This is a genomic window from Dehalogenimonas formicexedens, assembly GCF_001953175.1.
Taxonomy (GTDB): Bacteria; Chloroflexota; Dehalococcoidia; order Dehalococcoidales; family Dehalococcoidaceae; genus Dehalogenimonas; species Dehalogenimonas formicexedens.
This window is the reverse complement of sequence record NZ_CP018258.1, coordinates 1,821,454-1,877,150: the sequence shown is the minus strand read 5'-3', so window position 1 is coordinate 1,877,150 and position 55,697 is coordinate 1,821,454. Positions and strand designations below refer to the sequence as shown.

The 55,697-nt window shown below is 55.7% G+C and carries 61 protein-coding genes, 1 tRNA gene and 2 pseudogenes (2 of these 64 only partly in view); 20 read left to right on the top strand and 44 right to left on the bottom strand.

The features are described from left to right. The 7 genes from Dform_RS09825 to Dform_RS11860 all read left to right on the top strand — a co-directional run. Positions 1-1,000, top strand: partial view of a cysteine desulfurase family protein gene (locus Dform_RS09825; protein WP_225973684.1) — the 3' portion only. The gene continues 158 nt to the left of window position 1, outside the view; the window shows 1,000 of its 1,158 coding nt (coding positions 159-1,158); the start codon falls outside the window, past its left edge; its stop codon occupies positions 998-1,000. Next, positions 994-1,809, top strand: coding sequence for an adenosylcobinamide amidohydrolase (locus tag Dform_RS09820; RefSeq protein WP_225973683.1), 816 nt, complete (start codon positions 994-996; stop codon positions 1,807-1,809). Before Dform_RS09825 ends, Dform_RS09820 begins: the two co-directional genes overlap by 7 nt. After that, the gene (locus tag Dform_RS11660) at positions 1,809-2,696 is read left to right on the top strand and encodes an ABC transporter substrate-binding protein (protein ID WP_225973682.1); all 888 of its coding nucleotides are present in this window, start codon (positions 1,809-1,811) and stop codon (positions 2,694-2,696) included. The genes Dform_RS09820 and Dform_RS11660 overlap by 1 nt, the downstream gene beginning before the upstream one ends. Next, complete coding sequence (cbiE, locus tag Dform_RS11655) at positions 2,689-3,384, top strand: precorrin-6y C5,15-methyltransferase (decarboxylating) subunit CbiE (protein WP_225973681.1); 696 nt, start codon at positions 2,689-2,691, stop codon at positions 3,382-3,384. Before Dform_RS11660 ends, cbiE begins: the two co-directional genes overlap by 8 nt. Before the next feature lie 22 nt (positions 3,385-3,406). Next, positions 3,407-3,856 carry a cob(I)yrinic acid a,c-diamide adenosyltransferase gene (locus Dform_RS09810; RefSeq protein ID WP_076004829.1) on the top strand — a complete coding sequence of 150 codons (450 nt, stop codon included), beginning with the start codon at positions 3,407-3,409 and terminating at the stop codon, positions 3,854-3,856. Beyond that, positions 3,850-4,623 (top strand): carbon-nitrogen hydrolase family protein, encoded by a 774-nt coding sequence (locus Dform_RS09805; protein WP_065128646.1) that lies wholly within the window; start codon positions 3,850-3,852, stop codon positions 4,621-4,623. The genes Dform_RS09810 and Dform_RS09805 overlap by 7 nt, the downstream gene beginning before the upstream one ends. A 193-nt stretch (positions 4,624-4,816) precedes the next feature. After that, positions 4,817-5,167, top strand: a complete 351-nt coding sequence (locus Dform_RS11860) for a DOMON domain-containing protein (RefSeq protein ID WP_083496287.1) — start codon at positions 4,817-4,819, stop codon at positions 5,165-5,167. A gap of 325 nt (positions 5,168-5,492) precedes the next feature. Here Dform_RS11860 and Dform_RS09795 read toward each other — a convergent pair whose 3' ends face one another. The 32 genes from Dform_RS09795 to Dform_RS09635 all read right to left on the bottom strand — a co-directional run bounded on the left by Dform_RS09795 (position 5,493) and on the right by Dform_RS09635 (position 26,266). Next, entirely contained in the window at positions 5,493-6,197 is a 705-nt protein-coding gene (locus Dform_RS09795) for a tyrosine-type recombinase/integrase (RefSeq protein WP_058437524.1), read from the bottom strand. Next, complete coding sequence (locus Dform_RS09790; protein WP_225973756.1) at positions 6,194-6,721, bottom strand: hypothetical protein; 528 nt, start codon at positions 6,719-6,721, stop codon at positions 6,194-6,196. The genes Dform_RS09795 and Dform_RS09790 overlap by 4 nt, the downstream gene beginning before the upstream one ends. A gap of 15 nt (positions 6,722-6,736) precedes the next feature. Further along, entirely contained in the window at positions 6,737-8,212 is a 1,476-nt protein-coding gene (locus tag Dform_RS09785; RefSeq protein ID WP_058437521.1) for an ArdC-like ssDNA-binding domain-containing protein, read from the bottom strand. Next, entirely contained in the window at positions 8,212-8,532 is a 321-nt protein-coding gene (locus tag Dform_RS09780) for a hypothetical protein (RefSeq protein WP_225973680.1), read from the bottom strand. Before Dform_RS09780 ends, Dform_RS09785 begins: the two co-directional genes overlap by 1 nt. After that, positions 8,510-9,208 (bottom strand): tyrosine-type recombinase/integrase, encoded by a 699-nt coding sequence (locus Dform_RS09775; RefSeq protein WP_076004827.1) that lies wholly within the window; start codon positions 9,206-9,208, stop codon positions 8,510-8,512. Before Dform_RS09775 ends, Dform_RS09780 begins: the two co-directional genes overlap by 23 nt. Beyond that, positions 9,208-9,678 (bottom strand): hypothetical protein, encoded by a 471-nt coding sequence (locus Dform_RS09770; protein WP_058439894.1) that lies wholly within the window; start codon positions 9,676-9,678, stop codon positions 9,208-9,210. Before Dform_RS09770 ends, Dform_RS09775 begins: the two co-directional genes overlap by 1 nt. A 9-nt stretch (positions 9,679-9,687) precedes the next feature. Further along, entirely contained in the window at positions 9,688-10,290 is a 603-nt protein-coding gene (locus Dform_RS09765; RefSeq protein WP_076004826.1) for a hypothetical protein, read from the bottom strand. Between the two features lie 9 nt (positions 10,291-10,299). After that, complete coding sequence (locus Dform_RS09760) at positions 10,300-10,686, bottom strand: hypothetical protein (RefSeq protein ID WP_076004825.1); 387 nt, start codon at positions 10,684-10,686, stop codon at positions 10,300-10,302. After that, positions 10,687-10,995 (bottom strand): hypothetical protein, encoded by a 309-nt coding sequence (locus Dform_RS09755; RefSeq protein WP_076004824.1) that lies wholly within the window; start codon positions 10,993-10,995, stop codon positions 10,687-10,689. A gap of 5 nt (positions 10,996-11,000) precedes the next feature. Then, complete coding sequence (locus Dform_RS09750) at positions 11,001-11,192, bottom strand: hypothetical protein (RefSeq protein ID WP_076004823.1); 192 nt, start codon at positions 11,190-11,192, stop codon at positions 11,001-11,003. Next, positions 11,193-12,449, bottom strand: coding sequence for a S8 family serine peptidase (locus Dform_RS09745; protein WP_076004822.1), 1,257 nt, complete (start codon positions 12,447-12,449; stop codon positions 11,193-11,195). 9 nt (positions 12,450-12,458) lie between these two features. Continuing rightward, the gene (locus Dform_RS09740) at positions 12,459-13,214 is read right to left on the bottom strand and encodes a hypothetical protein (RefSeq protein WP_076004821.1); all 756 of its coding nucleotides are present in this window, start codon (positions 13,212-13,214) and stop codon (positions 12,459-12,461) included. A gap of 13 nt (positions 13,215-13,227) precedes the next feature. Beyond that, positions 13,228-13,731, bottom strand: a complete 504-nt coding sequence (locus Dform_RS09735) for a hypothetical protein (protein ID WP_076004820.1) — start codon at positions 13,729-13,731, stop codon at positions 13,228-13,230. Next, entirely contained in the window at positions 13,732-14,199 is a 468-nt protein-coding gene (locus tag Dform_RS09730; protein WP_076004819.1) for a hypothetical protein, read from the bottom strand. Continuing rightward, positions 14,199-14,765, bottom strand: a complete 567-nt coding sequence (locus Dform_RS09725; protein ID WP_058439985.1) for a hypothetical protein — start codon at positions 14,763-14,765, stop codon at positions 14,199-14,201. Before Dform_RS09725 ends, Dform_RS09730 begins: the two co-directional genes overlap by 1 nt. After that, positions 14,762-14,923: a hypothetical protein gene (locus tag Dform_RS09720; protein ID WP_058439984.1), complete on the bottom strand. Its 162-nt coding sequence runs from the start codon at positions 14,921-14,923 to the stop codon at positions 14,762-14,764. The genes Dform_RS09725 and Dform_RS09720 overlap by 4 nt, the downstream gene beginning before the upstream one ends. After that, the gene (locus Dform_RS09715; RefSeq protein WP_058439983.1) at positions 14,920-15,420 is read right to left on the bottom strand and encodes a hypothetical protein; all 501 of its coding nucleotides are present in this window, start codon (positions 15,418-15,420) and stop codon (positions 14,920-14,922) included. Before Dform_RS09715 ends, Dform_RS09720 begins: the two co-directional genes overlap by 4 nt. A gap of 17 nt (positions 15,421-15,437) precedes the next feature. Next, positions 15,438-16,034 carry a hypothetical protein gene (locus tag Dform_RS09710; RefSeq protein ID WP_225973679.1) on the bottom strand — a complete coding sequence of 199 codons (597 nt, stop codon included), beginning with the start codon at positions 16,032-16,034 and terminating at the stop codon, positions 15,438-15,440. Between the two features lie 22 nt (positions 16,035-16,056). Then, positions 16,057-16,251, bottom strand: a complete 195-nt coding sequence (locus Dform_RS09705; RefSeq protein ID WP_058439982.1) for a hypothetical protein — start codon at positions 16,249-16,251, stop codon at positions 16,057-16,059. 36 nt (positions 16,252-16,287) lie between these two features. Then, the gene (locus tag Dform_RS09700) at positions 16,288-16,491 is read right to left on the bottom strand and encodes a hypothetical protein (protein WP_058439981.1); all 204 of its coding nucleotides are present in this window, start codon (positions 16,489-16,491) and stop codon (positions 16,288-16,290) included. A 142-nt stretch (positions 16,492-16,633) separates the two neighbouring features. Next, the gene (locus tag Dform_RS09695) at positions 16,634-16,846 is read right to left on the bottom strand and encodes a hypothetical protein (RefSeq protein WP_058439980.1); all 213 of its coding nucleotides are present in this window, start codon (positions 16,844-16,846) and stop codon (positions 16,634-16,636) included. A gap of 315 nt (positions 16,847-17,161) precedes the next feature. Next, positions 17,162-18,586: a hypothetical protein gene (locus tag Dform_RS09690; protein WP_144437109.1), complete on the bottom strand. Its 1,425-nt coding sequence runs from the start codon at positions 18,584-18,586 to the stop codon at positions 17,162-17,164. 740 nt (positions 18,587-19,326) lie between these two features. Then, positions 19,327-19,605, bottom strand: a complete 279-nt coding sequence (locus Dform_RS09680; RefSeq protein WP_058439977.1) for a hypothetical protein — start codon at positions 19,603-19,605, stop codon at positions 19,327-19,329. Next, entirely contained in the window at positions 19,598-20,422 is an 825-nt protein-coding gene (locus Dform_RS09675) for a type I phosphoribosyltransferase (RefSeq protein WP_058439976.1), read from the bottom strand. Before Dform_RS09675 ends, Dform_RS09680 begins: the two co-directional genes overlap by 8 nt. A gap of 139 nt (positions 20,423-20,561) precedes the next feature. Next, positions 20,562-20,894: a hypothetical protein gene (locus tag Dform_RS09670; RefSeq protein ID WP_058439975.1), complete on the bottom strand. Its 333-nt coding sequence runs from the start codon at positions 20,892-20,894 to the stop codon at positions 20,562-20,564. Continuing rightward, on the bottom strand, positions 20,884-21,741 hold the full coding sequence (locus tag Dform_RS09665) for an ATP-binding protein (RefSeq protein WP_083496471.1): 858 nt from the start codon (positions 21,739-21,741) through the stop codon (positions 20,884-20,886). The genes Dform_RS09670 and Dform_RS09665 overlap by 11 nt, the downstream gene beginning before the upstream one ends. Before the next feature lie 65 nt (positions 21,742-21,806). Next, entirely contained in the window at positions 21,807-22,163 is a 357-nt protein-coding gene (locus Dform_RS09660; protein ID WP_058439973.1) for a J domain-containing protein, read from the bottom strand. 4 nt (positions 22,164-22,167) lie between these two features. After that, entirely contained in the window at positions 22,168-22,389 is a 222-nt protein-coding gene (locus Dform_RS09655; RefSeq protein WP_058439972.1) for a hypothetical protein, read from the bottom strand. Beyond that, positions 22,386-22,634: a hypothetical protein gene (locus Dform_RS09650; RefSeq protein WP_058439971.1), complete on the bottom strand. Its 249-nt coding sequence runs from the start codon at positions 22,632-22,634 to the stop codon at positions 22,386-22,388. The genes Dform_RS09655 and Dform_RS09650 overlap by 4 nt, the downstream gene beginning before the upstream one ends. Continuing rightward, a complete protein-coding gene (locus Dform_RS09645) occupies positions 22,631-24,925 on the bottom strand; it encodes a DUF3854 domain-containing protein (RefSeq protein ID WP_065128761.1) in 2,295 nt (764 codons plus the stop codon). The genes Dform_RS09650 and Dform_RS09645 overlap by 4 nt, the downstream gene beginning before the upstream one ends. Positions 24,926-24,932: 7 nt before the next feature. Further along, positions 24,933-25,916, bottom strand: coding sequence for a recombination directionality factor (locus Dform_RS09640; RefSeq protein WP_058439970.1), 984 nt, complete (start codon positions 25,914-25,916; stop codon positions 24,933-24,935). 113 nt (positions 25,917-26,029) lie between these two features. Further along, positions 26,030-26,266, bottom strand: a complete 237-nt coding sequence (locus Dform_RS09635) for a helix-turn-helix domain-containing protein (protein WP_058439969.1) — start codon at positions 26,264-26,266, stop codon at positions 26,030-26,032. Positions 26,267-26,427: 161 nt separating this feature from the next. On the opposite strand from Dform_RS09635, the gene Dform_RS09630 reads away from it, so the two are divergent. From Dform_RS09630 to Dform_RS11855, 3 genes and pseudogenes are all read left to right on the top strand, one after another. Beyond that, entirely contained in the window at positions 26,428-26,826 is a 399-nt protein-coding gene (locus Dform_RS09630) for a helix-turn-helix domain-containing protein (RefSeq protein WP_058439968.1), read from the top strand. After that, the gene (locus Dform_RS09625; RefSeq protein ID WP_058439967.1) at positions 26,823-27,773 is read left to right on the top strand and encodes an ImmA/IrrE family metallo-endopeptidase; all 951 of its coding nucleotides are present in this window, start codon (positions 26,823-26,825) and stop codon (positions 27,771-27,773) included. Before Dform_RS09630 ends, Dform_RS09625 begins: the two co-directional genes overlap by 4 nt. Then, positions 27,763-28,830, top strand: a pseudogene (locus Dform_RS11855) (recombinase family protein); the annotation flags it as partial. The gene Dform_RS09625 and the pseudogene Dform_RS11855, both read left to right, overlap by 11 nt. 500 nt (positions 28,831-29,330) lie before the next feature. On the opposite strand, the gene Dform_RS09605 reads toward Dform_RS11855, so the two are convergent. The 5 genes from Dform_RS09605 to Dform_RS09585 all read right to left on the bottom strand — a co-directional run bounded on the left by Dform_RS09605 (position 29,331) and on the right by Dform_RS09585 (position 32,747). Continuing rightward, positions 29,331-29,406: transfer RNA gene (locus Dform_RS09605), tRNA-Ala, on the bottom strand. A gap of 33 nt (positions 29,407-29,439) precedes the next feature. Continuing rightward, complete coding sequence (locus Dform_RS09600) at positions 29,440-30,102, bottom strand: metal-dependent transcriptional regulator (RefSeq protein WP_076004818.1); 663 nt, start codon at positions 30,100-30,102, stop codon at positions 29,440-29,442. Next, positions 30,099-30,296 (bottom strand): hypothetical protein, encoded by a 198-nt coding sequence (locus tag Dform_RS09595; RefSeq protein WP_076004817.1) that lies wholly within the window; start codon positions 30,294-30,296, stop codon positions 30,099-30,101. The genes Dform_RS09600 and Dform_RS09595 overlap by 4 nt, the downstream gene beginning before the upstream one ends. Next, positions 30,293-32,332: a ferrous iron transport protein B gene (gene feoB / locus Dform_RS09590; protein WP_225973678.1), complete on the bottom strand. Its 2,040-nt coding sequence runs from the start codon at positions 32,330-32,332 to the stop codon at positions 30,293-30,295. The genes Dform_RS09595 and feoB overlap by 4 nt, the downstream gene beginning before the upstream one ends. Before the next feature lies 1 nt (position 32,333). Continuing rightward, entirely contained in the window at positions 32,334-32,747 is a 414-nt protein-coding gene (locus Dform_RS09585; RefSeq protein WP_225973677.1) for a Fur family transcriptional regulator, read from the bottom strand. Between the two features lie 27 nt (positions 32,748-32,774). On the opposite strand from Dform_RS09585, the pseudogene Dform_RS11645 reads away from it, so the two are divergent. Further along, positions 32,775-33,323, top strand: a pseudogene (locus Dform_RS11645) (DUF5946 family protein). 72 nt (positions 33,324-33,395) lie between these two features. On the opposite strand, the gene Dform_RS09580 reads toward Dform_RS11645, so the two are convergent. From Dform_RS09580 to Dform_RS09565, 4 genes are all read right to left on the bottom strand, one after another. Then, the gene (locus tag Dform_RS09580; protein WP_083635441.1) at positions 33,396-34,085 is read right to left on the bottom strand and encodes a winged helix-turn-helix domain-containing protein; all 690 of its coding nucleotides are present in this window, start codon (positions 34,083-34,085) and stop codon (positions 33,396-33,398) included. A gap of 207 nt (positions 34,086-34,292) precedes the next feature. Then, positions 34,293-34,976, bottom strand: a complete 684-nt coding sequence (locus tag Dform_RS09575) for a response regulator transcription factor (RefSeq protein ID WP_076004815.1) — start codon at positions 34,974-34,976, stop codon at positions 34,293-34,295. Continuing rightward, entirely contained in the window at positions 34,973-37,309 is a 2,337-nt protein-coding gene (locus Dform_RS09570; protein ID WP_158513504.1) for a PAS domain-containing sensor histidine kinase, read from the bottom strand. The genes Dform_RS09575 and Dform_RS09570 overlap by 4 nt, the downstream gene beginning before the upstream one ends. A gap of 224 nt (positions 37,310-37,533) precedes the next feature. Beyond that, complete coding sequence (locus Dform_RS09565; protein ID WP_076004813.1) at positions 37,534-38,493, bottom strand: presenilin family intramembrane aspartyl protease; 960 nt, start codon at positions 38,491-38,493, stop codon at positions 37,534-37,536. A 162-nt stretch (positions 38,494-38,655) separates the two neighbouring features. Here Dform_RS09565 and Dform_RS09560 point away from each other — a divergent pair, with 162 nt between their 5' ends. From Dform_RS09560 to Dform_RS09520, 9 genes are all read left to right on the top strand, one after another. Beyond that, entirely contained in the window at positions 38,656-41,586 is a 2,931-nt protein-coding gene (locus Dform_RS09560) for a cation-translocating P-type ATPase (protein ID WP_076004812.1), read from the top strand. A gap of 179 nt (positions 41,587-41,765) precedes the next feature. Next, positions 41,766-41,921: a hypothetical protein gene (locus Dform_RS11410; RefSeq protein ID WP_158513503.1), complete on the top strand. Its 156-nt coding sequence runs from the start codon at positions 41,766-41,768 to the stop codon at positions 41,919-41,921. Between the two features lie 18 nt (positions 41,922-41,939). Continuing rightward, on the top strand, positions 41,940-42,296 hold the full coding sequence (locus Dform_RS09555) for a response regulator transcription factor (protein ID WP_076004811.1): 357 nt from the start codon (positions 41,940-41,942) through the stop codon (positions 42,294-42,296). A gap of 103 nt (positions 42,297-42,399) precedes the next feature. Continuing rightward, positions 42,400-46,536: an acyl-CoA dehydratase activase gene (locus Dform_RS09550; protein ID WP_076004810.1), complete on the top strand. Its 4,137-nt coding sequence runs from the start codon at positions 42,400-42,402 to the stop codon at positions 46,534-46,536. Between the two features lie 530 nt (positions 46,537-47,066). After that, a complete protein-coding gene (locus tag Dform_RS09545) occupies positions 47,067-47,645 on the top strand; it encodes an NADPH-dependent FMN reductase (protein WP_076004809.1) in 579 nt (192 codons plus the stop codon). Between the two features lie 340 nt (positions 47,646-47,985). After that, the gene (locus Dform_RS09540) at positions 47,986-48,597 is read left to right on the top strand and encodes a c-type cytochrome (RefSeq protein WP_076004808.1); all 612 of its coding nucleotides are present in this window, start codon (positions 47,986-47,988) and stop codon (positions 48,595-48,597) included. A 58-nt stretch (positions 48,598-48,655) separates the two neighbouring features. After that, complete coding sequence (locus Dform_RS09535; protein WP_076004807.1) at positions 48,656-49,612, top strand: hydrogenase small subunit; 957 nt, start codon at positions 48,656-48,658, stop codon at positions 49,610-49,612. Positions 49,613-49,667: 55 nt separating this feature from the next. Beyond that, the gene (locus Dform_RS09530; RefSeq protein ID WP_076004806.1) at positions 49,668-51,275 is read left to right on the top strand and encodes a nickel-dependent hydrogenase large subunit; all 1,608 of its coding nucleotides are present in this window, start codon (positions 49,668-49,670) and stop codon (positions 51,273-51,275) included. Between the two features lie 427 nt (positions 51,276-51,702). After that, positions 51,703-52,002, top strand: coding sequence for a hypothetical protein (locus tag Dform_RS09520; RefSeq protein WP_076004804.1), 300 nt, complete (start codon positions 51,703-51,705; stop codon positions 52,000-52,002). Here the strand turns inward: Dform_RS09520 and nrfD are convergent. The 3 genes in view from nrfD to Dform_RS09505 are tightly spaced (at most 45 nt apart) and all read right to left on the bottom strand, a layout consistent with a single transcriptional unit that may run on beyond the window. Continuing rightward, positions 51,999-53,162, bottom strand: a complete 1,164-nt coding sequence (nrfD, locus tag Dform_RS09515; RefSeq protein WP_076004803.1) for an NrfD/PsrC family molybdoenzyme membrane anchor subunit — start codon at positions 53,160-53,162, stop codon at positions 51,999-52,001. The two genes, Dform_RS09520 and nrfD, sit on opposite strands and share 4 nt — an antisense overlap. Before the next feature lie 45 nt (positions 53,163-53,207). Beyond that, on the bottom strand, positions 53,208-54,776 hold the full coding sequence (locus tag Dform_RS09510) for a nickel-dependent hydrogenase large subunit (RefSeq protein WP_076004802.1): 1,569 nt from the start codon (positions 54,774-54,776) through the stop codon (positions 53,208-53,210). Positions 54,777-54,800: 24 nt separating this feature from the next. Then, a protein-coding gene (locus tag Dform_RS09505; protein ID WP_076004801.1) for a hydrogenase small subunit crosses the window boundary here: on the bottom strand, positions 54,801-55,697 show its 3' portion. The gene runs 156 nt beyond the window's last position; only the last 897 of its 1,053 coding nucleotides appear in the window; its start codon lies beyond the right edge, outside the window; its stop codon occupies positions 54,801-54,803.

The following is a 55,697-nucleotide window of genomic DNA, read 5'->3' as shown; positions in this document are numbered from 1 at the left end:
CCAGCTCATTAACTGCCAACCAAACGAAGTTATTTTCACCAGCGGCGGCACTGAGGCAGATAATCTGGCCATTTTGGGTGTGGCGGGAGCCAACGTATCTAAGGGGCGGCATGTCATCACTTCACAAATCGAGCACCATGCTGTGCTAGAAGCCTGCCGGAATCTTGAGCGAAACGGATTTGAAGTGACCTATCTTGAGGTCGATCCTTTCGGAATAGTGGCTCCCGAAAACGTCAGGGATGCGATCAGGCCAGACACCATCCTTGTCAGTATCATGACTGCCAACAACGTCATCGGCACGATCGAGCCGGTAGCTGAGATTGGCGCCATCTGTCAGAAACTTGGGGTCCTGTTTCACACCGATGCCGTCCAGGCAGTAGGGCATCTTCCTATCGATGTCGAGAGAAGTGATATCGACCTGATGTCGCTGTCCGCCCATAAGTTTTACGGCCCGAAGGGCGTTGGCGCCCTGTATGCCCGGGGAAGCGTGGCGCTGTCGCCGATTATTTTCGGAGGTGGTCAGGAGGAAGGGCTCCGATCGGGTACCGAAAATGTCCCGGCGATCGTAGGCATGGGCGCCGCTGCCGAGATCGCCAGGTATGAATCAGCCGGAGAGGAATTTTGCCTTAGAAAGATGAGCCGGGATCTTATAGCCGGGATCATGACTTCTGTTCCCGGCTCGCGCCTTAACGGCCATCCCGATAAGCGTCTGCCCGGAAATGTGAATGTCAGCATTGAGGGCATGGAGGGAGAGTATCTCTCGGGGGAACTAGCCAAGCGAGGCATCTGCGTGTCCACAGGATCGGCCTGCAGCTCGGCGACACACGAAGCCCCATATGTGCTCCTGGCAACCGGGCTCGACCGTGATTTGGCCAACTGTTCCATAAGATTATCGCTGGGCAAACACACTACGGACGAGGATATCAAAAGGGCAGTGCAGACGCTTTCCGAAATTGTCCAAAAAGTGCGGGCTGAATCAGAGGTTTATTCGCGATGGTAAACCCCAATTTCGGACCTTCAGTGATGGTTACTGGTACCGCCGAGGCAGGTGTTTTTCCTGGTGGCTCAACCGAAATTGTAACCCACCGAGCCTGGAATACCGATGCCAACACTCTGGTGATACGGTTTGATGAACCGCACGCGTCCCTCTCGGGTGATGGGGGATATCGGCGCATTAAACTTGTCTGCAACTCCTATATGCCCAAAGATCTGTGCGATCACCTACATTTTCATGACCTGAGCTACGATAACTACCTGAAGGATCTGGTAAAAGTGATCGCTGATCGTTACGGTGTGCCCACCAGGGAAGTCACGACGCTGGCCACCGGGGTGGACATGAAAGACATGTCACAGGCCTCCGAGAGTTTTCAGAACTTTTGGGTACATTCCTGGGTCACCGCGGGTTTCCGCCACAATGCTATGCGGGCTGGAGTAGACAAAGCCTGCGGTACAGAGGTAGAAGGCAAATATCAGCCGTGCGGTACGATCAATATCGTTCTAACCACCAACGCCAGACTATCCCTGGGAACTATGGCATCGAGTTTTATTACGGCCACCGAAGCCAAAGACGTCGCCTTGCAGGATTTGGGTATCCATAGTTCATTCAATCCCACCCTCCAGGCAACCGGCACCGGCACCGACCAGATAATTGTTGTTTCGGGCAGCGAATTCAAATGCCGGTACGCCGGCGGCCACACCAAACTAGGGGAACTTATGGCCAGCACGGTTACCAAGGCCTGTAAAATAGCCTTTGGAAAACAACTGGCCAAGGACCCCAACTATCATCTGGAAGGCGGTCTGAAAAAATAATGAATACAGTCTTAAATAACCAGCTTGTGATCACCGACCAGGCCGGCCGTCAGATGTGGCTGGAAGTCCCCAAAACCCGGATTGTCTCGCTTGCCCCCAGCAGTACCGAAATCGTCTACGCGCTCGGGGCCGAAAATAACCTGTACGGGGTTACCGATTATTGTGACTATCCGTTGGATGCCAGGTCCAAACCTAAAGTCAGCGGCTTTAGCACGGTTGACCTTGATCTCATCCGAGAAAGCAAACCCGATCTGATCATCGCCGCTGCTATCCATTTAAAAGGTTTGCTGTCTGATCTTGAAAGAATAGGTTGCCCGGTGATTGTTCTTGAGGCAAACACCATTGAAGAGATGATTAAAGCTATTAGAATCATTGGTTGGTGTGTTGGTAAAGACCAAGCCGCTGCCGGACTTGAGATATCGATTAGAAGCCGGCTCTGCTTTGTGAGCTCAAAGGTCGCTCGGGTGAAAGCAAAGGACCGGCCTCGGGTTTTTTATCTGCATGAATCAAGCACTTGGAAAACCTTCGGCGCTAAAACTATCGGAGACACTCTTACCGATATTGCCGGTGGCTACAACGTCGGTCGGGATTTCGGCGATTATTATCCCTACCCGACGTTTACTGACGTTGTTAAAAGCGATCCGGATATTATCATTGCAGAGACGGGATACTTAGCAAATCCCCAAGAACCTTTAGAGATTGCTCGTAAAGAGCCTGCTATTGCCGGGACCAAGGCGAGGCAGACAGGCCGTATTTATGGTGTGAGCAGCGACCTGATCAGTCGCCCCGGCCCCCGGATGGTGGAGGGAATCGAAAAGCTGGCTGAATTATTCTATCCTGAAATATTCAACAAGACGGCGACTTTTAAAGGAATCCCTAGTGGATAAAAGCAAAGTATATATCGTTGGTGTCGGACCGGGCTCACCCGATTGGGTCTCAAGAAGAGTGCGGGAACTGGTGATCTCTGCCGATATCCTCGTCGGCTGGGAACAGGATTTTAGGCCGGTAGCGAGCCTGGTACGAAATCAAAGGATATTCCTCCAGGAATGCCATAATTACTTGGAGATTCCCGACCAGGCAGCAATTCAGGCGACTAAAAACGGTTCGACGGTGGTAGTACTTAAAACCGGAGATCCATTGGTGGCGCCGGCTGGTCTTAACGAGTTGCTTTCGACTTTTGACGGTTTCGACGTTCAAGTCGTTCCCGGGATCAGTTCTGTCCAGTTGGCAGCGGCCAAGGCCAAAATATCCCTGGCTGATTCAGCCATTATCACCTATCATCCGTTGCCCAGGGATGGCGGCAGAGACCTTAGATTGAAACGGAAACGGATGGTGCAGGCGCTGTCCAATGGCTTGAACCTGATCATCCTGTCTGGCGTCCGTCAGATGCCGTCGCTAACGGCTCGCTTTTTGTTGGCCCAAGAAGTCAAGCCGACTTCTAGAGTGACGGTATTCGAAAACCTGACGTTGGAAGATGAGCACGTTACTCAGACTTCACTTGGCACGGTGGCTGGAATGAAGTTCAACTGGCTGTCGGTCATGGTTGTCTATAACGAGGGTAGCATATGGGAATAAACTCCTTGATTGAGATGTGGCGATGACCGAACGGAAAGGCATGATCCAGGTGTTTCTCGGTGAAGGTCATGTTGAGACTTCGGCGGCCATCGGAACCGCGATCAGGGCAGCAGGTTACGGTCTTAAAGTGCATATCGTCTTTTTTGGTAGCGCTTCTGCCGAAGACATTACCAGGTCGGGAACACTGAATCGGTTGCCTGGTGTCGTTGTTGACTTGGTAGATTCAAGCGACAAATTCTCTCTTCTCGACTCCGATAGTACATTCTTGAATGCTGGGGGCGAGAATTTCGATGTGGTGGTTTTCGACCAAGTCTTAAGCAGGGGCGAGCAAAGAATTTCAGGGGAACGAATCTTGGAATTGTTGAAAGTTGATCATGGCAAGACCGAAATCATCCTGACTGGAAACTACGCCAACGAAAAGGTAATTGGGGTTGCCGATCTGGTTACCGGGTGCGAGTGTGAGAAATGTTGACACGTGTGAGTTTGTTGCATATAAGTCCTAAACCGGGCGAAATAACCCATAACCGAAAGCTAATTGAAATGGGAATACTGAGATCGGCCGATTTGGGAGCCACCTGGATCATTACCCCTGAATTAGCCGTTTGCGGTTACTTTTTCTCCGATGTTGTCGGCACCGACTGGATACCTTCCGCATCGGATGAATGGTTAGGAAGGCTGCAAACCCTAGCATCATCAAGGAAGTTGAACCTTATCATTTGCCAACCGGAGCGCGACGCTGCAACTGGGAACTTACATAACACGGCTTATGTCATCGATTCAATGGGAAAGATTGCCGGAAAGCACCGGAAAATTATGGTTCATCCAGGTTTAGAAGAAGGCTGGTCAACTCCAGGAGAGACGATTCAACCGGTCTTAATAGACGGAGTGAATGTTGGTATTCTAATTTGCGCGGATATTTATGAAGGTCAGTTAGCGATGCAACATAAGGACAAAGGCGCCCAGTTGTTAATATGTCCCGCCGCATGGGGTGCGAAATATGGTCCGGGTGACCGCTGGGAGAGGCGAACATTAGAGGCCAGTATCCCGCTCTGGGTATGCAATCGCACCGGCACTGAAAAGAACGTTGATTGGATCGGTGGAGAAAGTGTCGTTTCCAAAGATGGGCGACGACTTCTGAGTCATTCAGGAATGCAAAATAGTTTGCTCATCTTTGATTGGGATATGAGCCTGATGGAATTGGAATCTAAGCACTTCCAAGTATACCAACTAATAGGGTAGCCTACGGTTAGAGTGTGTGAAAACTCGAATCTAACACTCATTGAGGTTTAAAGAATAATGGCAATAAAGTCGCACTCGTGTTCAAAACCCTGGTGCCAACAACTCTCGCCGCATTAGCATCGCTCATTTCGGTTTCAATTTTGGCCGGCTGTAATAGCTCAAGCACAACACCCGAGATACCAACAGCCAACCCATCCTTACGACAAGTGCATCTTCTGGATCGCTCGATTTTCCACCAGGTAAATACCAAAAGACCCAGATTTACAATGATATATTTAACCTTAGTTGGAGCTCTGATACCACCTACGTATATATTGGACTCAAAGCTCGGACAACTGGCTGGGCCGCGTTGTCACTTTCTTCCGATGCACATGCTGGGGATTCTGACACGTTTATTGGGTTTGTTCAAAATGGGCAAGTCGTCTTCAATGAATTTATGCATATCGACTTCACGGGAACTCATTCATTGGATACTAATCCTACCGGTGTCTTGGTGTCAGGAAGTGAAAATGATGGTATTACTACAATTGAAATTCAAACGTAAATCAAATCCTGGAGACTTAACACACCGCATTTTGGTTAAGGGCAACAACGAGGTTATGTGGGCATTTGGTCCGGATGACTCTTTCCTGTCTGAGCACAACACCGTGGGACTGATGGATATTGTGATTTAAACATGCTATTTACTCGTAATAAAGATGTTACGTGGTTTTGTGTTCAACGTGGTACGCGCAGGTTTTTATTCCGATGTTTCATAAAAATTGGCTCGAACAATTGCTAGGCAAGCAAGAGTTTGTTTAATAGCCTCGCAACAATATCTGCGAATGTGCAGCATCCCCCAGCGAGATGCTCAAAAGGAAGTGCCCCACTTAGGCTTTAGCAGGGTCACCATCCTTCCAGAGGTCGTCGTACCAACGCCGATGCTCCTCACCGGCGACTTTACGATACCGTGCCGTAGTGTTGAAGCTCTGGTGACCAAGATGTTCCTGAAGCATTCTCAGACCGTCGCCGGTGTCGTTGTGTTTGACTGCGTGGACGGCGAAGGCGTCCCTAAGCTTGTGCGGTGAAACGTGATGAACCTTGCCTGATTCGTTGTTGATGATCCTCGGCAACTGAGCTTTCTCGGCGAGGGTTTTGATAACTTGCCAGGCTCTGTGCCTGTTGATTCCGAAAAGGAGGTGCTTCCCGTTTCGACATACCAGGCTCCCGTTGGAGATATATTCCCGGAGCAGGGTGACGAGGTCGCAGTCCAGCGGCAGCACCCGTTGCCTGCGATGCTCTCTCAGCTCTTTGACCGCTGCCTCTACCTTGTCCCCGCATTTCGGGCAGAAAACGGTTGCCAGGCCGAGAGCAGAGCCACATTTAGGACATTTCAGCTTGATGCGGGATTTCAAGTGCTTAATCGTGACGGCCCTACCGTCGAGGTCGATGTCATCGACCGTTATTCCCAACGCTTCTGAAATCCGGCAGCCAAGATGGAATAACATGGTGGCCAGCAGCCTGTCGCGTAAATTGTCGGCGGCGCTAATCAAGCAGCCAATATCTTGCGGTTCGAGATAGCTTTTTGTGGTCAATTGTTTTTCAGGTGGTTCGGTCCGATTTCGGGATACAAAGTGAATAGTGGATTCGCCCAAGACCGGTCATCGGCCGAGATTCCTACCCGGGTCAGTCGGTAATATGTCCGCTCCGGGGCATCGGGGTAATTGTCTTGAATTGCCGACGGTTCCATCCTTTCGGTCGCCTCCACCCACCCCAACCTCTTGAGCACGCCGAAATACATCAAGAATGAGTGATACCGCATGTGGGTGAACTTCCGTGAAACCCTCTTGAGCTGCTTCTGGTAGATTTCTTCGGCATATTCCTCGGTGACATCTACGCCCCGGACCACTTGCTTGCTGATGATCCGTTCGGACCTCTCCCTTGCCGTCGCCCTGGCTAGCGCTTCCTTGTATTCGTAGTTGATGTCTGCCTGCGGCGCGCCGCGCTCCCGGTCGATCCGCGGCGAACCCTCCGGCCCGTTTCCCAGGAGGTACTCCCGGATGAACCAACCGCAGCCGAACGGCCGAAGGAAACCGCCCCGACTCGGTCTCAACTCCATCTCCATTGGCGCGGCCTATACCACCCCTGCCGGCTTTTTTGCCAGGGATTCGAGGCCTTCGATGATTCTGGTGGTCACCTGGCGGATCGAGGCCAGATTCCGTTCAAGGACCTTCTTATCCTGCGCCCAGAGAGCGACGTAGGGGAAGGACCTGGTACCGGTATCGAAGCCGAAGTGGGCGCCGATGGCAAAGGCAACGCTTTCGGCGATGGTTTCGGCATCTCGCCTCGGAATGTGGAAGACTCCTTCGGAATAGTAGTGAGCCACCTCGTGGATAAGCGTCTTCAACTGTTGGGCCCGCGATTCCTCAGGCCTGACCCAGATTTCCTTGCCGGAGAAGAAACCCTTTATGGCCGGATCCTGGTACGGCTTAGAGTCAAACCCGACGTGCACGCCTTCACTCCTGACGAGATGCGTAATATCGTCGAATAGCTCCTCATTGGCTTCGCCGGTGAGCACCGGAACATCGAATTCGGGCAGCGGTTTGCCTTCGGTCTGACTGACATCGAAAACATAGACCACCTTGAAATAGATTGGCCGCAGCAGCTCCCGCTTCTCTGTTTCCTCGTCATCTTTCCGGCATTCATCTTCGCCTGATGGCTCGGTTTTCAGACTCGATTTCGATGGCAGGCACGGTGCCAGGATGGCAATTCCCTTCTCACCTTTCATCACCCAGCGGCCGAGATCTTTCCAAGTGTTGAAGCCGGCCACCCGGGTAGCGTTAGGATTCTGAGAGGCGATGAGAATCAGGTTGCCGATGGAGTAGTCGTGGAACTTCGACATGGTAAGCAGGAAGTTCCGGAAATGGCTGCTTGACTGGATGCCGTCGACGCCATCTTTGAGTTGCTTTAAGACCTCATCGATGCGGCGTTCTTTGGCTTCCGGCTCGATGGAAAAGCTGTAGTCCGGCACCGGCGCGCCGACCCAGCTCATCAGGTCGTAGCTCCGAGGTTTCACGATCTCGCATTTGGCTGACTGGTCCCCAGCGGCTGTCGGCAATTCTGATCCTGAAGAGCCGACAACAGTATCGGCGAAATGGCGGGACAAGCCGATCAGAAACACCCCGGCTGCCAGGGAACCGCCGAGTAGAGCAATGGAACTTGCCCAATCTGGCGCCATGGGCGGCGTTTCCTGGAGTGGAAGCCAGCTGACCGAGGCCTTGTCGCCAACCTCGATTCCTTCCAACTCGCCGGCATTCACCTCGATGAAGAACCGTGCCGGTAAAGCCGAAGTCACCAGGTACCCGGGCAAAATGTCGCGGTAGATGTCAATCACTACGAAATCCTCGGAAAGGAAAGCGATATCGAGTGAGAAAAACATCGGTGCCGTGGTCACTTCAACAATCCGAGAGTATCCCAAATCAAAGAACATCCCGGTCGCCGCGGGCAGCCCAGGCAGACCACCCAAGCCCTGAGTAAGTTCCCAGGGGGCGGCCGCCACGGCGGCGATCCATTCTCTGTCTTTGATAGTTATTTTCACCTGGCCGGCCATTACCGCCTCCCGGGGATCCGTTTGATGCCGTTCCGCTTGCTCTCAAGACCCAGCTGCTTGTTCTCAAAGTCGGTGTCCCCGATATCCGATCCGCCGAACATGGCCAGGTCGAAGTTGCGGTGCCACCTGGCCGAGGCCTTGAAATCGGTCTTTTCCTCGAACTTCTCCCCGCGGCTTCTTTTCGGTCGCATGCCGGGAGGCGCGATCGCCGACATGCCTTCAAGGAAAGAATCGCTGGTCGTGTCCTCGCGGTAGTTGATCGGGGCGTTCACCCCGAACTCTTCATGGTTGGTATACCTACCCATTTGCTTTTCCTCCATTCCACAGTCTCCGATACCACTCTTTTTGCTCTTCACCGGAAACCTTGCGGTATTTCATAGTGGTGACAATGCTCCGGTGGCCCAGGTGCTCCTGCAGCAGCCGCAGCCCGTCGCCCGAGTCGTCCGCCTTCACCGCATGGACGGCAAAAGCATCCCGCAGCCGGTGGGGGCTGACATTGTGAGTCTTGCCACTTTCGGCGTTCACCAGGCGCGGAAGGCCTGCGCGCTCGGCACACTCTGTCACGATCTGCCAGGCACGGTTACGACGAAGATCAAAAAGGCACTTTTCGCCATTTCTCTCGACAGCGCCGCCGCGACCGAGGTACTCCTTGAGTAGGGAAAGCGTGGTCTTATCCACCGGCAGCGTCCGGTAACGGTGATGCTCTCTCTCTTGGGCGACTGCCTTCTCGACCGGCTGCCCGCAGCCCGGGCAATACCTGTGTGCCTTGCCCAGGCGCGCGCTGCAGCCGGGGCATGACAACTGGATTCGCGACTTCAGGTGCTCGATGGTCACCGTGCCGCGTCTGATGTCGATGTCCTTGAGCCGAAGCGCGAGGGCCTCAGACACCCGGCAGCCAAGGTGAAACAAGAGCCGGATCAACAACCGGTCCCGGAGATACTGCGCCGCGTCTTCGAGCTTGGCCACGTCGCCCGGTTCCAGGTAAGCCTTGCCCACTAGCCCGACTCCTCACCCAGATTTTGCGTCATAGGCAAGATCATGCCCATCATGAGAAGCATCATGAGCATAGGCATCATCCCTGAGAGCATGTCGCCGCCCGAAGAGTTGCCGGAGACGATGATAACGGCATCCTGTTCGGCCACGGCGTTCGTGTCTTCGATCCAGACGCGGAGGCCGAAGGTGCCGTCGTCGATGCCACCGCTTGACTTGGGCACAAGCAGGAAATCGACCGTGCCGTTCCCCTCGGCCGGTGTCGAACTGGCCGGAAGGACGAGGTCGGCCAGACCGACACAGACATCCACCATGTGCTTGCCAAAAAGATTTGTCGAATAGGGACCGGCCAGGAGCTTCACCGTTTTGGTCACGCCAACAACGTACTTGAAGGACACCGTCACCCGGACGGTGTCCCCGGCATTGAAGGTAGTTGGTGAAAGCGCCATCGGCGCAAATGCGATATCGAGTACCACGATCCTCTCCTACACCTTGGCGAAGTCCGAGATCTTGAACTCCGAAATCGTCGGCTGGATCCCGGCGACTAAAAGTGCGTTTTCGTAGCCGAAAAGGTAGTTCGTCGTCGCCTGGCCGCCGATGCTGGGACTGCCGCCGAATATCTTCACGTAGATGTCGTCCCAGTTGGTGTCGACGTTAGATGGGATCGTGAACACGTAGGAGTTGGTGACATTGGGATACGACGGCGGAGTCGTCACCTGCGGGATGCTGAATGTCGTTTGCTGCACCAGCTTTTCATCGAAGCCGAACATGCCGTTCGTGCCGATGCAGTAGTATCCGGTGACGCCGCTGACCGCCGGGCCGGTGTACTTGAATGAGATCGAAACCATGAGCCGGTCGCCGGGGGCGATCGCCACCTGCTTCGGCGCCGGGTTTATATAGCCGAGGGGGATGTAGACGCCGCCCGCGGCCGTGAAGAATTTGCCGGCCACCGGGTCATAGAAGACGCGAGCGCCCGTTGCCGGGTCGACGTACCAGCCCGGCAAAACCGGGTCCTCCGACAGCGCAACGGCACCTTCCCCCAATGCGCTAAAGGCCTTTAGTTCGAGTTCCAGTTTCTTGAGAGCCATGTTTTCCTCCTATGTTTTGGCGAAATCGGCGATGCGAAAGTCCGAAATGCTGGGCGACCCGACCGAACCGAGGTTCACCGTCTTTGTCATCTCGTCGTCGGCATACCACACTCCGTCGGCGCCGTACCAGAAGCTTTTAGCGCGAATGGTCACCTTTTGGCCGGGCATGTAGAAATAGCCAGAGAACGGCCAGGTGACCTGCGCGTCGACGTTGGCCCAGTCCACCGGGATAACGGCGCCCGGATAGGGCGAGACACCGTATTCCAGCGTCGCCGCCACTTTGATGGCGATCGGTGCGGAATAGGTGTTCTTCACCCGGATCGTGAGATCCACCCGGCTGCCGGAGGCGGCCTCGGACGGTGCATCGATGGAGACGATATCGGCGTACTGCGCCATTTAACTCTCCTCAGCATCCTCTGGAGTTTTCTGCGTCATAGGGAAACTGCCGTTGCCAAAATTTCCTGCTAGGCGGTTGCCGATGACATCGACACCGGCACCGCCCAGGAAGGCGTAGAAAAGGACAGCGACATCGACCGGACCGGCAACGCCGGAACCCAGACTGATAACTACTCCGGCAATTGCGGACCGGACGATAGATCCACCGAACTTCCGGAGATCAAATGCTTCCCCGCTTTCCAGCCAGCCAAGACCAGCAGCAACGATCCCCCCGAACAAGGCGGCAAGGGCGATATATAGTCTCTCCACGGCCGTTAATCCTTCCTGCGGTTGATGCAGATGAACTTGCCCCAGATGACGCCGCCCATAGCAATGAGGCAGCTGCCGGAAGTGGTCACTACAAGCCCGAAATCAACATTGCTCGCCAGTTCGATACCGATACCGATGCCGGTGGCGCCGATACCGACAAGCTCGATTACAATCGCCGCGATCATGCCTTTGTTCATCTAAATCGCTCCCATTACGCCGGCCATCATCATCATGGCCGTCATCATTTGCACCATCTCCGTGGTTTGGGCGTTAGGCGAAGCGCTACTCATCACCTGGCCGAGCATGGCTCCCATGGCCGGCAGTCCGAAGCCGTAGGCATTGTCCTTGCTAAGTGGCGCGTCTTGCGGCTTGGTTGAAAAATAAGGCGCCACATCTCTTGCCGCCGTCCAGCGGTACTGCCAGCCTTCGCCATAAGCCCGCCGGCCGCTCTCCCAGAGAAGTCCGGTAAGGCCTGCCAGCATGGGCGCGGCAAAACTCGTTCCCGACTTCACCAGGAAGTCTTCGTCGTTTTTGTCCGAGGCCATTTCGAGGTTGGTGCCCCAGATGACAAAATCCGGCTTGGTCTCGCCCTGGACGGTCGGCCCGCGCGAGGACCTCTCCCAGACAAGCAGCTCGCCGAACGTCTCTACAGCTCCTACGGCGATGACCTCTGGCTCGCACGCCGGCAACATTACCGTCGTCATCTTGGGGCCAGTGTTGCCGGCCGCGGCGATGACATCGAGTCCGTATTCCTGACTCGCCTTGCGACACGCGACCCGGACCGGATTGTCCGGATCGCCGTCATCCTCACCGCCGAGGGAGAGGTTTATCACATTGGGATATAGGTCGTCGGTCGGGAAAAGCCCGGAGGTCCTTGCCTGTTCGGCAAGGTCGCACACCCGGTCGATGCCGAGGACAATAGCCTCATCGGAGGCGATGCCTTCGTCGCCGATAACCTTGATGTTCATGATCACGGCTCCGGGCGATACCCCGGAGTTCTCACCCAGGGCATGGTGCCCGCCGGCCACGGTGAAAGCTACCTGGGTGCCATGTCCGAAGACGTCGGCGGCGGTCGGCGATTCGGTGAAGTTGGCTTCATAGACCACCTTGCCCAAGAGCGACTGGTGGGTCTTCCGGACGCCGCTATCCAGAACGGCTACGGTAAGGCCGGTGCCGGTGATCGGCGGAGCGAAGTAGCTCCGCAGCAAATAGAAGACGTCTGAGATGCTCTCGGCCGGCGGCGATTGGGCGGTCATCTGACTGGTGCCGTATTCCTTGAGGGGCTTAAGCACCAGCCCCGAGACTGCGGCCAGCTTTTCGGCCTGGGCCTGGTCCAGTTCACAGAAGATCTGGCCGATGACCTCCGCCTTTTTCAGGTTCCGGGCGCCGATCTTTTTTGCTTCGACCTCGATATCGGTCAGGCTTTTACCTTTTGGAATGATGGCGTAGCGCATTTCATCTCCTTATGCCGGGTAGGCCAGCTGGATGGTATAGGTCACTTTGAGTTGGCCGGTATTGGGCACGGTGACTGTCGATGCCAGGAGGTCGCGGGAAAACATGATCGAGCCGGTTCCGGCCGAGCTGAATTTAACCCTGCCGTATAGGGCGACTTCGTTGATCCCGATAGCCGCGCCGGAGTTGTTGTTGATGTACCGGATCAGGGTGTCTGTGAGAGTCTTGGTAGGTGCGTCGTAGCTCACCACATGGAGGTCCGACTGGGCATAGTCCATTTGCCCCGCCCCTGAACCATTGGCGATCGCGGCTCCCAGGACGTATCCGTCGAACGATTCGGGAAAGTTGTTGGTGCCGACGATGATGCCTTTATCCGTTGAACCGGCGGTAGCCAGCAACCCGGTGTTAGTTGACCGGTCGTTGAGGTTGATATCCTCATCCCAACCGCCAACCTTGTTCAAACCCCAGTTGGAACCGTTGGGGTAGATGCTTCCGGTGGTCCATTTGAGGGATATGGCGCCGGCCTCGAATATGTTGGTCCCGGTGAGGCCGTAAGCAGCCATCTGGGAAAACAAGAAGTTATATGCGTTGCGGTTCCAGGAGTGACTCCGCTGCTTGTGGGCATGGATGGTGTTCCCATCCTTGTCGAGGACCTCCATTTCGAGAAAGGTCTTAAAAACGGGCAGCTTGAGCTCGGTGCCCAGCTTTTCGAAGCGGCGATACTTGGTCTCCAGCTTTAGGTCTTCAATGTAGAATCGTTCGTTCATTTCCGTTTTTCTCCTAAACTAGTTGCGCTGTCACGCCAATACTCGGCGCCGGGACTGCTAGTGGTATGGCTTTGTTTTGAGCCGAATCGACTCGGGCTTCGCTCAAAACTGCGATGCCCGGCGCCGCAAAGGAAAGTATCTTGCCGGCCGTAAAGGCACCGCCTGAGTGGTCTTCGGCCGCGATAAGGACCATGGACGGTCTCGGCATGACGAGGAGTGGCGGGGCGGCGACCCGGTTGACCGCGCCGGTCATGTAGATGATGAGTTCCTGGATGTCCAGCCAGCCCGGCCGGCCCGCTCCGTGATTCAGCGCCTTGAGGACGTTGTATCCATTACCGTACTCCAAGGCGAGCCGTTCAAAGACGCTTGCGCCCCGATAGATGATGTCGCCGGGCTGCATCGAAGGACCGATCCCGCCGAGGTTGCTGAGGCTCTTTCCGCCCCAGTCTTTGTCGGTGTCGATTTCGATTTCCGACAGCCTGGTCGCTCCCGATTTTGCCTTTACTAAAAGGCTCACCTACATCGCCTCCAGTAGAAAGTCGTAGTCGATTGCCTTGCCGTTATCGGCAGGGTCGTTGCTCTGGACGGTCACCCTTAGTGTGTCGTGGATCGCCCAACTCCCGTTCACCACCGGCAGTCCTGGGCCGTCAGCGGTGGCATCGAATAACTGCGCGTAAACTTTTCGCTCAACACCGTTTATCTTCTTGTACAACCGGACCGTGACCTGGGTTCCGGCAAGGTTCTGGATGCCGAGCGAGAGGTCGTGCAGCTTGTATTTCGCGCCGGGCGCTCCGACGACGATCAAGTTGCTTTCGGCGGCCTGCCAGTCGGCGACGGCGAAACCTACGTAAGGCACCTCGCCGGCAAGCTTGTCGGTCTGACTCCTGACCGCCTCAAGTTTCGCCTCCAGGCTGGCGACGGCCGCCTCGATGACCTTGAGAGAGAGCTTTGCCTTGTTTCCCTCGATGTAAAACTCGCCGGGCATCAGCTTCCCCTCCCCAGCGGCAACTGTTTCACCGGCTCTTTTCCCGGCTCAAGTTTCTTGGCTTGGTCCTTTTTGGACTTGGTCGCCGAAGCAACCATGCCCAGCATCAAGACCGGCAGCATGAAGCCCATGAGCGAGGTCCAATCGAAGCCACTGGTGCCAGTGTTCACCGGCGCTCCCGGCCAGGCAGGCGGTAGCACCGAGCTGCCCGGAGATACCAGCATGGTGGCCACCGAGTCGATGACCTCGCCGCTGTCTTTCTCGTGTAGAAGCAGCGTCAAGACCGCGTTGGTCTCGGAAAATCGCAAAGAACCCTTGAGCTTTTCGACGTCCCCAGGCTCGACCTCAAACCAGGTGTAACCAAAGACCGGCAAGGCTTCCTCGCTGATCTGGGTCGTATCCCGCGACAGCCGGGCCAAGAGGGCGTATTCCTGCTCGACGTCCGTGGGATTAGCCACATAGACAGAAAGTCCCAGGTCGTAGCCCGGAGTGTAGTAGAGCCACGGCGGCAGATCCCAGAAGACATCGCCGGCTGCGCCGCCCATCACCGAAAGTGCCCGGCTCACAGCGGGAACTCCACGTCCTCGCCCTTGAGGGCTTTCCTTACCATCGAGAGCGCCCAGGCGCCCATCGCGACCATCATGGCGATGCTGATAACGCCCGAAACGGCCGCCTGCCAGAACATCGACTGGTACTGGTTATATTCCACTGGGTAGCCGTTCATGCTTTTGCCTCGGGTAGTTTCTTGGGTTTTGAAGGTGCCGTGAGTGGCTTCATCACCTGCATCAGGATGAACATAACAAGCAGCATCATGCCCATGTTGATGAGGCTCGAGATGAGGTTCTTCACGTCCTCCGGGATCAGCCACCAGATGACGGTGCCGACAAGCGGCGGCAGGGCGATGAAGCCGATGATGCCGGCAATGATCGGCAACCAGGCCATGCCCTTCTGCCAGGCAAGGTATACCGAGGTCCGGCCGGAATCTGCATGGACGACGTACTGGTAACCCGGCCAATGCTCGACGCCGGCATCGGTAAAGGCTTGCTCCATCTGCGCCAGCATCTCCGCAGAAGGGGTTTCCTCGAGATCGAGCCGGGCTAAGAAAAGAGCGCCTTCATCCGAGCTCTCTTCGAGCGGGGCGAAGGCGCCCAGTCCTTCTATGCTGCCGGCGATTCCCAGAGGTATCGCCCGGTAGCCCGGCGGCACCATCGCATAGGGCATGGGAAGCCTCCCTACGCTTAGATTAGCCGCCTTGCCTTGCGGCCAAACGGATTCAGGGTCACCTTGCGAGCAGCGGTGGTGCCGCCGGCGGCGGTCACCGTGGCGACCACCGTCAGCTTGTCGCCGCCGACAAGTCGGAGATCGGCGCCGAGTTGCCCGGCCTCGGCCAGGTCGTAGTTGGCGCTAGCTCCGGCCGCCTGGTCGGTGCCCATGTATTTTTTATCGATGGTGTCCGACTTGGGGAACTTCGAGACGCGGATGTTGCCGGAGACCTCAGCCTCGGTGACGAGGTTGAGGCGATTCAGAAACCAGACTTCGCCGGCCGGCACTTCGAGCTCGACGGTCTTCACAGTGTCCTGAGCAGAAGCGTCAGGCACCGTAACTTCGGTTTTGTGGCGCTCGTCGATGCGGTCCTCGGTGTGGATGGCCTCGGCGGATAAGAGGGCCTCGCGGAAGACCTGGAGCGGCAGGCCCATCCAGTTGCCCGACTCGTTGTCGTAGACGCCGAGCAGGGCGAGGGACTGCCCCAGCGGAGGCACCCAACCCTTGGGAGGCCGCGCCCCGGGGTAGCCCGGGTACTGCTGCGGGATATTCTCTTTCGTCATGAATTTCATTCCTCCTGTCTAGCGGGGTCGCCTAGGACTTGCCGGTGATGCCCTTCATCATCGGCATCATGATGGCCATCATCATCACCATCATGATCATCGGCATCATCGCCGAGAACATGCCGGTCATGTCGGTGGTCTGAGAAGGATAGTAACCGCCGACGGTGCCGTACTGGTACTGCTGCGGGCGGAGCTGCTGGGTATTGAACTGTTGGGCGGGATACATGTCTTAGCTACCTCCTATAGTCAACTTCGTTTTGGTTCAATCCTTGGACGTGACGCCCTTCATCATGGGCATAATGATAGCCATCATCATCACCATCATGATCATCGGCATCATGGCGGAAAACATTCCCGAGAAGGGATCGGTGGTCTGGGACGGGTAATAGGCCGAAGGCCCGGCCACCTGCATCGGGCCCGCCTGGCCCGGCGCGAACGGCCCGCTGATCTGCTGTGCTCTGTACATCGCTTTCTCCTTACTGCTTTCGGTTGATCTTCATGCGGTAGCCTGGTGCCGCCCCCCCTGGGCTATCACCCATACCGCCGCCGCGACGGCGGTATGGGATCTCAAACAAGCCTCAAGGGGAGGGCGCCAGGCGAAGGTGGCGCTATTCGAACATGGCGCGCTTGTAGCCGCTAACCATGACCGGACCCTTGCCGTCGACGCCGTCGCGATAGTGGTTTACCCGGCCCTCCTTGACCTTCAGGCCGGACGGCGCGATGCCGTTCATGCCGGTGCGGAAGGCTTCGGGGGTGGCTTTCTCCTGATAGGCGACGGGGACATTCTTTTCCAGGTCGTTCCAGCTGGCGTACTTACCCATGCGGGCACCTCCTTGTTAGTCTCGGTCCGTTCGCGGCCGGGACAATCTTTGGGGTGCACTCTGGTCGGAAAGGCAAAGGGGTCAGCCTGAACCTAGCCGATCCAGAGTGCTGACCCCTTGTTGAAGCCTGTGAGCTGCCGCTGAAATTAAAAAGCCTCGTGAGCCAACTTCAGTCGGCAAGCTCACGAGGCTTACGATTTCAGATTATACAGGCTCCATTCAGCCTGTCAATAGGGCGAGGGTATTTTAGCTTTGTCTCAAATCCAGCATTCAGTGCTGACCCAAAGACAGCTAAAAGACAACGGGGGGAAAGACTCACGAGGAATTCAAATTTGAGATCCTTATTCTTTGGCCTTCTTCACATATTCGACTTTTAACTTTGGTTGCACACCATGGTGCCAGATCATCTATTGTCAATATTTCTATTTCTTGTTGTAATAAAGAGACAGGCGAAAAAAACGTGGTCACAAATAGTCCTTTGACTGTTGGTTGAATCGTACAATCTACTTTCAAATGCTTTAAGACCATATTTGTATTGTTTGTCACCCATTGCACCTTTTTAACTAATTGAGTTAAATACCCCTTTTCTTTTGTGTAGGTTTGGATTTCTTTTCTGAAATGACTTGTATGGATGTGTTTGCCTGATCGATGTTTGCATTCTACGACATACAATTGGTTATTGATTGGATTATAAGCCACAACGTCCAACTCACCGCATTGATCCTTTAAATCAATACCATCAATTTCTTTTATCAGCTGATCACAGATAAATCCGTTACTCACAAAAATAGGCGATACCCTTTTTCTTACAAAATAATCAGCGTATCCTTGACTAATCTGACCGTAAGCCTTTTTCAGGTCGTTACTTTTCATTTCAGGGCTATTGCCAATACAGTATTCGATCTGGAGATGTAGGGCTGCTCGACCGAGTAATGCAGGAGAGACGAAATAGGCGTTAGTATTACCTACAGGAATCGCGACCAAGGGTTTTCTTATTATGCGATTAATCCGCCGGAATTCAAAATAATAAGCATTCTCTTCTCTGAGATTATGACCTGTCAAGGAAAGACTATCTATAATGAAGGAACACTCTTCATGTTCGAGACTCAGATTAGTTTTAATGTAATTAATGAGTTCTTCCTTCGTTATCCAATCTCGATCTAACGCTTTTGGCAATTTGGCAATAAGAAGGGTGACGGCGAGTTTGTGGTTGAAAGCATATCCATACTCTTTTACATGGAAATTGTTGGTTTTTAAAATAACCTCTTGAAGGTCTTCCCAAGTATCATCTATCAGTTTATAATTATTATTGGATAATTGCATTATTTCGCTAATTCTGTCTTCAGAAGAGCTTGCTGCCGAGTCATTGTCCACTTTATTATCTAAGCTATGACTGACGTCATCTTTCGACCAGCCTGTCATTAACGAATTAAGTAATTGCTCTTGTTCCTCTGGAAAATTTAAATCCCATGAGCAGGCTGTTATTTGAAGTTCCCCTTTTTCTGGAAACAGATTGAATGTCTCCACATGATGATTGATGGTTACAATTTCTGAAGCTAGTTCAAGTATATTGTTCCAGGGGCTCTTATTATGAGAAGGGTACTTGGAAAAACTATCATTCTTGAGGGCTGATTCAAGAATAAGTTCGAGAGATTTCCCGTAAGACGCGAATAATTTATTGAAGAATAAATTGCGATCAACATGTTCGTTTAGTGGAATAGATGATCTCGAATATTCCATTAATTGAACCGACCTAAGTGTATATAAATAATCGAGCCGATTCAGAATCTCCGTGATCGCTTCATACTTTTCGAATGAACTGATTTCCTTGGTGAGAAGCAAATGTAGCGAAGCGCATAGACGATTTAAAACCGCTCGTATAGACTCGGGCGTATTATAAGTGCCCGATAAATTCAACCGTTTTATCACGTTCTTCAATAACTGAATATTAATACCAGGATGGCGGTCATTAACCGATTTACTTGTTAATATATTGCTTGGAGTAAACCAATTCTGATAAGGAACTCTCAAAGCCCGAAAAAAGGATGAACAGCTTCGGCATGTTGTCACACCATTGATCGCAGTAAGTCTAGTACGGCCGATTTCGGTTAAACAAGTAGGGCAAAGCATTCTTTGATCCTCAATAAAGGATGACATGACCCTTATTATACGCCGTACTCACTACTTTACCGATCCACGACAGAGCGAAGGTACTGCTAGGCTAAATGAGGAGATGCGCCTGTCACTCATGGTCAAACATTGAGTTTACCCAATTCGACCACTTCTTGTCTTGTGCCTCTGCATATTTTTGGACCGCCTTTTCAGTCCACTTCTTTTGGAGAGGGGGCAGACGTGTTGGAGTACTCTGTTCCGGTCCCTTTGGCGCGTCCAAAGGCACTCCCGGATCAATACCGTTTGCTGCCTCATATGACACCCGCCACAACGCCAGAAAAAGCAGTGAATATAACGGTGACATCCAGCTATTCATAGATCTTCACCTTGTAACCTACCGCCTGGAAGCCCCGGCTCAGGAGATCAACCCAGCTCTCTACCGACTGCTTGGTCATCTCTTCAACTTTGGCGTTGTCGCTCCGGCTCAGACGAAGCTCGAAACCACGTTCGCCCTTTTTAATGATCACTTCCACCCGGGCAACCGCGTCCCTGACCTCCGGCGGCGCCTGTCCCATCTGCCGACTCATCATCCGGAACATCATCTCCTGAGACTGGGGGGAGCTGGCCATCTGCATGAAATCAAACATCTTTTTCCTCCGTTTCGTTTATCTTGTATCGCTCGATAGGTTGCGGGTTTGGCGGCGGCTGGGTACCGGGTGAGACAGGCGGCGGGGCACCGGGCATCACGCCCGGCATCGGCATACCGAACATCTGCGACAGGCTCTGCATGGACTGCATCATGTTCGTGAGCCGGCTGAACGGATCGTCGTTCTTGCCATTAAGGATCTGCCTGATCTGTTCCAGCGAGCCACTTACTTGGGTGTTGTTTTGGGAGATGGCGCTGAAAAGGTGAGCCGCAGTTTCATGTGCTGCCCGGTCGGCGATTTCTTCGCTCGAGGCCTTCGCCCTGGCGGCCGCGGCGTCTTGTTCTTCCCTGGTCTCCTTCATCAGACTTAGGATTGGGATCATGCGCTTGGCATCAGCCTCGGCCGAACCCTTCTGGATATTCACCAGGTCCATGACCATGAGCATGGACGCCCGGAACTTCATGATCGCTCGAAGTTCAATTTCCTCCTCCGGCGTACCGCCCATGTACTGGCGTAACACCGCCTCAGGAGAGATGACCTCCATGCCGCCACCCATTTTCCGGACCATCGGGAACTGACCGTTGGCCTTTTCCTTGTCGTCGGTCTTCTCCGAATCGCGGGCGCTTTTCAGTTCTTCACGAATGATTTTCCGCAGCTGTTCTTCGGCCACCTGAGGAGTGTCGTCCGATGGTGCCTTCGGGGCGGCGAGCACCTTCTGTACCTGGCTTCGGGATACGTTGAGTTTCTCGGCAATCGTGCGTTGCGAATCGCCGCCCGCCGCAAGCTCCTTCACCTTCTCGACAAACTGGTCATTCATATACCCTCTCTTTCAACCGCCAAAGCTAGACTGGTTAACGGCTGGTTTTGGCATTAAACGCAAGCCGGTTTCGAATCGGTTACGGCCAACAAAGCTAATTGGTTGGTTTTCAACCACCTTTAGACCATTCATTTTGAAGCTATTTTGCCTGGTGGGGGGTCACCCCCTCCACCGCTTCGGCCTCATCGAGCACCCAGCCGAGGATGCCGGCCAGTGCGGTGATGAGCTGTAGGGCGCTTGCCGAAAGCGAACCAAACCACTGTCTGATGAACTCCTGCTCGGCCGGAGGAAAATCGGTGGTCACCTCATCGACGTTAGCCCCGGCAGTGAGCAAGTGCAGGGCGTCCTCGGGAAAGGGCCTCGTGCCTCTACCGAAGCCGCTCGACCTCGTCCTGGTCCTTTTAGCCTGGATGACTCCAAGGATTCCCCGGTAATACTCCAGCTTCTGCCTGATTTCCTTTTCAGTCTTCATTTGACGCTCCTCCTAAAAGTAATTTGATCGCCTTCTCGACGCCGAGTTGCGGCGCCAGGCGAGCCACTCGTATTGCGTCCCGAACGTTTTGGGTCAGGCCGTCGAGGCGGTCGGCGACCTCCGTGGCAAGCTCGGAGCTCAAGCCCTCTGAGCGGACGAGGACGCCTTTCACAACAGCGAGGTACTCCGCCCGGCCGTACGGATTCAACATCCGGATCGCAAACCGCGACCGGAGTTCCGGCGACAATTTCTCGCACCGGTTTGAGGCGGCCACCACCCACAGCGGATTGTTGATGTTAAGCTCGCGGCCCCTTTTGGCCCGGATCAACCGGCCGCCTTCCATCATGGTCAGAAGCGCCGCGGTGTCGGCTGCGTTCATCTTGTCGATTTCGTCAATAAGAAGGATGGAAGGCTCGCGTCCGGCAACAAGGTCCCAAAGACCGGCCTTCGATGTTGCCGAGCCCACCAACCAGATGGCCTTCTCGCCGCCGGCCTTTTCGATATCCCAGAGGAAAAGCGTCTTGGCCAGGGCGGGCGGTCCGGTGAGAAGGACATGCACCGGCTTTTCGGCAAGAAGTGAAGCCCTGAGAAGCTCTTTTACGCCGTCATGCCCGATGATATCCGCAAATAGAGAATCGGGTGCCGCCAGTTTTGGCCCCTGGCGCGCCTGGGGCGGCGCATTCTCGGCCGAAAGAAGGTGTTTACCGAGTTCGCTCAGCCGGTAGCCGGTGTGGGAGTTGGAGCGAAAGACATTTTCGAGATAACCCTCTTTGAAGAGTTTCGACAGCGTCGCCGGCCAGATGCGGACCTGCCGCCAGCCCCAGCCGATACGGTAGTTCTTGTCCATGTCGACCGACGCCTCGAATCTTGCGATCTCGGAAAGTTGTTCCAGAACACTTTCATCCTTCACCTTTACCACCTCCTCTCGACGGAGATCTTCTTGAAGGCCTCGGTCACCAGTTGAGTCAGGTATTCGGTGCCCTTGATGCCGGCGGTGTCCGGGTGAAGCTTTCGGAGTAGGTCCAAGTAGCGGCGTCTTACCTGCTCCTGCGGCGTCCCCCGGTCACAGCCGAGGACCCTGTAGGGATCCTGAGCAGGCGGTTGAGGCGGCAAATGCTTACCAGCCGAAACGTCCACGCCGAGCCTCTGGGCGAAGTTCATGACAGTGGTTGGGTCGGCGGCGCTGGTAAAGAGCTCGCACATGAACACTTGAAGCTCGTTTGCCAGGTCTTGCTGTATCCTCTTGATTCTGTTGAAGCGTTCTTCCATGGCATCACCACCAGAAATGGCCGCACAGGATTCCGAGGAAAAAGCCGATAAGAATCTGCCACCAATACTTTCCGCCGAGCCTTGCAAGCAGCATACCCAGGCCGAGAAAGATAAGCATGAAGAAGAGGGGCGATTTCTTCTGGTCGTCGCGGATGATCTCGGTCCAGGGTTTCCCGCCGACCCGGCCCCATAAGCTTTCGTAGAGTCTTCCCAGAAAATCGATCATCTTTTTGACACCTCTTTCTTTTTGAGCCAACCGCGTTCCCCATCCGGGACGGCCGGTCCCAGTCGGTTGAAATCGAGGCAGGCTTGGCAGATGTCGAGCGCCAACGGCTCGCCGCGGGCCAGCCGTATGATGTCGATGCCGCCGTTTCCCGCCTTGTCGGACAGAGGGAACCCCCTCCGGCAGAAGATCCTTTTCCCATACGCCCTGGCATGGGCGCATTCATAGAGAGTCCTTTTTTTCTTCATGTCGTTCCCTCCGGCTGATGATAAGACGCCGTATTCCCTACAGAACCTTTCGAACCTTTCAAACCTTTCGCCTCACGTTCAGGCTCACGTACGAAAGGTTTTTCGAAAGGTTTTTCCGCCCTTTCAGAACCTTTCGTCCCCTCCAAAGCTAAATCCGACGAATTTCCGGCTTTTTCAGCGAAAGGTTTTTCCTTCGCTTGAGAACCTTTCGGGGAATCTGAAGCTGTTTCGAAAGGTTCGAAAGGAGTGAAAGGTTTTTTCTCGGATACGGGGGGTTCGAGCTTAAGGCCATATTGCTTGATCAGGCTTTCGACCCTTGCCTGATCCCAGCAGACCACCCTTCGCCGCGTGCTGCTGCCCTTCTCTTTTTGAAAGCCGAGCCGCCGGGTCAGCCAGCCAGCCTTTTCCGGGTTGAATGGAGCCTCCTCTTCATCCATGGCGCTGGCGCTTATTGCGATGTTTTTGAGTGACAGTTCCTTGTTTTCCCGGTGCAGTTCAATCATTGCGGCAAGCACCCGTCCGGCGTCGCTTTCTCGGCGTCTGGTGTAAAGCGATTCCTGTAGCCGGTGGACGAAACTGCCCAGCGCCTCCGCCATGGCGTGGTCGCCGTTAAGCATGGCCTTCATCGGAATGAGTATCTCCTGAAGGCGCGGCTGCAGGTTGGGTTCGAGGAGTTCGTTGCCGAAGGTCTTGCCCCTGAGACGGCAAAGGTTGTGAAGGCGAAAGGTGAGCAGCTTTGACCGCAGGGTCCCGACCTCTTTGTCGAAAGACGCCGGCAGCACGCGGGGGATGTCCTCGCGGGTGAGCGGCATCATCTCGGACGTCAGACAGCGACTCTCGAGGGCTTCGTCGCTGAATGGGAACCTGGTCGACAGTAGTTTCGGCCCGAACACCTGGTAGCCGCGGGGAAACCATTTCCCGTTTTCCTTGTCGGCTCTAAGGACCGGCATCCCTGGCCGGTAGCCGTTATTGAGAAGCTTCACCATCTCCGTCCAGGCTGAGGAATCCTTGAAGTCGGCTTCATCAAGCACCAACGTTCCCCGGAATTGCTCCAGAATGCGAAAGATCGGCGACGGCGTGGTAGCGCCCGAGGCAAACATCGGGCGGAAGCACACGCTGCCGACAACCTGCAAAAAACGTGTCTTGCCGGTGCCCCAGTCGCCGATCACCCGGAGATATGGAATCGAAGGGGCGAACTCGTAAACCCAGCTTAAGAGGACGTAGAGCGAAGCGATCTCCTCGAAATCAGACGGCAGCTCCATATAGCGGTGGATAAAGCCCTTTATCTCTCCGAAGAGTTTTGCCTGAGAGTCATAAGGCGCGGCGCCGGGGGCGAAGTGCACCACATGGCCGACCAGCGAATCGGTGGTCGGCAGGTAGGTCACCTTCGAGGTGTCGTATTGCCAGACTTTCTTGATTGCCCCACCGTCTGAAACCATGAAATACCGGTCATCTTCATCGACCACCATCTCGCCCACCGTGCCGTCGCGGAGGATGAAACCGGAGACATACCGCTCCCGGTCTTCTTCTTCCAGCTTGAACTCACCGACCAGCTTTTCGGCATCGGCGAGGGAATACTTGAGCAGGTAGTCGTCGATGCCCGTTTTGCCCTGGCCTTCCAACTGGGGCAGTTGGACGATTTGCACTTTCGCCCCTTTACGCCGGATGTGCTCGGCGACATGAGACAGTGCTTTCCTCACCGGCTCCTTGGTCATGATGTCGGAGTCGAAGGCGAGGTAAACGGTGCGTTCTTTAAGGGCGATGTAGTCCCAATCGGCGAGGAAGGTCACGCCGCCGAACTCGTTCTTGCCTTTGAATCCCCAGACACCGGTGACGGATATGGCGCAAGCACCGCGGCCGGCCAGGGCATCGGCTTTCTTGGAGCCCTCGGTGATCCAGAGCGGCACCTTGGGGTTGCCGAGAGCTTTCTGGCAGCGGGGCGGGCAGTCGAGCCGGTTTGCCGACCCTGCCGGCAGCTCGTATTTCACCATCTTGCCCTGGTTGTTGGTGCGGGGGTTATCGGGCCGGAGTTGGTACCCGGCCGCCTGCCCGTCGACGCCCCACAAAGGGATTAGGAGGCCGGGCACATGCTGTTGCGACTGTGCAAAGCCGAGCCTTGATAGCTCAGCCTTGCACACGATGCTCCGGTACTTCCGCTCCCGGATGATGTCGAGGTCGAGGCCGGTGTCATCCAGGAGATGCCTTAAGTGACTCTCCAGGAGTTCCGGCACGGCCTCGCTGAACGCGTCGGCAGTAGCGGTCTTTTCGCCGCGTGAGTCTTTGGTGGTCATGTTCTGACTAACATGCGGTGTCGCGGTCTACTGCTTTAAGGAACCGGTTAAGCCCCTCGGCGGTGAATTTCGCCGGCGGTAGCGGCCAGTTGAAATCTCGTATCTCGACATCGATGTTGCAGTGCTTGCTAAACCACTGCCTGAGCTGGTGTTCCCTAATATCGAGTTGCCACACCTTGCTCTTGGCCTTGTCCCAGAGTCTGATGAGGTCGCGCTCGGTGGCACCGTCTTCGAGCCTGATATTCTCCTTATTGATATTGATTGCCTCTTCGGGGAAAAGGTCGTCCGGCACCGCGCTGTCGGGCGGCGGCAGGAGCAGCACTTCGCTCGGCGGCATCTGTGCGAGCTTCTGGATCTCGGCCAAGGTAGAATGGGAGGTCAGTAGCAGCACCCGGACCGTTTTCTTCCTGCCCTCGATGTCGACCTCCTTCTCGATAAGCCTTAAAGAAAGCGGAATCATCGACAGCCGGCCGCAGGCACTCTTGATCAGGTCAAGGCTGTTGTTGACGTTGAGGATGGAATGATACGAGCCGGTGTCGAGCTGGTAGACGCCTATGCCCGGGCAGTCGGGGATGAGGAACTGGAGGTTCATCACCCGCTTGCAGCGGCCGGTTTCGTAGTGGTGGCACGACTTTGGGCTGCAGGCGATTTCCCTTAGTTCGGTCTCAGCATCCTCGTGGGTGGCGACCTGGCCGGTTTTCGTGTTCACCCTGGCCACTGCCGTCTCGCCGTCGCCGCGGCAGATGAGGCCGCGGTAGGCCGAGTAGCATCGTAGGTACTGGCTGGCCCACTGGTTCGGGTTTTCGGTCGGCAGCATGACCGAAAGCTCGGTCGGACACTGCCCAAAGACCTTCTTCACCTCATCCGGGCAGACGAAGTAGTCGGTCGGGACTGGATAGGAGAACCCTTCGCTAGACTCCCTTTGCAGCCCCAGCCTGATTTTCCCCAGCCTCGGCAACCTGATGACCCCGGTAATTCCCTTGATCGGCATTTCCTTCTCCCTCCGTGTTGATTTCTTTCGTTCTGGCCAAATTCTTCAGGTGAGCCCTAGCGATCATGCGGGCCCAGATACGCAGACCGTTCTCAAAGTCTTCCCGATCGGCTTCAATCGTCATTACCAGCCCCGTTTTCCTGGATGGTGAACAGGTCGTCGAACGAACTGCCTTTGAAGTAGTCGAGAAGTTGCTGGCGTACTGCGGCAGTCGGGGCTTGCTTGCCGGCGAGGATGCGGCAGAGGTAACTCGGCGACAGACCGATCTTCTTGGCAAGGAGCTTGCGCGAGAGGTTGTGGCGAAGCATTGCTTTTTCAAGGTTATCCCTGTTCAAAACCACCTTGAACATGTGCCACTCCTGAAAGAATTAGTGAGCACAATAGTAAAACATCAGACGGGTCAGGTCAAGGCCGGAATGTCACTTTCATCTCAAAACAAACGTAAAATAATTGTCGGAAACATGTTGCATCTGTTACCAGAATGTGCTAACATTGTGAACATGGAGGACCTATGCCAGATTTCGCGGGATATATAAGACAACTGCGCCAGAAGCAGCGGCTTTCCTTGAGGGACGTCGCGCAGAAGACCGGCATCTCTTATTCGTACTTGGCCCAGATCGAGCAGGGCCGGAGAAATCCGCCCGGACCTGACTTCATGAAGCGCCTGGCGCCCGTCTACCAGGTGACGCTCAAAGACCTCCTCAGGGCGGCCGGTTATCTCGAAGAGAATGAACCTAGTCTTAGCGACGAACAGGAAGTGGAGATGGCTTTCAATTACGTCATGAACGACCCCCGCTACCATTCCGGTACCCGCATGACGGGTGAACTGACGACGGACGTGAAGCGGTTTATAGTTGAGATGTACGAGAAGGCCACCGGGAAAAAGCTGCTGCCGGGGCGCAGCGAGTGAAGAGCCTCAATGACCTCGAGGGTTTCTGCGACTACCTGGTTGGGAAGTATGGCAATCCCAGGGCTTCGACCGAGGATCAAAAGGCAGAGGAGTTCAGGCAGATCTATTTGAGGGATTTACCGGCGAACGTGAGGGCGCTAAGAGCGGTTGCTTCATGTTTCGGTGTCCACCTGAAAGAGTCGGAGAAAATGCCGCGAAATGTGAGGGGCTATCACGAAATGTGCGGCGGCCGGAAATACATCTATTATCGCCGGAACGATACGGCCAGCGGCATCGAGAACACCATCCTTCATGAGCTGAGAGAGATGATGGAGACTGTGTTTGTGCAGACTGAGCCGGGATACGAGCCGCTGAGGACGAGCGCCCGCCACATCGCCGCCAACCGGTTTGCATCGGCGGTCTTGCTGCCTGAGGACGAATTTCGTGAAAGAGCCTACCGGGCTGGATTCGATGTCATCGGCCTCTCCGGGATTTACTCCAAGAGCTGTTCCCAAATCCTGCTGCGTATAGGTGAAGTGATCCAGGACCGGCTATTTTTCTACGGCGCGCTGTATGAACCGGACGACGCCGAAGGCAAAGAATGGGCAGTCACGTACTGGTCGGGCTCCCGGAACGGAGAAACGAAACCAAGCATCTTCGGTATCGACGGGCCTTTCCCCAAAAAGGGCAGGCGAGCGTTGCCCGGTTCTCTCGTTGACAAGGCCGTGAAAACCAAAATGCCTCATCTATCTAGCAAAATCACCCTGAATCACGCCTGGAGTTTCAGTGACGAAAGACTCATTGCCCTGGCTCAACCCATGGTCAATACCGCCGCCGAGGTCGAAAAGGTGGCTCTCATTATAATGAACACCTGTGATAGCCACCTTCTCCAACCTCAAATAGACGCAATTAAACCAATCTCGCTGGAGGGCATTCCGGCATCTGTAGGAGGAAAAGATGGACATTGAATCTAAAGCAGTCGCCCTTTATGCCCGGGTTTCGTCAGACAAACAGGACACCGACCTCTCGATTTCAGCCCAGATTCGTTCGATTAGTGAGTACGCTGCCAAAACCAATTGTCGGATAGTACGCGAATTCATCGACGAAGCGGAAAGCGGGCGTACTGCTTCGCGACCGGCGTTTAAGGAAATGGTCGCCTTGGCCCGGGCCAAGAATCCGCCTTTCTCGGCCATCCTTGTTTGGAAGCTTAACCGTTTCGCCCGGAGCCGCGCCGACTCGATTACTTACAAGACACTGCTTCGTAATAAAGGCATCGAGGTAATTTCGATCAATGAGCCGGTTGACGACAGCCCGACCGGGCGGCTTCTGGAAGGCGTCATCGAATCCATCGATGAGTTCTACAGCGCCAACCTGGGCCAGGATATCCGGCGTGGTATGCGTGAAAATGCCTCCCGAGGCTTTTTCAATGGCAGCAAGCCTGCTTACGGCTTTCACGTCGTCCATGTCAAAGATGGCGACAGGACCAGGAACAAGCTTGAGCCCGATTCTGAAGGCTCATCAAGTGCCCAGACGGTCCTTCGTATCTTTGATATGGCCATGAAAGATATGGGATGTAAAGAGATAGCCAAGACCCTGAACAGTGAAGGACTTCGAACAGAACGCGGCCAGCGCTGGGGCCGGACTACTATTTATAAGATACTATCAAACGAGGCTTATACCGGAACGCTGGTCTGGGGAGACCGCCCGGGCTGTGCAGTCCGTCGTTGCGGCGAGAAACCGGTAAGAGTCGAAAACGCCTGGCCGGGTTTGATCGACCATAAAATATTTAAATCTGTCCGACATAAAATGTCCATGAAAAAGCCAGAGATTACCCATCCCAGGACTGTCCCGAGCTTCTATCTACTGAGTGGATTGTTTCATTGCCGCTGCGGCGGGGCGATGATGGGCCACAGCGCCAAATCGGGAAAGCACTTTTATTATCTATGCTCTAAAGGCGCCAAGCAGGGCAAGGCTGCCTGTGATATGCGGATGCTGCCCAAGGAAAAATTGGAAAGACAGATCGTTCATGAACTGCGGACACGGGTGCTGACCGATGAGAACATGGAGAAAATGGCACTTCTTACTAATGAGGAGCTTCGGTCAACTTCAGGCGCACTTAAAGAACAACTGGATGTTATTGACGCCGAACTCGCTGATACCAGGGCCAGGCTGTCAAGGCTGTACGATGCGCTTGAAACTGGAAGAATTGGAATCGATGACCTTGCGCCGCGGATCGGTGAGTTAAGAAGCCGGCTGGCGGAACTTGAGAACAGCCGACTCAAGGTCGAAAAGGAAATCGATAAAGAAGGGGTTGAGCTGATTGACATCGACTCGGTGAAGACGCGTGCCCGAGACCTTCGCCAACTACTGGTCGATTCGAGCCTGACCGAAAGAAAGTCTTTCCTCAGGTCGTTTGTCCGGGAGATAAATACCGATGGAAAATCCGTGAGGGTGAGATATAAGCTCCCCATCGTGGTTGGCCCCGATGGGAGCGGTTATGATGCGGTTCTACCTATTGATAATCATGGTGGAGCTGAGGGGATTCGAACCCCTGACATCCTCCTTGCAAAGGAGGCGCTCTCCCAGCTGAGCTACAGCCCCACGAAGACGCCTGAATTATATCAGCGGTTTCCGTTATCGCGCAATCGGTCGCTGATCCTCGGTCAGGCGCACGTAAATGGCGTCAGACATTTCCCGGTCGGTGGCGAACTGGCTCATACCGGCTTGGAAAACGTAAGATGGGAAACTCTGGATGAGCTTGACTGGAGCGCCCGGCAATACGCCCATCGCCATTAATTTCTGGAGTTTACTTGCCTCGGGGGCGTAAAGATAGGCCACCGTTCCGTGCTGGCCCGGCCTCAATTCGGATAATGGAGAAACCAGCTTCTGCGGCTTTCCTGCCGCTTCCTGGCAACATCTGCCTGGAGGGATGGGCTTGTTGTGAGGGCAGACTTTGGGGTGCCCGAGGAGGATACAGATGTTTTCATCGAGACCCTTGTCCAGCAGGTGTTCGAACTTGCAGGCCTTATCATGCATCAGGCGGTCTCGGGTACCGAGGACGTCATAAAGCAGCCTCTCCGCCAGGCGATGGCGGCGGACGACGCTGCGGGCTTCGGGCAAGCCCTTGTCGGTCAGAACGAGCGAACCATCCCCGCCTGATACGATCAGGCCTCCCTCGATCAGTTGCTCCAGGGCCTGGTGAGACTGGAATTCATCGGCTTTGACCGGGATTTTTTCCTCTTGTGTTCGGATCCACATCGTTTCCAGGATTTCTTCGCCATGTTCGTCGATGTTCATGGTTTTCTCCTCAGCCGCTTGATCGCCGAGAACAGCTTGGGCTCGGCCGGCATTTCGTAGGCGCAGTTAGGGCACCTTAATAGCTTGCAATTCTTCGCCAGCGGGCATGATCCGCAGTAACCGGTGCTTGAGACGGCATCGAATTCGAAGCCGCAGAAAGGGCATTTGATTTTATCGTTGTCCGTTTCATTCATAAGTTGATCCCCAGGATTTTTAAAGTATGGTTCAGGACAAAGCCGACCAGGAACGCAAAGGGAAAAATGAAACCGGCAATCGCCAGCGCGGTCTTTAATCCGCGCTCCTTGATCATGACGCTGAACTGGGCAATGCAGGGTACGAAAAGGGTCATCACCACCGCCGAGATCAGCAGGGAGTTGCCGGTAAGGATCCCCTGCGTCGCCAGGGCATACAATCCGGCGGCGCCGAAGTCCCGACGGAAAAAGCCGATGACGAAGGCTACAGAGGCGGCGGCGGGAATGCCGGCGAATTCAACCACGGGACGCAATCCCCGTATCAGGAGGTCGAGCAGTCCAATAAGATCACCTGCCCACAGGACGACGCTGGCCAGGATGAAAATCGGGATGACTTCCATCAGGTACCACTCCAACCGGGCGTAGGTCTTCTGAAGGACGTTGGACAGCCGGGGCAGCCGTAGCGGGGGTACCTCCATGTAGAAACAGGCGCGTTCTCCGGGGATGATCCTGGAAGCCAGCCAACCGACCAGAATGAAGATCAGGACGATAATCCCCAACCAGGTTATAAGCATACCAGTCGACACTGAGAGGATGCCGAAGATCACGCCGAGCTGAGCCGAACACGGGATGGCGAGAGCCAGCAACAATGTGGTGATAATTCTTTCCCGCTTGGTCTCCTGCGTCCGGGTCACGATGGTGGCCATGGTATCGCAGCCAAAGCCGAGAACCATCGGGATGACCGCCCGGCCATTCAGGCCGATGAATTTGAACAGCCTGTCGATCAGCATCGCCAGGCGCGGCAGATACCCGGAATCTTCGATCATTGAAAAAATCAGGAAGAAAGTCGTCACGATCGGCAGTATGATGGCGATGGCGTAGGTCAGTCCGAGGGTGATGATGCCGTACTGGCCGACGAACAGGTCGGAGATCGGTTTTACTGGGATCAAGGTCGAAAGCGTATTTTGGAAGAACGGATTGATGATCTGGCCGAACAGCGTCTTTTCAAGCCAGCCGACCAGGAAACCCGCGCCGAACACGCCGACAACGTAGTACATGGCAAGCAGAACAGCCGCCAGGATGATGCCGCCGCTTAACGGCTGCATCATGGCCCGGGAAAGCCTTTCGTTGAAGCGGATCCCCGGTGTTTGCCGGTGGGTCATCACCTCGGAGGCTAGTTTGGAGGCTTCCTTCTGCAGATTCAAGGCCAGGAGATAAGCCGGCGGCTGGGGTAGGGCTAGCATCGTTTCCTCGACCACCCTGTCAACCGTTGACACATCATTGCCTTCGCCGGCCACCAGTCGCCGCACCTGTTCGTCCTGGCGCAGAAGAAGGAGAGCCACGGAGCGCGGTGAAATCCTTTCGGAGGGCGGACTGTCTTTGACCGAGGGGACAAGGCTGTCGATTGCGTTCTCGATGGCCTCATCGTAAACGATGGGTTGAATAAATCCCTGAGATTTGAAATCGAGGATCGCCTGCTTGAGTTCCGGCATTCCCCGCCCGAGGCTTGCAGCTGTTTCCAGCACCGGAACCCCAATGGCGGCTGATAATTTTCTTATGTCGATCGATAAGCCGTGAGCTTCGGCTTCGTCGATCATATTCAAAACGACGATAATGGGGAGTCCGGCTTCGATGAGTTGGAAAGTCATCGGCAGCATGCGTTCCAGGTTCTTGGCATCCAGGACATGCAGGACGACGTCGGGTTTTTCTCTGAGCAGGATGGCGCGTCCGACCCGTTCTTCCTCGGTGATGGAGTGCAGGGAGTACATTCCCGGGGTGTCGATGACCTCCACCGAATGCCCGTCGAGGACAGCGGTACCGCGGAAAATATCGACGGTGGTACCGGGATAATTGGAGATGATAACCCGCCGCCCGGTGAGGGCATGGAAAACCGAACTCTTGCCCACGTTGGGACTGCCTACCAGGGCTATTTTCAGCGCCGGTGTCCCGGCCAATTGGGATTTTGTGCGCTTGGGCATGCGCTCGTGGCAGGAGGCGCAGTCGTCAGAATAATCGATAACAAGGTCGGGTTGGGACATGTTAAGGTGCTTTCTTCCGGCAATCAGGGCAGATACCTGACAGGCTCAGTTCGCCGCTGTGGTTAATCTTGAAACCCGCGGCCTGGGGAACTTTCTCGATAACTATCTCGGTCAGCGGCAATTTGAATTCAACGACCTTGCCGCAGCCGGTACAGATCAGGTGATGGTGCTCACCGCGGTGAGAAATCTCGTAATGATGGTGGTTTTCGTCAAGGTGCCGTTCTTCGATAAGGCCGGTCTCCTTGAACTTGGCTAAAGCGCGATAGACGGTCGAAAGAGATAGGCGCGGCAGTTTTTTGCGCGCGCGCTGGTAGATCTCGCCGGCATCCAGGTGCCCTTTGCCCGCTCTGACGATATCCAGAATGACCGAGCGCTGATCTGTTGACTTGAGTTCGGTTTCACCCAATGGCGTCATGTTTGCCTCCATGGAACTGTCGCTGATATGCAAATGCTAATCATTTGCAATAAATATTATAAACCAAATGATCATTCGCGTCAATCTATGTCGGGTGATGGCCGGCGGGGTGCCGGAGAAAGCCGCCTGTGCCATAATTGGATGATGACGGTTGTGTGCCATGAGTGCGGCGCGGAATTACCGGCTGGCTTGTCTTGTGAAACTTATTTTCACCGGGCGCTGGCCTGGGACTTCGAGGACCCGGCGGGAGCTGGCGCCGTGCATCACCTGACCGTGCTATGCTACTTTTTGCAGCATCCCAGCCGGTACTCCCCGGAAGGGTAGGAGCATGCCCAAGGTCTTCTCGTTGAGTTCCTGGGAAACGGAAGGACTCCGGACTCGATTCGCCGCTCGGAAAGCGAAAAGGTGCGGAACAGCCGCAGGAATTGGCCGATCACCGCGCGCCGTCCTGGAGTGGGGGAATATGACCGCCTTCCGGTTTGGACGATGACAATAAGGGATGTTGTTGAGGGAGGCCTTGAAAAATACCCTGCAAGTGTTAAAAATTGGGCGAAATCGGTTCGTGACGCGCTGTGAGCAGCCGCAATCTGAATCGGGTGGAACCCAGGGCTAACAGGGCGGCTCCGGACTTTAAGTTTAGGCAGAAAGTCAGGACTGTATCGGTTTCACCAGGCGGTAGCCCAGGCCGGTTTCGTTGAGGATCATCGAAGGCCGCTTGCAATCGTCGCCCAGTTTTTGCCTTAAGCGTTTAATGTAGACTTTTAAGGTCGCCGAGGCGTCGGGATAATCGTCGCCCCATACCTGCTGGGCAAGGCTGCTGTAGGTCACGATGTGCCCGACATTTTCCATCATGTGCCGCAGGATGTTGTTCTCGGTCGGGGTAAGGGATACCTCCTTGTCACCGACGTACACCCGGTGCAGCAGGGCATGGAGACGGAGCAGGCCTACGACCAGCGACTCGCCTTCGTTGGAGCCGTTCGCCCGCTTGATGATGGCCTTGGTCCTGAGAACCAGCTCCAATGGTTTGTAAGGCTTTACGAAATAGTCATCAGCTCCGAGTTCAAAGGAACGTACCATGGTGGATTCATTGGCATCGTTCGAAACGACGACCAGCGGAACAGCGGAGAAGAGCCGGATGTCACGGATAAGATCAAGCCAGGCTCCGCTGGGGCTGGCGATGTTAAGCAGCATAAAATCGGGATGCCGCTTTTCAACGATGGACAGAGCTTCCTGTGAACTCGTAGAGGTCACAACGTTAGTGCCCGGCCATAGCATCTTGAATATGGCAGCCGGAGAATCGGTATCCTCTTGCTTTGGTGCTACTACTAGAAGGTCCATCGTTTTAATACGTTCATAAATTAACACCTGAATTATAACCTGAAATTCGGCAGGGGTATATCCGCCAACGCACGTATTTAAAATTACGAAACAGTTACTTGTAATGGGAATATATTAAGATTGCATAACCTGAATAACCAGCCTGATTAATAATTATTAACAGGCAGCCATTTTTGAGATACAGGCACCGAAACCTGAATCGCCTGATTACACAGGTTTGGCCAGATAGTAACCCACCCCGAAACGGGTAAGGATTATCTGGGGTTTGCCCGGATCGGATTCGATCTTTTCCCGTATGTGACGGATGTGGACTTTGATCGCTTCCGATGCTTCCGGGTAATTCGAACCCCAGAGTTTTTCCGCGATGGCGGAATGGGTGGCCGTTTCTCCGGGTTTCGACATGAGTTGTTCTAAAATATTGGCCTCGGTAGTCGTTAATATAGTGTCTCTGCCGCCGGTGTTCACCAGCCGCTTCGCCGCGTCGAAAGTCAGGCTGCCGTAGACCAGTGGTTTGAGTTCGCCCTTTGCCTGGTTGCGTCGGATAAGCGCCCTGATTCGGGCGATGAGCTCCATCTGCCCGAAAGGCTTAACGACATACTCGTCGGCGCCGAGTTCCAACCCCCTGACTATGTCCTTTTCTTCACCTCGAACCGTCAAAACAATTATCGGTACCTTGGAAAAAACCCTGATCGACTTGATGACTTCAAAGCCGTTCAGTCCGGGTAACCCGAGATCGACGGTGACGACATCAGGTTTGACCTTCCCGGCCATGTCAATGCCTTTTTCTCCAGTGTCAGCCACCTCAATTTCAATCCCCGGCCAGCCGATGCCAAGCGCCAGGGAAATGAAATCTACAATATCACGGTCGTCCTCGATAACCAGGATTTTCATTGCTCAAGGGCCTCCTTAACCGTTGTTAACGCCTTTGCGCGGACAGGCAGTGTGAATCCCACCGTTGTCCCGCGTCCGGGGCTTTCAATCCAGATTTGACCGCCGTGAAGGTTGATAATTGTTTTGCATAAGGCCAGACCCAGGCCGAGTCCGGCAAACTCGGAGTCATCATCCGACACTCTGGAGTAAGGCACGAACAGGCGATTCAGCTTCTCGGGTGAAATGCCGATCCCGGTATCGGTGACCTCGACGATAATCTTGCCCTTTTCCCGGCGGGCGCTGATACTGACCTGTCCGCCCCTGGGGGTATATTTGAAAGCGTTGTCCAGCAGGTTCAGCAGCACCCGGTTGAGCTGTTCTTTTTCACCTTGAATCCGGGGCAAAGCACCCGGCAGGTTTATTGAGAACACCAACCCCTTTTTTTCAGACACCGGGGTTGTATACATGGCGACATCTTTGATCAGCTCTACCAGATCGACGGGCCGCAACTTTAATTTTAATAGGCCGACCTCGCTTTTTGCCAGGTCAAGCATCTGATCGATCCGTTGTTGCAGCTGCAAAGCGCCGCTGCGTATATTGCGGCTCAACCCTATCAAGGGTTCTTCCTGGGCCAATTTAGCCATAATTTCACTCGAACCAAGGAGCGGCGTCAAGGGGGTTTTCAGTTCGTGTACCAGCGCCCGGGTAAAGAAGATTCTTTCGTCGATCTGTCGCTTCAAAGCCTGGCTGAGCGAACGCTCGCGTTCGTAAAGAGACTGAAGAGCTTCCTCCGCTTTTTGCCGGGATGCTATCTCCGCCGATAGAGCCGCGGTCCGTTCTTCGACCTTTACCTCCAGTTCAGCCTGGTAGCGCGCCCTTTCGGCTTCAACCCTCTTGCGTTCGGAAATATCGCGGATTACGGACATGACCACCCGCTTCCCTTCCAGTTCGAAGGTGTGTCCGTAAACCTCGCTCGGAATAAACCTGCCAGCTTTCGTCTTATGGGTTAATTCATAAACGGCATAGCCGGTCTTGTTCATCTGTTCGCCGGCAGCTAAGGTCCTGGAGAAGCTCTCGGGGGTATTTAGATCCGACCCGTTCAGCTTTAGCATTTCTTCCTTGGTGTATCCGTAGCGTTCCAGTGCCGTCAGGTTGGCTTCCCTGACGCGATAAACGCCGTCGTCCTGGATCTCCCACAGGATCATCGCGTCGGAGGCGTTGTCAAAGATCATCCTGTAGTTGGCTTCGCTGATCGCCAGTTCCCTGGCGATCTGTTTTTTATTGGTGACCTCAAGGGCATAAAGGTTGAGAACGCCAAGCTCCGGGTTCGGAAATATTTTAAGATCGAAGAAACGCCCGCCGCACTCGATTTCATAGTCCTCCATGTTGCCGCGGCTGAAAATTTCGTTGATTTGAGACTTCCAGTAATCCGGGAGCGTTCCGCCGACGGAGGTATTCCAGTACTGCAGTATCGGGAGGCTGGCGTTGTTGGCAAAGATGATCTTACCCTGGGGCGATAATTGCATCACCGGGTTCGGATTTACCGGGGGTAACGAAGCTGACCTGTTCTTTTCCGCTTCGTTCCGGCGCTGCTCGGTGATGTCCAGGAGGAAGCAGTGGCTTTTTGTAAAGGCGCCTTCGGAGTCGTAGTCGATTCTTCCGGTGAGCGAAATCAACGCGTGAGTGCCGTTTTTTCTATGCATAGTGAATTCGGTTTGTATTTCACCGCGTTTTTTGAACAGGGGGAATCTTTCCACGAACAGAGGTACCTGCTCCGGGATCAGGAAATCACAAAATCTGTGGCCGATCACCTCATCTTGTTCGTACCCCAGGGCGTTCAGCCACGCCGGATTCACTTCCAGGATAAATCCTTCGGCGTCCAGGGACTGGTATCCGATCGGCAGTTTTTCGTAAAGAGATCGGAAATGGACCTGATAGTTTCGTAATTGCGTCTCGATTTTATCTTTTTCAGCAGTTCGGGCGGCGAGTTGCTGATTAGCGGTCCGCAACTGCCGGGTCCGCTCGTCAACCACGGCTTCCAGTTTCTCACTGGCTAGCTTTCTGCCGGTGATATCTTCGAATATCGCATTGAATTCGCCGGGCGACAGGCGGCAAGCTGCTATTGAAAGCCGCCCGTTTGAACTTTCTAAGAACAACTCGGAGATCCGGGGTTCACCGGACGCCACAGTCTTCGTAATAAAATCAAGAGGGGGAAGCGCGAGTTTCCGCTGGCCACAGAGGGTTGACGCACTACGGCCGATTACTTCCTCCCTGGCGAGGCCGGCATAGCTCAATAAGGCATCATTCACATCGACAATCTCGTAATCGATCGGTGCGGAGCTTTTATCGTACATTACCCGGCCCCGAATGAAGCCGATCAGTGATCGGCCGAACAGTCCGGGCGCCTGATTGTCAGAAGAATCATTGTTAGGTTCAGTGTTCAATCCGGTTTCCGACACCTTTTCAGCCAGGGATCGTTATCGCTTTCAAGCAGGCAGACGGCGATAGCCGGTATCTGCGATGCCCATGCGGCAAAGAAGATTTTAATCCCTGCGAGGCTGGCGGCACAACTGCCGGTTTACCAGATTGAACGGATGATGAAAAGGCCGATAAGGGTGCAAACGGCTATGGGTGGCAGCGCGGGAACCGGTTTGCCCTTCACGATGAATTTTTGGATAAGATAGGCGCCGCCCAGGCCGGCGGTCCCGGCGATGGCCATGATAATTCCGGGCGCCAGGCCTTGCGCCTGGGAAAAATAAACCGAAGCGGTGAGCAGGCAGGGGAAGCTGATATCGCCTCCGCCGATGATCGAATACTTCCGGTCGGCGGGTTCGGTCTGGACGAGGGTTTGGACGCCTCGTTCCTTGATGCTGTCCCCCCATTCGCCGGCATAACGCGGAATGACCAATGCCGGCAGCGCCGCGGTCTGAGTCATTTTGTCGGCCATCCACACCATGAAACCGGACTTGACCGCGACAAAGTCGTAGACCGCCAGGGCGCCTATGATGATCATGCCGGTCCACGGCGTAATGAACCTGCCGAAGACCGCACCGAGGCTCACGAATGATATGACCAGCGCGGCATCGTGGAACCACACGCGGGGGATGAAAAACCAGATAACGCTGACGGCCAGGGCCATTACGATCGCGACCTGAAAAGGCAGCCACAAGGCTGCCATGATGAAAGTTCCCCACCCGAAAACCAGGGCGAAGACCCCCCGGAGCACCGTTTTCAACATCCTGACCGGGATCAACGCCAGCACTAGCCCCACAATGGCGACAACGACGGCAAAGTAGATCAGGATAGGCCCGAGAGAGGAATAGACCGGGACATCGATCACCTCACCGGAGGGAAGGGTGGTCTCGCCGGGCCAGACGGTCACGTCCTGAGGTGGCTGGCTCGGGACGTAGATGTTGTTTTCGTCCAGGAATGGATCGATCCGGTTGACCAAAAGCAGGGTCAGCACCTGGGCGATGACGAATAATAGTAGTCCCCAGACTATGGGGTTGATTTGACGGGTTTTTTTGGGTGTCGCCATTATTCGGGCGTTCTACCTGCCTTTGGCAAGATTGCTTCGTATTCTAACACAAGGCTAAGCTTAACAGTATTAACGCTTGATCGGCTCCAAAGTTAGGATGTGAAATATCGACAGAATTAGACCCGTTTGATTATTGCGGTGTGATTGTTTATAAAATGTCCGATGGTTTCCGAAAATTCCACGGAATCGCTTGAGGAACTGCTGCGCCGGTTCGGCACCGACATAAATTCGGGCCTCACCCAGGCTGAGGCTGGAATTAGGTTCGATAAGTACGGGCCAAACCTTATTCCAAGGCCGCCGCGTAACCTGTTCCAGGTCTACATTGCCCCCCTCCTCAACTGGCTGGTCAATATCTACCTGATTATCACCTCTATTCTGGCCCTTCTGGCGATCTTTGTCCTGCCCGATTTGTGGGGGCAGGTAACCTTCTGGATCGTTTTCATCGTGCTCAACGCGGCTGTGGCTATCATTCAACAGATCCGGGCGCAGAAGAAACTTGAAGCCCTGGAGAACATGTCTCCGCCTAAAAGCAAGGTCATCCGAGATGGCCAGATCAAAGAACTGAGATCGGAGGCGCTGGTTCCGGGGGACCTGATAAAACTGGAGCAGGGCGACCGGGTGCCGGCGGATTCGAGGCTCATCAAGGCATCGTTCCTAACCGTGAACGAAGCGCCGTTGACTGGAGAATCCGTCCCAGTGGAAAAGACCTCGGAGAACGCCTCTTCAGTTTCAGAAAACGGAAACATGGTTTACTTGGGAACATACGTTACGTCGGGCAATGCGATCGCGCTTGTGATCGCCACCGGCAGCCGGACGCGCCTTGGCAGCATCGCCGAAACCGTAACCAGGTTGAACACCGGCGACATCCCGCTCAGGCAAAAAGTAAACAAGGTAGCCCGCTATCTCGCCTCGGCGGTGGCGGTGTATCTGCTGATTTCACTGGCCTACCACCTGGTTTCATTGTACCGGGACGGAGAACTTGTGGCGGGCGGAGTCTTCAACACTCATTTGCTGGCTGAAACCGCCTCCCGGAGCCTCATTACCTCGATGAGCATCATGCCCATCAACATTCCCTTGCTGACCACCGTAATCTTACTCGCGGGAACCCTGGCTATGGCCAGGCACCAGGTGGTGATCAGGGACCTGTCGGCGGTGGAGAGCCTGGGACGCGTTTCGGTGGTGTGCACCGATAAAACAGGGACGATCACCAAAAACGAGATGACGGTCAGATGGCTCAGCCTGCCCGAAATTAAGGGCGCCGATCACATTTTTGGCGCCACAGGTACCGGTTTCGATCCGGCCGGGCGCTTGTTTGTCGCTGCAGACGCACCTGAGTCAGCGGTCGGAGTCGAATTCGACCAGGTGCCGGATTCCAGGCCAGCCGCATCGGTCGGCCCTGGGTCGGCGCTGGAAATGGTGCTGGTCTCGGGCATGTTGAACAATGAGAGTTCGATAGTTAAAGTCTTGAACAAAAATGCCGGTGGAACGGCCGAGGAGGCGTCGTATTGCGCCGTAGGCGACACCACCGATGCCGCCATCCTGACCCTTTTCCGCAAATCAGGCCTGGACGAGAATTATTTCCGGTCGATTTTCCGTGAAATCGCCTCTTTCCCTTTTGACTCGAATCTGAAGCGGGTGAGCAAGGTTTTCGCGGGCGGCAGGACCGTAAAAGTTGAAGTCTTTACCAAAGGCGCCACTGAAAGAGTGCTCGAAAAGTGTTCATCCCTGGTCACCGGCACGGTCAATGAAACCGTGGCTCTCGGCGATCAAGAAAAAGGCTACCTTATAAAGAAAGCGGAGGCGTTCGCCGCTCACGGCTACCGGGTCATTTCGCTGGCTTTCAAGTATATCGATGGGGCTACGCAATCATTGTCTAGGGATTCGGTCGAAAGCGGCCTTACCTACCTCGGTTTCGTCGCCATCATTGACCCTCCCCGGGATGGCGTCCTGGACTCGGTCGCCGAGGCCGGGAAAGCCGGCATCCGGTCGGTCATGGTCACCGGCGACAGCCTGGAAACCGCCCGCAGCATTGCCGGCCAGGTCGGAATCGTCCGTGACGGCGATCTGGCTTTTGCGGCGTACGATAACCGCCTCACCGACGAAGAATTTCTCAAAACCTCGGTCTTCGCCCGGGTCTCGCCCGAGGATAAGATGGCCATTGTCCGGCGGTACAAGCAATCCAACCGAACCGTCGCCGTCACCGGGGACGGGGTGAACGATGCGCCTGCTCTGTCGACAGCGGATGTCGGTATTGCCATGGGCGTGACCGGGACCGATGTAGCCAAACAGTCGTCGGATATGATCATCGCCGATGACTCTTTCAATTCAGTGGTGGTGGGAATCCGTGAAGGGCGGGGACTTTTTCAAAAGATCCGGTCGCTCATCTTTTTCTACATCGCTGTCAACGCGGCAGAAGCGCTGGTCTATTTCGGCGCTTCCTTTATTCCGGATTTCAGTCTTTTGAACTCCTGGCAGAGGATATACATCTTTACCACGGCGCACGCCATCCCGCCGCTGGCCTTCATCTCGGACCGTCTAAGCCGAGACGTCATGTCCGAAAAACCCCGCGACGGCGAGGACATTTTCAACCGGAGAACAACATCGGCAATGGCGCTGTTCATCGTATCGCTGGCCGCGGTGCTTTCATTGACCTACCTTTTTGCTTCTTCCGGGCTGGTGCCGGTCATGGACGGTAACCACCTGGGAACAGTTCCGGATTTCGGTGGCGGAGCCCTGGACCCGGTTGGATGGGCGCAAGCCAAGGCCCGCACCTTGCTGCTGACCGTGGCGCTGTTGAGCGAGACCTTGCTCGTGTTGTCCTTACGCCGTTTGAACAAATCGGCGTTCAGAACCCTCAAGGATGACAATTACTTGTTTGTCTGGCCGTTTCTGGCGTTCGTTCCGGTCTTTCACCTGGCTCTCATGTATTTTCCAGGGCTTCAGGCATTCCTGAATAATAGCCTCTCCATCAATCTGGAGATAATACGTCTGACCGCGGCGGATTGGATAGTTGCGCTGGTTTTTGCGCTGATTCCGATTGGTTTGCTGGAATGGTACAAAGCCCGCGTCCGTCAGCACGGCAGGTTCTTCTAGCCAAAAACGCTCCTGACCGCGTAGTTCCACTTTTATTGAGGGGCGGGTTTTGGATTCCGATACTGGCCGAATGGCCAATTAAAAACCCCTCCTCCGTCCACCCCAAATCCCGCCTAACCGCGGATACCGCCCCCGGGATGGTCCGTTATGCTTCTTACCATAAACAAAGGGGGCATGCCATGTGGATCATTCTCATCATTGCGGCGCTAGGCGTATTTTTATGGTTGACCGAACCCAAGCCGGAGCAATCGCCGGTAAGGTCCAGGGAGACGCCGGAAAGAAGTCCTGAAAGCAATTTTCACGCCGGCGGGATCAATCGTTTTCTGGACCGCTGATACCGGAGAAGAAGCTCGGTGAGAGTACTCATTGCCGACGATGATTTACAGGTGAGGAGAGCTTTACGGCTCCTCATCGAACAGCACTTCGACCATGTGGTGATTGAGGAAGCCGCAGCCGCCGAGCAGCTTTTGGAGATAAGCCCCGGCAACTCGCCTGATCTGATCCTGTTGGATTGGGAGTTGCCTGTGAATAACCGTTCCGGTCTGTTCCGGGGCATCAGGAACAAGTGTCCGGAAGCCGCCGTCGTCGCCCTGAGCGCGTTGCCGGAATCCAGGAAAGAAGCCTTAGCCTGTGGCTGCAGGGCCTTTATCAGTAAAAACGATCCCCCTGAAGCCTTCATACCGTTGTTGCGAGCCATGGCCACCGGTTGATCCCGGAGGCGCTCCCGATGTGATTTGAAGTTGGCGCCGCAGCTTCAAAGGTCATTATTTTGATTTGCCAACCCAATGGTTTTACAGCATAATTGCCGAAGCAATGAACTATTACCTTGGGCTGGACGTAGGATCGGTTAACGTCAAACTTTGTCTCGTCGATGACAAAGGGAGCGTGGTCAAACATGACATCGAAAAGATCGTCTTCGACGCCCGCCAGTCCGTCAACTCGCTTCTCAAACGCCTGGAACAATTCCCGGACATCGCCGGAGCGGGGGTCACCGGGTCCGGTAAGGAGTTGATTCCAGCTGACTGGCACTGGGGATCATACTCCAGTCCGCTGGCCGTTGCGTCGGGGGTGCTGCACGCCCATCCGGACGCCAGAACCATCATCCAGGTCGGCGGCCAGACCTCACTCGTCATCAGTCTTGAGGACGGATTGAAAAAGCCCTGGAAGGTGGTTTCCAACCCGCTTTGCGCTGCCGGGACCGGGCGTTTTCTGGAACAGCAGGCTTATCGGCTCGGTATCACCATGGAGGATTTCACCCGCATCGCCCTGTCCCAGCGGGGTCATGCGCCCCGGGTCGCCGCCCGCTGCAGCGTTTTCGCCAAGAGCGATATCATTCACCTGCAGCAGAAGGGCGTTCAGCTTTCGGCCATCCTGTCCGCGCTTTGCGAAAGCATTGCCCGGATGATCGTTTCATTGAAGAAAGGTCCTTTTGACGCTCCGTTGTACCTGGTCGGCGGGGTTGCCGCCAACGGCGCTGTGGAGCGGGCGCTGAACGCATTACTCTCAAGCCGGAACGGGTATGACGTCGCGGTGGCCGTACCGGGGGACGCCGTCTACACCGAAGCCCATGGCGCCGCCCTTTTATCGATAGGAAGGCGTTCCAAAATCGGCACGCTGCCGGTGGCCGATAACCGGCGGAATTATTTCCAGACCCCGCCGCTGGAGCGCCAGGCTGTGCCGGTACCCCCCTCCCTGCCTGTGATCACGGATCGCGGCAGCGGCTACCTGGGAATCGACGTCGGCTCCACCAGCACCAAGGCGGTCATCCTGGACAGCGTTACCGGCAAGATTATCGCCAAGACTTACCTGATGACGGCCGGCCGCCCGATCGATGCCGTAAAACAGGTGATGGTCGAGCTGATGAAGAAAGGCGCCGAAAATGTCGATATCGCCGGCGCCGGGGTCACCGGTTCGGGGCGTTACCTGGTGGGCGGTTTCGTCGGCGCGGATTTGATCAAGAACGAGATAACCGCCCAGACCCGGGCGGCGGCAGTGATCGATCAAGACGCGGATATCATCGAGATCGGCGGGCAGGATTCCAAGTTGGTTCTTAAGCGGAACGGCGTGGTCATAGATTGCCAGATGAACAAGGCCTGCGCCGCCGGCACCGGCAGCTTTATCGACGAACTGGCCGACCAGCTGGGCGTCAAAGTCACCAACGGTGATTTCGCCCGCCTCGCCTTTACCGCGCCATATACCATCGACCTGGGAACCAGGTGCGCCGCCTTCATGAGCCAGTCCATCACCTCGGCGCAGCAGGATGGGGTTTCCCTGCCCGTGATCACCGCGTCGCTGGCCAACGCCATCGCCAAAAACTATCTGTCGAAAGTGGTCGCCCACCGGAAATTGGGTCGAAACATTATCCTGACCGGCGCCGTGTTCTACAATGAGGCGGTGGTGGCGGCTTTCCGGCAGCAATTGCCGGATCATGAGCTCTCGGTGGCGGAACACCGGGAAGTCAGCGGGGCTGCTGGCGCGGCGCTCCTTGCCCGGGATCAGGGCCGGTTGTTCCCGGTGCCATCGGTCTTTAAAGGTTTCAAAGCCCTGGCCGAAAGCAGTTGCCACCTGACGACCTTCCCGTGTTATCACTGCGACAACAATTGCTCTATCACTCAGATGAAGCTGCCGGACGGGTCAGATTCGTTCTTCGGCAGCCGCTGCGACCGCTATGACTCCCGGATCGACAAGGTCAAGATCCGCACCGCCTTCGATGACCGGGAAGCGTTATTACTCAAAGATGCCGGCGGGGCCACAGGCCATGGACCGGCTGTCGGCATCCCGAGGGCTCTTCTGACCCATGATCTGGCGCCGCTTCTGACCGGTTTCCTGAACGCCCTGGACGCGCGCGTGGTAATTTCCCCCAGAACGACGGCTAAAATAATCGAGCACGCCATTGAACTCTCCTACACCGACAGCTGTTTCCCGGTGAAACTCCTTCACGGGCACGTCGCCTTCCTCAAGGACGCGGTTGATTTTATCCTCTGTCCCGCTGCCATCCGCCTGGGTCCCAAGGAAGGGGATGAAAATCAGAAATATGCCTGCCCGCTGGTGCAGGCGTCGCCTTTTATTGTACGGGAAGTTCTCGAAACGGGGGCTCGGCTAGTGTCGCCGGTCATTGATTTCAGCCTCGGCGACGATGAGGTTATCGCCAACCTCGCCCGCACCGCCCGCGAACTCGGCGCCCCGCCTGTCCGGGCACGCCAGGCGGCCGTGGCAGGCATCCGTTCCCAGAGACTATTTGAAACAGGCCGGGCGGCGGCCGGCCGAGAGGTACTGGCCAGCTTAAAATCCAGCGGCAAAACCGGGGTCGTCCTCATCTCCCGTTCCTATATGGCGGGGGATCCCGGGGCTAATCTGGGCATTGCCAATGCCCTGGCTCAACTGGGGGTCGAACCCATCCCCATGGACTTTTTGCCACTGGAGTCGGTCGATATCAGCCGATACACCGACCGGCCTTACTGGTCGTATGAAAGTAAATTCATCGCCGCGTCGGACATCATCGCCCGGGAGCCAAACCTTTACGGCTTGATGATCACCAACTTCGGCTGCGGGCCCAATTCCTTTATTTTGCCGGTACTGGAAGACATCATGGGCGGCAAACCCCTGGGCCAGTTAGAGGTCGACGAGCACGCCGCGGAAGCCGGCGTCATCACACGGCTTGAGGCTTTCGTCGATACCATCAACGGCTACTCGCGGACGGCACAGCGGCACGAAACGGCGCCTATAGATTATAAAAGGCAGACCTTGCCCGTAAGTGTCGATCACAAGACCTTTGTCATCCCGTTTATGGCCCCTTTTATCCGGGTTCTGGCCGGAGCGGTTGAAGCCAGCGGCCGGAAGGTAGAGGTCTTGCCGGAAACCGACGCGCGCAGCCTGCAGTTATCCAACCGGGTCACCGCCGGGACGGAATGTTTGCCCTATCGCGCCACCCTGGGGGACTTTCTGAGGTTCTGCGAGGATAACCGCGCCGCCGTACCGGGTTCTGAGTTCATCATGGCCAGCGCCTACGGTCCTTGCAGGCTGGGGAAATACGCCCTGGAACAGGGTATTGCCCTTAAACAAGCCGGTTACGACATCCAGGTAAGATCGACCACCTCCAACAAATCTTACGAGGATTTGAACCTTGGCGCTGATTTCCCGCGGCGCGCCGCCGACGCCATCTTTGCCGCCGACGCCCTTGAAAAGCTGCTCTGGCGCGCTCGCCCTTATGAAAAAGAATCGGGACTGGCGGACAGGCTATTCGAATCTTATGTATCCCGGTTCCGGGACGGGGCTCGCCGCTGGCAGAATTTGAACGGGTTGCTTGAGCATGCGGCGCGTGATTTCAAGGAAATCATAGACGTCACTTTGCCCCGCCGGCCCCTGGTCGGCATAAACGGCGAGATCTATCTCAGGGCCAACCGCTTTGCCAACGATGACCTCGCGCGCTGCTGCGAGGCGGCCGGGCTTGAAGTCACCATCTCGCCCACCGCCGAGTGGTTGAGGTATATTTTCCACCGCGCCCATGAGGACAATTTCAGGTTCCGGCGATACGGCAAATTGTTCCGGAGCTACCTCAGGCGCCGCGTCCTGGACGCCGACTACCGTAACAGCATCGGCGTGATCGAACATATCGTTGGTGGGTTGAGGGAAGGTTCCATCGAGGAAGTTCTGGCTAAGTCGGGACTCCACCTGTCGCCCCGGTGCGGCAGCGAGGCGGTGCTGTCCATCGGTTCGGGATTGGAATGGCTGGAAAGCCCGGATTTCGCCGGCGTGATCTCAGTCATGCCGCACGGCTGCATGCCCGGGGGCATCGTAGCCGCCATGGCGGAAAAACTGGCCTCATCGCTGCACAAACCCTGGGTCACCCTTACCTATGATGGTATCATGGAGAGCAACAACCGCACCCGGATTCAAAACTTCGCCGAGATAATCAGGTACTCGGCCTCTTCGATTTCGCCCCAAATGTAGGGGCGGGGTTCTAACCCGCCCTTCCGGTTTCATCCTTGAGGTGCCTCTTGTCATTCCGGCGAAGGCCGGAATCCCGTCTTCTTCTAGATCGCCACAAGACACCAGGTGCCCCTGGTTTGCGACCGGTATCGTAGGGGCGGGTTTTTAACCCGCCCTCTCCCGGTTCGTCATCGAACGCACCTCTCGTTATTTTGGCGAAGACTGGAATCTGCGCTGGTCTGGAGACCGGCTGCCCCGGTTTTGCGCCCGGACACTGTAGGGGCGGGTTTTTAACCCGCCCTCCCCCATTCCACCCTCGAACGCACCTCTCGTTATTTTGGCGAAGACTGGGATCTGCGCTGGTCTGGAGACCGGCTGCTACGGTTTGGCTATCGGAACATTGTAGGGGCGGGTTTTTAACCCGCCCTCCCTCAATATATCCCCCCCCCCCCCCCGATTGAATGATCGCCCTGGACATGATATCGGGCATTCTCGAACGCCATTAGACTTCTTGTTTGAGCTCGCCGCACGCCGTACTATAATCAATTTCGATGGAGACCAGGATCAAGGTACTCGGTTTTGCCGGCAGCCTGCGCCGGGGGTCCTTCAACAGGCTGCTGCTGCGGAACGCGGTCGAGCTGGCCCCTTCGGGCATGGAAATAAAAACGTTCGACCTGGCGCCCATTCCCCCCTTTAATCAGGACCTGGAGCACGACCCGCCCGCCGCGGTCAGGGAATTCAAATCGCTGATCCGCGCCGCCGATGCGATATTGTTCGTCACCCCTGAAGCCAACTACTCTGTTCCCGGCGTCATGAAAAACGCCATCGACTGGGCATCGCGGCCTTACGGCGATAATGCATTCAAAGAAAAACCGGCGGCCATCATGAGCGCTTCCATCAGTTCTTTCGGCGGAGCCCGGGCCCAGTATCATCTCCGGCAGATCATGGTTTTCCTGGAGATGTATCCTCTTAACCGGCCGGAGGTGATGGTGCCGCTGGCGGCGCAGGCTTTTGACTCAGACGGGAGGCTCATCGATCCGAAATCGCGGGAACTTATCGAACAGTTGCTGGCTGCGCTGCGGGATTGGACCCGCAAGCTGAATTGTGCCCCGGCGCTGGACGATGGCTGAACTAATATTGTAAACGTGGAAGGTCCGGTTCATCTTTGAACTCGCCACTTTAAAAATATTTTTGATCGGATTCCGGGTCAATCGTGAAATTAAAGAAGTTTTGTTTTTAGGTCAAAATGGATTGTCGTAAAATTTAGATTGTGAATCTGGCAAGATTGAGAATTGGACATTTAATCCAACCAACGTAAGGCGCCTTTGACAGTATTAGTACCATGGTGTTAGAATCCGGCAGGTTTGAAAAGTCTCTGCGGCCGGGGCGAAAAAGAACCAGCCGAACTGCTTGAATTTGGATTCCATCGAGGGCTTGACACGAAGCGGCGATAATAGACAGGAGAGTTGAATGATGAAAAGACACGGCGTCCCTAGCCTCATCCTCGCCCTGGTAGTGCTGTTGATACCCATTTTAAGCGCCTGTACCTCTAACAATCCAACCACTGAAACGACCGCGCCGGTTCCCACCACCACTCCGGTTTCGACCGCCCTTCTGCCCACAGTTCCCGGAATTGACGCCGACCTGCTGTACCTCAGCAAATGCTCCGTCTGCCACGGCGTAAACCTTCAGGGCAGTGTCGCGGGGCCTAATATTACAGACACCAGCAATTTCAGCGCCGCTTTTTTGAGCACCTTCCTCGGTGTTCACCCGGCACCCGGAATGACACAGCCTCTCAGGGATGTCCTTGCTAATTATCTTAAGATCAAGTCCAAGCCGGCTACCTCAACCAGCCCGGCTTTCAGCACCGATCCGGTGGTTTTATACTCCAGCAACTGCGCTTTATGCCACGGCGCCAGCCGTGCCGGCGGCCTCGGCGGACCGAACATCACCGCGCTTCAACTGACTAACTTCAATACTGAAGCTCAACTCAGCGCCTTCATCTCGGCTCACTTTACCGGAGCCAATCTGAGCAAGGACCGCCAGGATATCTTGGCCCATTACCTGAAGATGGCGCCCTAGTAGGGATAGTTCTGAACGTAAAAATTGCGCGGAGCGATAGCCCGCTGAAGGAGCAAAAATGGATCTTTCAATCCTGACCAAGCAGGAACTTAACCGCCGGGATTTCGTCAAGATCGCCGGGATGACGGCAACCTATTTCGGCCTGAGCCAGGCCTTAACCCCGACCATCGTCAACGCTCTCGAAGAGCAAGCCGCCAAACCGGCGGTTATCTGGCTTAACGGCCAGAGTTGCACCGGTTGCGTAGAATCGTTTGTCAACAACCTGGAACCCACCGCCGTTGACTTGCTGTTGGATACGATCTCGCTGAGATACAATGAGACGGTAATGGCCGGTTCGGGTTACCAGGCCGAAGAGGCTTTGGCCCAGACCATCGCCAAGGGCGGATATGTTCTCGTCGTTGATGGCGCCATCCCGCTGGCGGAGAACGGTAAATACTGCACCATCGGCGGCCAGACCTTCGTCGACCAGTTCAAAGCCGCCGCCAAGAATGCCGCGGTGATTGTCGCCGCGGGGGTCTGCTCCTCATTCGGCGGCATCCCCCGCTTCGGGCCGACTGGCGGCGTGGGGATTCTCTATAACGGCACTACCAAGCACAACACATTTGCTGATATCAAGGCGCCCGTTATCAACCTGCCGACCTGCCCCGTTCATAACGAACGCCTGGTCGCCACCTTGGTTTACTATTTAACCTTCGGCAAAGCCCCGGAACTGGATGCGTACCAGCGCCCGGTCGCCTTCTACGGCAAGCTGCAGCATGATAATTGCGCCCGCCGCGGTCAGTTCGAAGCCCGGCACTTCGTCACCAACTTCAACGATCCCAAGCAGCAGGGCTACTGCCTGATCCTGAAGGGTTGCAAAGGTCCTATCGCCTTCCAGGACTGCTGGGAGAGGCTGTGGAACAACCGGGCCAGCTACTGCATCCAGAGCAGCTTCCCCTGTGTCGCCTGCTCGCAACCTGAGTTTTTTGAAAAAGGCAACATGCTTATCGCCCACGATTTCAACTTCGGCGTGTGACGTTCAATCAAGTTAGTGAAAATCTGGAAATAGATTAAGAAAGAGGATAGATGAAATGACTCGAGTTGTCGTCGATCCGATAACGAGAATTGAAGGTCACCTCCGGATTGAAGTTGAGGTCAACAACGGGGTTGTTACCGATGCTTGGTCTGCCGGGACCATGGCCCGCGGCTTTGAAATACTGCTTCAAGGGCGGGATCCCTGGGATGCTCCATATGTCACCAGCCGTGTCTGCGGCGTGTGCGAGGGCGTCCATGCCATTGCTTCAGCCCAGGCCATGGAGAACGCCTTCGGTATCGAACTCACCGAAGCCGGCCGCCTGCTCAGAAACCTTTTCTGCGCCGGCTACTATGTTCATGATCACTACGTCCACTTTTACAACCTGTCGGCTTTGGACTACATCGATATCCTCGCCGTTGCCAACTACAAGGGTTCCGATGAAGGTCTCAAGGCTATCAGGGATAAGGTAGTCGGGCTGGTTACCAGGGGTGATGCCTCTCCCTTCGTTCCCCGCTACACCCCGGATGCCTTTTCCCTGAATGACCCGGACACGGTTACCACTCTGGTGTCTCATTACATTAAATCCCTCGAGATGAAAGCTAAATCGCAGAAGATGCTGGCTTATATCACCGGCATCCAGCCCCATCCGAACACCATCACCGTAGGCGGCTGCGTCGCTACTCCTTCCCGCGAACAGCTTCTGGCCTTCCGCGACCTGTGGCTGGAGCAGAAAGCCTTCGTGGACAACTACTATCTGCCTGATGTGCTGGCCGTTGGAACCGGTCCTTTGTTCCCATTGGCCAAGATTGCTCTCGGCGCCACCGCCGGCAATTACCTGGCCTACCCGATGCTTCCTCAGAACCCGTCGGCTTCTCCGGCTGACACCTCCTTCGGCGGATCGAACCCGATGTTCAAGGGCGGCGTTATCACTTCGACCGGGGAGCGTGGCACCCTTTCCGATGTTGCCGGCCTGGCCATCGGCGCAGTTGATTATTCCAAGATCACCGAATCGGTGACCAATTCCTGGTACAATTACCCCTCCGGCACCACCGCGCTCCATCCGTCCGCCGGCGTCACCGAATTCAACGTCAACAAGACCGGCGCCTACTCCTTCTTCAAATCTCCCCGCTACAACTCGCAGACCATGGAAGTCGGCCCTCTGGCGCGCGGTTTGGTCAATAAGTTCCCGGCGCTGGTTGATTTCTTCAAGGCTGGCGGCCGCGAGGGCGTCGTCGCCCGTCACCTGTGCCGCGCTCTCATCACCAAGCAGATTGTAGATGCCGGTATCGCCTGGATTGATCAGTTGATCTCTCTCAGGACTGCGGGTCCGATCGTCGGCATGAATGAAAAAGCCGTACCCAAGACCGCCCAGGGTTTCGGCGTCTGGGACGCCCCCCGCGGCGCTCTCGGCCACTGGGTCTCAGTCGATAACTGGAAGATCAAGAACTACCAGCTGGTCGTTCCTTCCACCTGGAATGCCGGACCCCGTGATGACAAAGGTGTTCGCGGTCCGTACGAACAGGCCCTTATCGGCGCGCCGGTGCCGGACATCGATAATCCGATTAATATCGTCCGCATTATCCGCTCTTTCGACCCCTGCATCGCCTGCGGCGTCCATATCATCGATCCCAGCACCAACGACGTCAGGGTGGTCAATCTGTAATCGATTCCCGCCACAAGTTAAAAGAGAGCTCCATATGGGGAGCTCTCTTTTTTTATACGAAGTTTGTCTTTAGATCAGCTCCAAGCCGTATAGGGCGGGTTTTTGCCGCCCGCTGATGGGTCGGGAGCCGATACCGATTACTGAAAGCCCCGATAAAAAATATAACCCTAAAAACGACACGAAACGCTTGACAGTCCAGAGGAACACGTGTGCTATAATACTGCCTGTGTCTCTTCCGGGTGTCTTTCTGAGCGGCGCGAAGAATCTCGATGTCGCCCATGCTGACAGCTGCCATTCGTTTGTCGATGTCCGAACACGAAATTGTTTCGACGTGGCGGTCGGGTGGGTGAAGCGAAACGCAACCAACAATTAGTGGGGGGGTATTTGTGGAAACCCGGGAATCCGGGCGGGTTGAGGATTGGTAGTATTGGATAATTGGCATTATTGGTATTATTCGAACGAGGCCGTCCCAGTCGTTTCAGTCGTTTTTGAAATGCGCAACGGCATGGGGCGGATTGGTTATCCTTCGTTTTTGGAACGAATGTTCACGATTGTGCTGAAGCTGAAATCAGGTGATTCGTTCCTTCTTAAAACTTTTAACGGGAAAATCGAAAAACGATCCAGCGTAGCCGGTTCGCCCTACGCGAAAGGTCCTATACAGGCGCAAAAAAAGTGGAGCGGCTCTCGCGAACCGCTCCACTCAATGGTTGGCGAAGTTGAGAATTAAGCCGGTACGACCACCGGATTGGACTTGGCCACTGTCTCGGGCAAGCCGGCCTTGTTATCCGCGAAGAGCGGCAGGTACTTGGCCGCCAGCCTGAAGGCGTAGATGGCCCCGGCAATGAGGCCCAGGGTGAAGATGAACTCCCACACCGTCGGGAAGTAGCTGCCCTCGCGGTAGACCGCGTGCGACAGCACCAGGGTGTTGATGCGGTTTAAGAGCATGCCGAAGAAGATGAGCGATGATGCCCAGAGGAGGCCCGCCCTGGACTCCCTGACCTTCTTCATGGCGATGAGGATGACCGGGACGATCATGCCCAGGCCCACCTCGGCGATGTACAGCAAGCCGTAGGTGTCGAACTTGAAGGCCGAGAAGTGGCCGGACTGGGCGGTATCCCAGATCCTCAGGCCCAAGTAGACGACCAGTATCCAGCCGGCGATGGCCATGACCTTGGAGAGCACGTCCAGCCGCAGCGTCAGTTTCCATGACTTGGCGGTGACGATGGTAAAAATGGTCAGCACCGAAAGGCCCAGCGACATGGCCGAGATGACGAAGAGGTAGCCCATGAGCGGCAGGTGCCACAGCGGCTGCTGTTCCGGGGTGATCAGGAACAGGGCGCCCAGGGACGACTGGTGCAGGAAGGACAGGAGGATGCCGAAGGTGACCAGCGGTACGGCCAGGGCATGCTGGACGGTTTCGGCCCTGTGCAGCCCGAAGCGGGCGAAGACGTTGGGCGAGAACTCAAGGTACAGCACCGTCAGGTACATCATGACGCACCAGGCCACTTCGAACATGATCGAACTGGGCTGCCACATCCACAGCGGGTGGACGATGAGCGGGCTGCGGCCAAGGTCGACGGCGATGCCCAGGGCGCCGATGGTGTAGCCCAGGGCGGCGATCAGGATGGCGGGCTTGACCAGGGGACGGAAGGTCTCGATCTTGAAGATGTAGACCAGAGCCGCCAGAACGAAGCCGCCGGCCGCCGAGGCGATATAGATGCCGACGTCGAAGGCGACCCAGAGTCCCCAGGGCCAGTTGTCGGACAGGTTGGTCACCGCCCCCAGGCCCCAGATCATCTTGGCGGCGAGCACGCCCAGGGCGCCCAGCGCCAGCAGTATCTGGACGACGCCCCAGAAGCTGAAGAGAGGTATATTCTTGTTGTTCAAATCAAGCCTCCAACAATTATTACCGGGTCGTTAAATATTCCTACCCTAGACAACTCTGTACTGGCCGATGACATCGCCGTTCGGCCTTACCAGGTGGACGGCGCAGGCCAGGCAGGGGTCGTAGGCGCGGACGATGCGGACGACTTCGAACGGATTGGCCTCGTCCTTGACCTTGGCGCCGATGAGGGATTGTTCGATGGGCCCGGGCTGATCCTTGTCGTCGCGGGGCGAGCAGTCCCAGGTTGACGGCACTACGCACTGGTAGCGGTCGATCTTCTTATCCTTGATGGTTATCCAGTGACCCAGGGCGCCGCGGGGAGCCTCCCACAGGCCCATCCCCTCAGCCGAATCGGGAATTTCGAAAGGAACGTTGAAGGGATCGCCAACCTTGAGTTCGTTCAACCAACCGTCTGCGGCGTCGGCAACCAGCTTGCATTCGAGGGCGCGGGCGGCATGGCGTCCCAGGGTGCTGAACAGAACTGACGCGGGAGCATTGAAATGGGCCAGGGTCGAATCTACCATGGCCTTGACGGTGGCGTCGCCAGAAAGATAGGCCACCAGCATCCGCGGCATCGGACCTACTTCGTAAACGCCGCCTTTGTAACGGGGGGCTTTGAGCCACGAATAGGCGCCGGATTTGTCAGGGCTGTCCTGGGTATCTCCGTTGCCGGGATAGGCTCCGGAAACGCTGGAGAACCGGCTGTATTTGACGTCTTCGGTGATCGCTTTGGGGTCCATAGCCGCCAACTGCAGTTTGGTGTTCGCTGTGCCCTGGGGCATGAAACGCCGGCGCTTGGTCAGATCGGCGGTGGAATCGAGGTCGAATACGCCGTACGACAGCACGTTGCCGCAACCCACACCCTGGGCGAAGTGATCGGCGTAGGCCTCGGCCACAGCGATGACGTCCGGAATATAAACATTATCGATAAAATCGCGCAGCACCGTCAGTTTCTGGCGGTACAGGGCGATATTGTCCGCGGTCGGTCCCTGGGTGACGCCGCCCACCACCAGGCCGGGCCCGTGGGGAATGCGGCCGAAATAGATCGAGGTCATCTCGTGCGCCAGGCGCCGCATATCGAGGGCTTTAACGTAATCGGCGACGGCCTTCTGATTGATCGACTTCGACAGGCGGTAATCGCCTTCATAACGGGGGAAGAACGGGCCCAGCTTAGCCGTGTCGCTTCCGGCACGCTTGATGAAATCCGCCACCTTGATCAACCCCGGGTCATTTCCGGTGTAGCCGGCGGCGGCGGTCACGTCGACGTAGTCAAGAGCCGCCAGGTGATAGAAGTGAAGGATGTGAGACTGGATGGTGTTGCCGGCCTGGATAAGGTTGCGAATGATCCGGCCGTTGGCGGGGATCTTGTCGGCGACGCCGAAGGCGCTGTCCAGGTTGAGGACAGATGTCACGCCGTGTGACACGGGACAGACGCCGCAGATGCGCTGGGTGTAGTGTTGGGCATCGGTCGGGTTGTGCCCCTTCATGAACATCTCGAAACCGCGGAACAGCGTCCCGGAAGAATGGGCGTCTTTGACCACGCCGTTTTCAACGACTACGTCTATCTTCAGGTGTCCTTCGATGCGGCTGATGGGATCGATGACTATGTTTCCCATTTATTTTTCCTTTTCAATCCTCGATTAGTGTTCGGACTTTTTATCGCCGGAGCCGGAAGAGGCGGCAATCGCCCCGCCTACCACAATCGCGGCGGTGGCGCCGACTATGCCGATGGCGGCTTTGTCGATGGTCTGGGTCAGGTCGATGGGTTCATGCACCGGGCCCAGGTGGCCGGGGAATTTCAATTCGGCGCAGCCGATGCAGGGAGCGCCTGATCCGATGCACCAGTTGGTCTTGTTGTTCCACAATCGGGAGTTGCAATCGGCATGGGTGATCGGCCCCTTGCAACCCAGGAGGTACAGGCAGTCCGGCTCGCCAAAGTTCTTGGCGAACTGCTTGGCGGCGAAACTACCCCGCCGGGGGCACTGGTCGTGGATGGTGCCGCCGTAGAAAGCGGTCGGCCTCAAATCACCGTCAACCTTGACCGACTCCGGCCCGTTCATAAGGACCTGGGCTAGCGTGCCGACGAACCAATCCGGGTGGGGGGGACACCCGGGGGTATTGATAACCGGGGTGGTGATGCCCTTCTGTTTGTAAAATTCGTGGACGCCGACCACCTCGCCGATATTGGGCGGAGTGGCGGAAATGCCGCCAGATGAGGCGCAGGTACCAACAGCGATGGTGGCAATGGCTTTCGGGCCCAGCCGGGCAATCGTATCGGCCATCGGAATGCCCTTGCCGTCTTTCTCCCCGACCTCGCAGTAAAAACCGTCGTCCTTAAGCGGGATACCGCCTTCGACCACCAACGCGAAAGGCCCTGTCTCGGTATCGGTCAGCGCCTTCATCGCCAGGTCTCCCTGGGCGGCCATCACCGTATTGTGAAAGCGCAGGCTCACATGCTTGCCGGTGACGACTTCGGACAGCAGGAGGTTCTGGATGGTGATCGGGAAAGTATTCAATACGGAAACGCTGCAGCCGTT

What these genes read in the sequence shown, in the direction of transcription:
- Dform_RS09820 (WP_225973683.1), top strand. Translation starts at nt 994, where the DNA reads ATGGTAAACCCCAATTTCGGACCTTCAGTGATGGTTACTGGTACCGCC.
- Dform_RS09585 (WP_225973677.1), bottom strand. Translation starts at nt 32,747, where the DNA reads ATGACGCCATTGGGTGAAACCGAACTCAAGTCAACAGATCAGCGCTCG.
- Dform_RS11410 (WP_158513503.1), top strand. Translation starts at nt 41,766, where the DNA reads ATGTGGATCATTCTCATCATTGCGGCGCTAGGCGTATTTTTATGGTTG.
- Dform_RS09715 (WP_058439983.1), bottom strand. Translation starts at nt 15,420, where the DNA reads ATGCCCTATGCGATGGTGCCGCCGGGCTACCGGGCGATACCTCTGGGA.
- Dform_RS09600 (WP_076004818.1), bottom strand. Translation starts at nt 30,102, where the DNA reads ATGAACATCGACGAACATGGCGAAGAAATCCTGGAAACGATGTGGATC.
- Dform_RS09765 (WP_076004826.1), bottom strand. Translation starts at nt 10,290, where the DNA reads ATGGCTCTCAAGAAACTGGAACTCGAACTAAAGGCCTTTAGCGCATTG.
- Dform_RS09730 (WP_076004819.1), bottom strand. Translation starts at nt 14,199, where the DNA reads ATGCCCGGCGAGTTTTACATCGAGGGAAACAAGGCAAAGCTCTCTCTC.
- Dform_RS09640 (WP_058439970.1), bottom strand. Translation starts at nt 25,916, where the DNA reads ATGCCGATCAAGGGAATTACCGGGGTCATCAGGTTGCCGAGGCTGGGG.
- Dform_RS09710 (WP_225973679.1), bottom strand. Translation starts at nt 16,034, where the DNA reads ATGAAATTCATGACGAAAGAGAATATCCCGCAGCAGTACCCGGGCTAC.
- Dform_RS09675 (WP_058439976.1), bottom strand. Translation starts at nt 20,422, where the DNA reads ATGAATGACCAGTTTGTCGAGAAGGTGAAGGAGCTTGCGGCGGGCGGC.
- Dform_RS09540 (WP_076004808.1), top strand. Translation starts at nt 47,986, where the DNA reads ATGATGAAAAGACACGGCGTCCCTAGCCTCATCCTCGCCCTGGTAGTG.
- Dform_RS09760 (WP_076004825.1), bottom strand. Translation starts at nt 10,686, where the DNA reads ATGGCGCAGTACGCCGATATCGTCTCCATCGATGCACCGTCCGAGGCC.
- Dform_RS09510 (WP_076004802.1), bottom strand. Translation starts at nt 54,776, where the DNA reads ATGGGAAACATAGTCATCGATCCCATCAGCCGCATCGAAGGACACCTG.
- Dform_RS09545 (WP_076004809.1), top strand. Translation starts at nt 47,067, where the DNA reads ATGGAGACCAGGATCAAGGTACTCGGTTTTGCCGGCAGCCTGCGCCGG.
- Dform_RS09595 (WP_076004817.1), bottom strand. Translation starts at nt 30,296, where the DNA reads ATGAATGAAACGGACAACGATAAAATCAAATGCCCTTTCTGCGGCTTC.
- Dform_RS09635 (WP_058439969.1), bottom strand. Translation starts at nt 26,266, where the DNA reads ATGTTCAAGGTGGTTTTGAACAGGGATAACCTTGAAAAAGCAATGCTT.
- Dform_RS09630 (WP_058439968.1), top strand. Translation starts at nt 26,428, where the DNA reads ATGCCAGATTTCGCGGGATATATAAGACAACTGCGCCAGAAGCAGCGG.
- Dform_RS09790 (WP_225973756.1), bottom strand. Translation starts at nt 6,721, where the DNA reads ATGGAGTTGAGACCGAGTCGGGGCGGTTTCCTTCGGCCGTTCGGCTGC.
- Dform_RS09745 (WP_076004822.1), bottom strand. Translation starts at nt 12,449, where the DNA reads ATGCGCTACGCCATCATTCCAAAAGGTAAAAGCCTGACCGATATCGAG.
- Dform_RS09780 (WP_225973680.1), bottom strand. Translation starts at nt 8,532, where the DNA reads ATGGAGGAAAAGCAAATGGGTAGGTATACCAACCATGAAGAGTTCGGG.
- Dform_RS09805 (WP_065128646.1), top strand. Translation starts at nt 3,850, where the DNA reads ATGTTGACACGTGTGAGTTTGTTGCATATAAGTCCTAAACCGGGCGAA.
- Dform_RS09680 (WP_058439977.1), bottom strand. Translation starts at nt 19,605, where the DNA reads ATGTTTGATTTCATGCAGATGGCCAGCTCCCCCCAGTCTCAGGAGATG.
- Dform_RS09670 (WP_058439975.1), bottom strand. Translation starts at nt 20,894, where the DNA reads ATGAAGACTGAAAAGGAAATCAGGCAGAAGCTGGAGTATTACCGGGGA.
- Dform_RS09705 (WP_058439982.1), bottom strand. Translation starts at nt 16,251, where the DNA reads ATGTATCCCGCCCAACAGTTCAATACCCAGCAGCTCCGCCCGCAGCAG.
- Dform_RS09700 (WP_058439981.1), bottom strand. Translation starts at nt 16,491, where the DNA reads ATGTACAGAGCACAGCAGATCAGCGGGCCGTTCGCGCCGGGCCAGGCG.
- Dform_RS09550 (WP_076004810.1), top strand. Translation starts at nt 42,400, where the DNA reads ATGAACTATTACCTTGGGCTGGACGTAGGATCGGTTAACGTCAAACTT.
- Dform_RS09720 (WP_058439984.1), bottom strand. Translation starts at nt 14,923, where the DNA reads ATGAACGGCTACCCAGTGGAATATAACCAGTACCAGTCGATGTTCTGG.
- Dform_RS09810 (WP_076004829.1), top strand. Translation starts at nt 3,407, where the DNA reads ATGACCGAACGGAAAGGCATGATCCAGGTGTTTCTCGGTGAAGGTCAT.
- Dform_RS09740 (WP_076004821.1), bottom strand. Translation starts at nt 13,214, where the DNA reads ATGAACGAACGATTCTACATTGAAGACCTAAAGCTGGAGACCAAGTAT.
- Dform_RS09655 (WP_058439972.1), bottom strand. Translation starts at nt 22,389, where the DNA reads ATGATCGATTTTCTGGGAAGACTCTACGAAAGCTTATGGGGCCGGGTC.
- Dform_RS09690 (WP_144437109.1), bottom strand. Translation starts at nt 18,586, where the DNA reads ATGGAATATTCGAGATCATCTATTCCACTAAACGAACATGTTGATCGC.
- Dform_RS09560 (WP_076004812.1), top strand. Translation starts at nt 38,656, where the DNA reads ATGGTTTCCGAAAATTCCACGGAATCGCTTGAGGAACTGCTGCGCCGG.
- Dform_RS09660 (WP_058439973.1), bottom strand. Translation starts at nt 22,163, where the DNA reads ATGGAAGAACGCTTCAACAGAATCAAGAGGATACAGCAAGACCTGGCA.
- Dform_RS09580 (WP_083635441.1), bottom strand. Translation starts at nt 34,085, where the DNA reads ATGGACCTTCTAGTAGTAGCACCAAAGCAAGAGGATACCGATTCTCCG.
- Dform_RS09695 (WP_058439980.1), bottom strand. Translation starts at nt 16,846, where the DNA reads ATGGGTAAGTACGCCAGCTGGAACGACCTGGAAAAGAATGTCCCCGTC.
- Dform_RS09750 (WP_076004823.1), bottom strand. Translation starts at nt 11,192, where the DNA reads ATGAACAAAGGCATGATCGCGGCGATTGTAATCGAGCTTGTCGGTATC.
- Dform_RS09665 (WP_083496471.1), bottom strand. Translation starts at nt 21,741, where the DNA reads ATGGACAAGAACTACCGTATCGGCTGGGGCTGGCGGCAGGTCCGCATC.
- Dform_RS09565 (WP_076004813.1), bottom strand. Translation starts at nt 38,493, where the DNA reads ATGGCGACACCCAAAAAAACCCGTCAAATCAACCCCATAGTCTGGGGA.
- Dform_RS09785 (WP_058437521.1), bottom strand. Translation starts at nt 8,212, where the DNA reads ATGGCCGGCCAGGTGAAAATAACTATCAAAGACAGAGAATGGATCGCC.
- Dform_RS09645 (WP_065128761.1), bottom strand. Translation starts at nt 24,925, where the DNA reads ATGACCACCAAAGACTCACGCGGCGAAAAGACCGCTACTGCCGACGCG.
- Dform_RS09570 (WP_158513504.1), bottom strand. Translation starts at nt 37,309, where the DNA reads ATGTACGATAAAAGCTCCGCACCGATCGATTACGAGATTGTCGATGTG.
- Dform_RS09650 (WP_058439971.1), bottom strand. Translation starts at nt 22,634, where the DNA reads ATGAAGAAAAAAAGGACTCTCTATGAATGCGCCCATGCCAGGGCGTAT.
- Dform_RS09575 (WP_076004815.1), bottom strand. Translation starts at nt 34,976, where the DNA reads ATGAAAATCCTGGTTATCGAGGACGACCGTGATATTGTAGATTTCATT.
- Dform_RS09535 (WP_076004807.1), top strand. Translation starts at nt 48,656, where the DNA reads ATGGATCTTTCAATCCTGACCAAGCAGGAACTTAACCGCCGGGATTTC.
- feoB (WP_225973678.1), bottom strand. Translation starts at nt 32,332, where the DNA reads ATGTCCCAACCCGACCTTGTTATCGATTATTCTGACGACTGCGCCTCC.
- Dform_RS09530 (WP_076004806.1), top strand. Translation starts at nt 49,668, where the DNA reads ATGACTCGAGTTGTCGTCGATCCGATAACGAGAATTGAAGGTCACCTC.
- Dform_RS11660 (WP_225973682.1), top strand. Translation starts at nt 1,809, where the DNA reads ATGAATACAGTCTTAAATAACCAGCTTGTGATCACCGACCAGGCCGGC.